The 57,671-nt window shown below is 52.9% G+C and carries 52 protein-coding genes and 1 pseudogene (1 of these 53 running past the window's edge); 30 read left to right on the top strand and 23 right to left on the bottom strand.

The genetic code is table 11. The features are described 5' to 3' along the window. The 9 genes from cydB to JJU14_RS05635 all read left to right on the top strand — a co-directional run. Positions 1-624, top strand: the 3' portion of a protein-coding gene (gene cydB, locus JJU14_RS05675) for a cytochrome d ubiquinol oxidase subunit II (protein WP_228611627.1). Its footprint begins 378 nt before the window's first position; the window shows 624 of its 1,002 coding nt (coding positions 379-1,002); the start codon falls outside the window, past its left edge; it ends in the stop codon at positions 622-624. A gap of 1 nt (position 625) precedes the next feature. Next, complete coding sequence (gene cydD, locus JJU14_RS05670) at positions 626-2,305, top strand: thiol reductant ABC exporter subunit CydD (RefSeq protein ID WP_228611626.1); 1,680 nt, start codon at positions 626-628, stop codon at positions 2,303-2,305. After that, positions 2,302-3,993 (top strand): ATP-binding cassette domain-containing protein, encoded by a 1,692-nt coding sequence (locus tag JJU14_RS05665; protein WP_228611625.1) that lies wholly within the window; start codon positions 2,302-2,304, stop codon positions 3,991-3,993. The genes cydD and JJU14_RS05665 overlap by 4 nt, the downstream gene beginning before the upstream one ends. Further along, positions 3,990-4,622 (top strand): rhodanese-like domain-containing protein, encoded by a 633-nt coding sequence (locus tag JJU14_RS05660; protein ID WP_228611624.1) that lies wholly within the window; start codon positions 3,990-3,992, stop codon positions 4,620-4,622. The genes JJU14_RS05665 and JJU14_RS05660 overlap by 4 nt, the downstream gene beginning before the upstream one ends. Continuing rightward, positions 4,619-5,032 (top strand): DsrE family protein, encoded by a 414-nt coding sequence (locus tag JJU14_RS05655; protein ID WP_228611623.1) that lies wholly within the window; start codon positions 4,619-4,621, stop codon positions 5,030-5,032. The genes JJU14_RS05660 and JJU14_RS05655 overlap by 4 nt, the downstream gene beginning before the upstream one ends. Before the next feature lie 124 nt (positions 5,033-5,156). Next, positions 5,157-6,767, top strand: a complete 1,611-nt coding sequence (locus tag JJU14_RS05650; protein ID WP_228611622.1) for a methyl-accepting chemotaxis protein — start codon at positions 5,157-5,159, stop codon at positions 6,765-6,767. 268 nt (positions 6,768-7,035) lie between these two features. Further along, positions 7,036-7,722, top strand: a complete 687-nt coding sequence (locus JJU14_RS05645; protein WP_228611621.1) for a PspA/IM30 family protein — start codon at positions 7,036-7,038, stop codon at positions 7,720-7,722. Continuing rightward, complete coding sequence (locus JJU14_RS05640) at positions 7,715-8,032, top strand: hypothetical protein (RefSeq protein WP_228611620.1); 318 nt, start codon at positions 7,715-7,717, stop codon at positions 8,030-8,032. The genes JJU14_RS05645 and JJU14_RS05640 overlap by 8 nt, the downstream gene beginning before the upstream one ends. Positions 8,033-8,244: 212 nt before the next feature. After that, entirely contained in the window at positions 8,245-8,616 is a 372-nt protein-coding gene (locus tag JJU14_RS05635; protein ID WP_228611619.1) for a DUF6746 family protein, read from the top strand. A gap of 35 nt (positions 8,617-8,651) precedes the next feature. Here the strand turns inward: JJU14_RS05635 and JJU14_RS05630 are convergent, their stop codons facing one another. Together JJU14_RS05630 and JJU14_RS05625 are read right to left on the bottom strand one after the other, a co-directional pair. Next, complete coding sequence (locus JJU14_RS05630; protein ID WP_228611618.1) at positions 8,652-8,873, bottom strand: YheU family protein; 222 nt, start codon at positions 8,871-8,873, stop codon at positions 8,652-8,654. After that, the gene (locus JJU14_RS05625) at positions 8,870-9,877 is read right to left on the bottom strand and encodes a hydrolase (RefSeq protein ID WP_228611617.1); all 1,008 of its coding nucleotides are present in this window, start codon (positions 9,875-9,877) and stop codon (positions 8,870-8,872) included. Before JJU14_RS05625 ends, JJU14_RS05630 begins: the two co-directional genes overlap by 4 nt. Positions 9,878-10,018: 141 nt before the next feature. On the opposite strand from JJU14_RS05625, the gene JJU14_RS05620 reads away from it, so the two are divergent. Further along, positions 10,019-10,591 carry a porin family protein gene (locus JJU14_RS05620; RefSeq protein ID WP_228611616.1) on the top strand — a complete coding sequence of 191 codons (573 nt, stop codon included), beginning with the start codon at positions 10,019-10,021 and terminating at the stop codon, positions 10,589-10,591. A gap of 8 nt (positions 10,592-10,599) precedes the next feature. Here JJU14_RS05620 and JJU14_RS05615 read toward each other — a convergent pair whose 3' ends face one another. After that, positions 10,600-11,340: a transporter substrate-binding domain-containing protein gene (locus tag JJU14_RS05615; RefSeq protein ID WP_228611615.1), complete on the bottom strand. Its 741-nt coding sequence runs from the start codon at positions 11,338-11,340 to the stop codon at positions 10,600-10,602. A gap of 134 nt (positions 11,341-11,474) precedes the next feature. Between JJU14_RS05615 and JJU14_RS05610 the strand changes: the two genes are divergently transcribed. Further along, entirely contained in the window at positions 11,475-11,996 is a 522-nt protein-coding gene (locus JJU14_RS05610; protein WP_228611614.1) for a DUF1569 domain-containing protein, read from the top strand. On the opposite strand, the gene JJU14_RS05605 is transcribed toward JJU14_RS05610, so the two are convergent. Next, positions 11,993-12,439, bottom strand: a complete 447-nt coding sequence (locus JJU14_RS05605; RefSeq protein ID WP_228611613.1) for an isoprenylcysteine carboxylmethyltransferase family protein — start codon at positions 12,437-12,439, stop codon at positions 11,993-11,995. The genes JJU14_RS05610 and JJU14_RS05605 overlap by 4 nt on opposite strands. 222 nt (positions 12,440-12,661) lie before the next feature. On the opposite strand from JJU14_RS05605, the gene JJU14_RS05600 reads away from it, so the two are divergent. The 7 genes and pseudogenes from JJU14_RS05600 (at position 12,662) to JJU14_RS05570 (ending at position 21,842) form a co-directional block, all read left to right on the top strand. Then, positions 12,662-14,254 carry a SulP family inorganic anion transporter gene (locus JJU14_RS05600; protein ID WP_228611612.1) on the top strand — a complete coding sequence of 531 codons (1,593 nt, stop codon included), beginning with the start codon at positions 12,662-12,664 and terminating at the stop codon, positions 14,252-14,254. Positions 14,255-14,427: 173 nt separating this feature from the next. Next, positions 14,428-17,238 (top strand): diguanylate cyclase, encoded by a 2,811-nt coding sequence (locus JJU14_RS16700; protein ID WP_228611611.1) that lies wholly within the window; start codon positions 14,428-14,430, stop codon positions 17,236-17,238. Positions 17,239-17,319: 81 nt separating this feature from the next. Then, positions 17,320-17,760 (top strand): annotated as a pseudogene (locus JJU14_RS05590) (GNAT family N-acetyltransferase); the annotation flags it as partial. After that, positions 17,758-18,120, top strand: a complete 363-nt coding sequence (locus JJU14_RS05585) for a nuclear transport factor 2 family protein (protein WP_366914883.1) — start codon at positions 17,758-17,760, stop codon at positions 18,118-18,120. The pseudogene JJU14_RS05590 and the gene JJU14_RS05585, both read left to right, overlap by 3 nt. A 73-nt stretch (positions 18,121-18,193) precedes the next feature. Beyond that, complete coding sequence (locus JJU14_RS05580) at positions 18,194-18,727, top strand: histidine phosphatase family protein (RefSeq protein ID WP_228611638.1); 534 nt, start codon at positions 18,194-18,196, stop codon at positions 18,725-18,727. Positions 18,728-18,918: 191 nt separating this feature from the next. Then, entirely contained in the window at positions 18,919-20,793 is a 1,875-nt protein-coding gene (locus tag JJU14_RS05575; RefSeq protein ID WP_228611610.1) for a hypothetical protein, read from the top strand. 86 nt (positions 20,794-20,879) lie between these two features. Beyond that, positions 20,880-21,842 (top strand): Abi family protein, encoded by a 963-nt coding sequence (locus JJU14_RS05570; RefSeq protein ID WP_228611609.1) that lies wholly within the window; start codon positions 20,880-20,882, stop codon positions 21,840-21,842. Between the two features lie 117 nt (positions 21,843-21,959). On the opposite strand, the gene JJU14_RS05565 is transcribed toward JJU14_RS05570, so the two are convergent. From JJU14_RS05565 to JJU14_RS05505, 13 genes are all read right to left on the bottom strand, one after another. Further along, complete coding sequence (locus tag JJU14_RS05565) at positions 21,960-22,826, bottom strand: Wadjet anti-phage system protein JetD domain-containing protein (protein ID WP_228611608.1); 867 nt, start codon at positions 22,824-22,826, stop codon at positions 21,960-21,962. Then, the gene (locus tag JJU14_RS05560; RefSeq protein WP_228611607.1) at positions 22,826-24,067 is read right to left on the bottom strand and encodes a hypothetical protein; all 1,242 of its coding nucleotides are present in this window, start codon (positions 24,065-24,067) and stop codon (positions 22,826-22,828) included. Before JJU14_RS05560 ends, JJU14_RS05565 begins: the two co-directional genes overlap by 1 nt. Continuing rightward, the gene (locus JJU14_RS05555; protein ID WP_228611606.1) at positions 24,067-24,687 is read right to left on the bottom strand and encodes a hypothetical protein; all 621 of its coding nucleotides are present in this window, start codon (positions 24,685-24,687) and stop codon (positions 24,067-24,069) included. The genes JJU14_RS05560 and JJU14_RS05555 overlap by 1 nt, the downstream gene beginning before the upstream one ends. Continuing rightward, positions 24,687-28,352, bottom strand: a complete 3,666-nt coding sequence (locus tag JJU14_RS05550) for an ATP-binding protein (RefSeq protein ID WP_228611605.1) — start codon at positions 28,350-28,352, stop codon at positions 24,687-24,689. Before JJU14_RS05550 ends, JJU14_RS05555 begins: the two co-directional genes overlap by 1 nt. A 103-nt stretch (positions 28,353-28,455) precedes the next feature. Next, positions 28,456-29,067, bottom strand: a complete 612-nt coding sequence (locus JJU14_RS05545) for a YigZ family protein (protein ID WP_228611604.1) — start codon at positions 29,065-29,067, stop codon at positions 28,456-28,458. Positions 29,068-29,148: 81 nt separating this feature from the next. Continuing rightward, positions 29,149-30,216: a hypothetical protein gene (locus JJU14_RS05540; protein WP_228611603.1), complete on the bottom strand. Its 1,068-nt coding sequence runs from the start codon at positions 30,214-30,216 to the stop codon at positions 29,149-29,151. 110 nt (positions 30,217-30,326) lie between these two features. After that, positions 30,327-30,554 (bottom strand): YigZ family protein, encoded by a 228-nt coding sequence (locus JJU14_RS05535; protein ID WP_228611602.1) that lies wholly within the window; start codon positions 30,552-30,554, stop codon positions 30,327-30,329. Between the two features lie 107 nt (positions 30,555-30,661). Beyond that, positions 30,662-31,726 (bottom strand): DUF3083 family protein, encoded by a 1,065-nt coding sequence (locus JJU14_RS05530; RefSeq protein ID WP_228611601.1) that lies wholly within the window; start codon positions 31,724-31,726, stop codon positions 30,662-30,664. Between the two features lie 62 nt (positions 31,727-31,788). Continuing rightward, positions 31,789-34,104 (bottom strand): EAL domain-containing protein, encoded by a 2,316-nt coding sequence (locus JJU14_RS05525; RefSeq protein WP_228611600.1) that lies wholly within the window; start codon positions 34,102-34,104, stop codon positions 31,789-31,791. Positions 34,105-34,200: 96 nt separating this feature from the next. Then, on the bottom strand, positions 34,201-36,252 hold the full coding sequence (locus JJU14_RS05520) for a S9 family peptidase (RefSeq protein WP_228611598.1): 2,052 nt from the start codon (positions 36,250-36,252) through the stop codon (positions 34,201-34,203). A 21-nt stretch (positions 36,253-36,273) separates the two neighbouring features. Continuing rightward, the gene (locus tag JJU14_RS05515) at positions 36,274-37,161 is read right to left on the bottom strand and encodes a transporter substrate-binding domain-containing protein (protein ID WP_228611597.1); all 888 of its coding nucleotides are present in this window, start codon (positions 37,159-37,161) and stop codon (positions 36,274-36,276) included. Between the two features lie 83 nt (positions 37,162-37,244). Continuing rightward, positions 37,245-38,321: a hypothetical protein gene (locus tag JJU14_RS05510; protein WP_228611595.1), complete on the bottom strand. Its 1,077-nt coding sequence runs from the start codon at positions 38,319-38,321 to the stop codon at positions 37,245-37,247. A gap of 155 nt (positions 38,322-38,476) precedes the next feature. Further along, positions 38,477-38,851 carry a cytochrome c gene (locus tag JJU14_RS05505; RefSeq protein ID WP_228611594.1) on the bottom strand — a complete coding sequence of 125 codons (375 nt, stop codon included), beginning with the start codon at positions 38,849-38,851 and terminating at the stop codon, positions 38,477-38,479. A gap of 128 nt (positions 38,852-38,979) precedes the next feature. Between JJU14_RS05505 and JJU14_RS05500 the strand changes: the two genes are divergently transcribed. Beyond that, positions 38,980-40,275: an MFS transporter gene (locus JJU14_RS05500; protein WP_228611637.1), complete on the top strand. Its 1,296-nt coding sequence runs from the start codon at positions 38,980-38,982 to the stop codon at positions 40,273-40,275. Positions 40,276-40,338: 63 nt separating this feature from the next. After that, positions 40,339-41,625, top strand: coding sequence for an amidohydrolase (locus tag JJU14_RS05495; protein ID WP_228611592.1), 1,287 nt, complete (start codon positions 40,339-40,341; stop codon positions 41,623-41,625). On the opposite strand, the gene JJU14_RS05490 is transcribed toward JJU14_RS05495, so the two are convergent. Together JJU14_RS05490 and gorA are read right to left on the bottom strand one after the other, a co-directional pair. After that, the gene (locus tag JJU14_RS05490; protein WP_228611591.1) at positions 41,622-42,365 is read right to left on the bottom strand and encodes an alpha/beta fold hydrolase; all 744 of its coding nucleotides are present in this window, start codon (positions 42,363-42,365) and stop codon (positions 41,622-41,624) included. The genes JJU14_RS05495 and JJU14_RS05490 overlap by 4 nt on opposite strands. Positions 42,366-42,414: 49 nt before the next feature. After that, positions 42,415-43,770: a glutathione-disulfide reductase gene (gorA, locus tag JJU14_RS05485; protein WP_228611590.1), complete on the bottom strand. Its 1,356-nt coding sequence runs from the start codon at positions 43,768-43,770 to the stop codon at positions 42,415-42,417. 148 nt (positions 43,771-43,918) lie between these two features. Here gorA and prlC point away from each other — a divergent pair, with 148 nt between their 5' ends. Further along, entirely contained in the window at positions 43,919-45,967 is a 2,049-nt protein-coding gene (gene prlC / locus JJU14_RS05480) for an oligopeptidase A (RefSeq protein WP_228611589.1), read from the top strand. A 27-nt stretch (positions 45,968-45,994) separates the two neighbouring features. Here prlC and traT read toward each other — a convergent pair whose 3' ends face one another. Then, positions 45,995-46,849 carry a complement resistance protein TraT gene (gene traT, locus JJU14_RS05475; RefSeq protein ID WP_228611588.1) on the bottom strand — a complete coding sequence of 285 codons (855 nt, stop codon included), beginning with the start codon at positions 46,847-46,849 and terminating at the stop codon, positions 45,995-45,997. Beyond that, complete coding sequence (locus JJU14_RS05470; RefSeq protein ID WP_228611587.1) at positions 46,849-47,580, bottom strand: complement resistance protein TraT; 732 nt, start codon at positions 47,578-47,580, stop codon at positions 46,849-46,851. Before JJU14_RS05470 ends, traT begins: the two co-directional genes overlap by 1 nt. 107 nt (positions 47,581-47,687) lie before the next feature. Here JJU14_RS05470 and JJU14_RS05465 point away from each other — a divergent pair, with 107 nt between their 5' ends. From JJU14_RS05465 to JJU14_RS05440, 6 genes are all read left to right on the top strand, one after another. Then, positions 47,688-48,176 (top strand): hypothetical protein, encoded by a 489-nt coding sequence (locus tag JJU14_RS05465; protein WP_228611586.1) that lies wholly within the window; start codon positions 47,688-47,690, stop codon positions 48,174-48,176. Positions 48,177-48,243: 67 nt separating this feature from the next. Beyond that, complete coding sequence (locus JJU14_RS05460) at positions 48,244-48,999, top strand: class I SAM-dependent methyltransferase (protein ID WP_228611585.1); 756 nt, start codon at positions 48,244-48,246, stop codon at positions 48,997-48,999. Positions 49,000-49,069: 70 nt separating this feature from the next. Beyond that, positions 49,070-49,543: a peroxiredoxin gene (locus JJU14_RS05455; RefSeq protein WP_228611584.1), complete on the top strand. Its 474-nt coding sequence runs from the start codon at positions 49,070-49,072 to the stop codon at positions 49,541-49,543. 99 nt (positions 49,544-49,642) lie between these two features. After that, entirely contained in the window at positions 49,643-50,395 is a 753-nt protein-coding gene (locus tag JJU14_RS05450; protein WP_228611583.1) for a glycosyltransferase, read from the top strand. Between the two features lie 14 nt (positions 50,396-50,409). After that, entirely contained in the window at positions 50,410-52,416 is a 2,007-nt protein-coding gene (gene waaA / locus JJU14_RS05445; RefSeq protein ID WP_228611582.1) for a lipid IV(A) 3-deoxy-D-manno-octulosonic acid transferase, read from the top strand. Further along, entirely contained in the window at positions 52,406-53,590 is a 1,185-nt protein-coding gene (locus JJU14_RS05440; protein WP_228611581.1) for an aminoacetone oxidase family FAD-binding enzyme, read from the top strand. The genes waaA and JJU14_RS05440 overlap by 11 nt, the downstream gene beginning before the upstream one ends. Positions 53,591-53,604: 14 nt before the next feature. Here JJU14_RS05440 and JJU14_RS05435 read toward each other — a convergent pair whose 3' ends face one another. After that, complete coding sequence (locus JJU14_RS05435; RefSeq protein ID WP_228611580.1) at positions 53,605-53,949, bottom strand: MGMT family protein; 345 nt, start codon at positions 53,947-53,949, stop codon at positions 53,605-53,607. Positions 53,950-54,014: 65 nt separating this feature from the next. Further along, positions 54,015-54,620: a YkgJ family cysteine cluster protein gene (locus tag JJU14_RS05430; RefSeq protein WP_228611579.1), complete on the bottom strand. Its 606-nt coding sequence runs from the start codon at positions 54,618-54,620 to the stop codon at positions 54,015-54,017. Positions 54,621-54,818: 198 nt separating this feature from the next. Between JJU14_RS05430 and murB the strand changes: the two genes are divergently transcribed. The 3 genes from murB to JJU14_RS05415 are packed head-to-tail and all read left to right on the top strand — an operon-like array spanning position 54,819 to position 57,561. Continuing rightward, entirely contained in the window at positions 54,819-55,838 is a 1,020-nt protein-coding gene (gene murB / locus JJU14_RS05425) for a UDP-N-acetylmuramate dehydrogenase (protein WP_228611578.1), read from the top strand. A 34-nt stretch (positions 55,839-55,872) separates the two neighbouring features. Then, a complete protein-coding gene (gene birA / locus JJU14_RS05420; RefSeq protein ID WP_228611576.1) occupies positions 55,873-56,862 on the top strand; it encodes a bifunctional biotin--[acetyl-CoA-carboxylase] ligase/biotin operon repressor BirA in 990 nt (329 codons plus the stop codon). A gap of 3 nt (positions 56,863-56,865) precedes the next feature. Next, a complete protein-coding gene (locus JJU14_RS05415; protein WP_228611575.1) occupies positions 56,866-57,561 on the top strand; it encodes a type III pantothenate kinase in 696 nt (231 codons plus the stop codon). Positions 57,562-57,671 lie beyond the last annotated feature (110 nt).

The raw sequence follows: 57,671 nt of genomic DNA, 5'->3' as shown, positions 1-57,671 counted from the left end.
GCGGCTTTTGCGCAGGGTGCCGTCGTCGGTGCTTATATCCAGGGCTTTGCTACTGAGAACTTCCGCTATGTCGGTGGTGCTTTTGATTGGTTAACGCCTTTTACGGTCATTACCGGCCTGGGACTGGTGGCAGGCTACGCCCTGCTAGGTGCGACCTGGCTGATTATGAAATCCGAAGGTGAGGTGCAACAGTGGGCTTACAAACTGACCCCTCGCTTATTGTTGGCGGTGTTGGTGGTATTTGCTGTGATCAGTGTCTATACCCCTTTTGTTGATCCCAAAGTAATGGAACGCTGGTTTAGTGGCCTGAGCTTTATCTGGTTGTTGCCTCTACTGGCTTTGTACTGTGCCTGGTCTATTTATCGCTCAGTGCAAAAGCAGCAGGAGGGTTTGCCTTTTGTGGCGACCATGGGCTTGTTTTTGTTTACCTATCTGGGCTTGCTGGCCAGTAAATGGCCTTATATGGTGCCGCCGGATTACACCCTGTGGGACGCCGCTTCTGCCTATGAATCGCAGCTGTTCCTGTTGCTCGGTTTTTTGTTTGTGATCCCCATCGTACTCGCTTACACCGCCTGGACCTACTGGGTGTTTCGCGGCAAAGTGAAGGCGACCGGTTACCATTAAGATGCAAGGCTTGCAGGGCGATGTAGCAGATACTCAGGCGGGTAAGGATTTGCTGCAAGCGGTCATAAAGCAGCAACGGCCACTGCTGACTGCCGCTGTGCTGTTGGGGCTGCTGGCAACGCTGGGCTTGATCGGCCAGTGGCTGGCACTGGCTTGGTTGCTAAGTGAGGTCATTTTGCCTGCAGAGCGCTGGCAGTTGGCTATGGCCTATCCCTGCTTGCTGATGTTTCTGCTGGCTTTGGTGCTTCGGGCTGGCGCAGCCTGGGGGCAAGAGCACTGTGCCTGCCGCGCCAGCCTGGCTGTGCGTGAAAAGCTTCGGCTGCGCTTATTGCACTTGTGGCGAGAAGGCCCTGCTTGGCAAATCTCAGGGTTATCGGCAGCCGACTGGGCTTGTCAGTGGAGTGATAATGTCGAGTCGATGGATGGTTATGTAGCCCGTTATTGGCCGCAGCAGTATCTGGCCCTGTTATCACCACTGGTGATCGTGCTGCTAATTGCCTGGTTGAACTGGCTGATGGCGCTGATTTTGTTGTTGGCGGCTCCACTGATCCCGCTTTTTATGGTGTTGGTTGGCCTGGGAGCCGAACAAATCAACCGGCGACACCAGCTGGAGCGTCAGCGTTTGGCTGGGCACTTTTTGAATCGGGTGAAGCAATTGCGTTTATTGCGCCGACTGGGCGCTGTGGCGCAAAGCAGTCAGCAAATTGCGGACAAAAGTGAGCGTTATCGTGATCTGCTGATGGCGACTTTAAAAGTCGCGTTTTTATCGTCCGCTGTGTTGGAGCTTTTTGCCAGTGTTGCTGTTGCCTCGGTCGCCATCTACATTGGCTTTGTGCTGTTTGGTGCTATCGACTGGGGGCCAGCAGCAAGCATAAGCTTATTCAGTGGTTTAATCATCTTGTTGCTAGCGCCTGAGTATTTCCAGCCGATCCGCCAGTTTGCTCAGTCTTATCACGACAGAGCTGCAGCGCTGGCAGCCGCGGTGCAGCTGGCGCCCTGGCTGGCCAGGTTGGAGCAAGCTGATATGCCAGCACAACGCCAGCCGGGCAGCGCTTTGCAACTGACGGATCTTATCACTGGTTATCCGGAGCAAAAGGTAAGGCAGTCGCCCGTGACGCTCAGTTTGCCAAAAGGTCAGTGTTTGCTGCTGACCGGGCCTTCAGGCAGCGGCAAAACCACCGCATTAAAAACGCTGGCCGGCTTGCTGCCAGCCAAAGCCGGCGGCTTTTTCTGGCCAATAGACTATGAAGACATGGTCTACCTGCCGCAACAGCCCTGGCTCAAGCCCGGCAGTTGGGCTGATAATCTGCGCTTATACGCACCGGATGCAAGCGAGGCACAGATACATAGCGTGCTGGGCCAATTAGGACTAGCTCCATTGCTGGCCGAGCAAGCTGAGGGCTTGGCGACACCGCTAAACCCAGCTGACACCGCACTTTCCGGTGGCCAGTTACAACGCTTGATGTTAGCCAGGGCCTTGCTGGCCCCTGCTGCGGTGTTGCTGCTGGATGAGCCCTCTGCCAGATTGGATCAACAAAGCAAAGGCCTGGTGCTTGCTGTATTGGCCGAGCGAAAAAAGACCCAGTGGTTGCTGATTGCCAGTCACGACCCGGCCATGCATCAACTGGCCGATCAGCACTGCTATTTTGGCTGCCTTGAACCAGGCGAGGCACCGTTATGAGAGACGATCGCGCTATTTTGCAGTATTGGTTTACCTTACTGGTGTGGCAGCATCGTGGTCGCTTGTTGCTGGCAGTCGCTTTAACACTGCTAACAACTTTGTTTGGCCTGGCATTGCTCGGTTTGTCTGGCTGGTTTATTACGGCCACGGCTGTGGTTGGAGCCATACTGCTCGCCGGCGGCGCGGCTTTTTTAGAGCTGTACATGCCCGGTAGTGGGATCCGTTTTTTTGCGCTGGGTCGTACGGTAAGCCGCTATTCCGAGCGGGTGTTTAGCCATCAGCTGGTGCTGCAGCAACTGGCCAGGGTGCGGGTGCAATTGTTTCAGGGTTTGGCGCGCTTGCCAGACAGTGAGCTGCAGCAAGCGCAGGACGCTGATTGGTTAAACCGCCTGACCACCGATTTAGAGCAGCTGGATACAGTCTTGTTGCGCTTTCTTTTACCGCCGCTGGGTTTGCTGCTAGCCTGGTTGATGCTAAGCGCTTTTTTTGCGGTGTGGTCGCTGCCTTTGGCTATGGGCTTTTTGCTGCTTGGGTTGCCTATATTGTTGCTAATACTGATTGTTTTTACTCGGAAAAGTGTTGGCCTAAATTATCAACTGAGCGCCATGCTCAATGTCAGCAGGAAGCAGATCATTGCCCAGCTCGAAGGGCTGGATGAGCTGCGGGTAGCCAAAAGGCAGCTGGCAGAGCAGCAGCCAGTCATGCAGCTGCTATCCAACCTGAGTCAGCGGCAAAGCCATGTAAGCCAGCAACAGGCTTTAGCTCAGTTACTATTGCAACTGTTACACGGTGGTCTGGTACTTTGTACGGCATTACTGGTTATCTCTGGTTATCAGCATGCTTGGTTTTCTGGGCCGGTTGCCGTGATGCTGGTACTGCCCGTATTGGCGCTTGGCGAGTTGTTGCAACCTCTGCCTGGCCAGTTAGCCAGTGCCGGCCGAAGTTGGTTTGCGGCAAAGCGTTTGTATCCGCTGGCAACGCAGCATGAGCCGGTGGTTTTAGATAGCGAAGAACAGCTGCATTCTTTGAGCGTTCAAGTGTATGGCTATGGCCGCGTTGCGATAAGCATGATGCGCCCACTTGAGATACAGCTATCGTCTCAACAGCCCGTTTTGTTAATCACGGGGGCTTCCGGCATGGGCAAAAGTAGCGTTGCTGAGCTATTGCTAGCGGATGAAGTTCCCAGCTCTGCTGTACTGGAATGGAATGGTTGGGTGCGGTCAGTGTTGCAGCAAACTGCGTTACAGCAGCAGCTTGCTTATTTAAGCCAACAAAGCGGTATGCTGGCCGACACGCTTTGGACCAACCTGTCGGTTGGGCTGGCCGATGTGACCGAGCAGCAGGTATGGCAGGTGTTGTCACTGGTTGAAATGGATGAATGGGCTAAATCGCTGCCACAGCAGTTGGATACTTGGTTAGGCGATAGTGGCCAGCAAGTATCCGGTGGCCAGGCACGGCGCATTAATCTGGCGCGCTGGTTGCTGCGGTCACCACAGCTGGTGATTCTGGATGAACCATTTTACGGCCTGGAGCAGGCACAGGCTGCTCGCATATGGCAGGCGATACAACCTTGGCTGCAAGGGCGTATGGTGCTGTTGTTGCTGCATCACCGACCAGACTTCCTGGCAGACAGCTGGCCAGAACTATCTTTAAACACTGAAACCACAATGCTGGAGCGTAAGCCATGAAACTTTTCCAAAGCATGACCATACTGAGTTGCCTGCTATGGAGTGCCGTATTACTAGCAAATAGCGACTCAAGTACAATGAGTGATCCAAGCCAAAGTAGCCTCGGGCTTTATGTGAACGCCAAAGAAGCCTACCAAATGCTGCAGCAAGACAGCCGTGCTGTGTTGGTGGATGTGCGTGATCCGGTGGAAGTTAAATTTACCGGCTTTGCCAGCCCGACCAAAATTCATGTGCCCTGGCTACTGACCGATACAAGCCAACTCCATGTTGGCCAGCAGACCTGGCCAATGCAACCCAACCTGGATTTTGATCAGCAACTGCTGAGCCGGTTACAGCAACTGGGTGTGCAAAAAGACGATGCCATTATTCTGATCTGCCGCAGCGGTGCAACCCGCAGCGCGCCAGCGGTAGACCGACTGGCCAGCTATGGCTACAGCAATGTCTGGTCTGTGACCGATGGTTTTGAAGGCAATACCCTGCAGGAAGGGCCATCTAAAGGCGTACGCGCTGTCGATGGTTGGCGCAACTCGGGCTTGCCCTGGAGTTATCGCATTCCGGCTGAAGTGGCCTGGACAGCCCCTATTACTGAAACTACTAATACCAAAACTGCAAAGGAGAACCACCCATGAAAACATGGCAAACCCTGGCTTGTGCCGCTCTGTTTACCACAGCCGTTCACGCTGATAACGATGTTTTTGTTTATCTGACCAGCTCATCACTGCAAACCCAGGGCATGGCCATGGTACTGGCCGGGCAAATGCAGCAGCAAGGTGCCAGTGTCTCGGTACTGTTGTGTGATGGCGCCGGCGATTTGGCGTTAAAAGACCATGCCAGCGCCACATTAAAACCGCGCGATGTGACGCCCGCTCAGTTGCTGCAGCAACTAATGGCCGGTGGCGCCAGTGTTGAGGTGTGCGCGCTGTACTTACCCAACAAGCCTGCCACAGCCGACGCACTGCTCGAAGGCGTCACGCCAGCCCAGCCGCCGCGCATTGCTGAAAAAATGCTAAATCCAGCGGTGAAGGTGTTTAGCTTCTAAGCGAAAAATCTCTTGAAAGAGCAAAAAAAACGGCCTGTAAGCCGTTTTTTTGCTCAAGAACAAGCCTGCATGCTACTTTGCAATGTATTATAGTAAGTTAGTAAAAATAATGAATGAGGTAGGCATGGCAAAAAGTGCGTTCTCGGTAGGGAAAAAATTAACGCTGAGTTTTGGTTTGCTTGTTGTACTGATGATCTGCGTCGCAATCATTGTGCAACTAGCACAGAATACCATGAGTAAAGCCAGGGCTGCCGCTGCAGAGAAGCGTGAGCTTTCCATTTTGCAGATGCAGCGCGAAATCGACCACCTTAACTGGGCCAATGAGCTGGCCAGTAGCATGCTATTGCAACAGCCGTTTCGTGGTCAACTAGAGCCCACTCAATGCAACTTTGGTCGCTGGTATGACACATTTCGAGCATCAGATGCTTACCATACAGCTAGCCCAGAACTAAAGCGTGCATTGGATGCTATGGATAAGCCACATCGCGAACTACATGCTTCAGCCAAAGCTATCGTGGCGGCAAATCCAGCCGAGCAAATTCGTATTTATCAACAGCAAACGTTGCAACACCTCAGTGAAATGCGTGGTTACTTGGCTGAGGTAGCACAGTTGTTTCAAGCGGAAAGGGACAGCATCATAGCCAAAGCAGAGCGCTCTGATCGCCGGGCGATGTCTGTGGTTTGGTCGGCGATGGCATTGACGATTTTAGCCGCCATTGGGTTAATTTTCCTGTTACGTCGTTTGATTGCTCAGCCCATGAAGGCCCTGAAAAATCGAGCTCAGCAAATTGCTGCTGGTGATTTAACAGGTATTGAATTGCCTGTGGTCAGCCAGGATGAGGTGGGTATGGCTGCGAGTGCATTTAATGATATGCAGCATCAGCTTCATGACTTGGTAGCAGGCTTGGTTAAAAATGCGCATCAGGTAGCTGAGCATGCAGCCAGGGTTTCTGTGATCACCAATGAAACCGATCAGGACTTGCAGCGTCAGGCGGCAGAAATCGAGCAGCTAGCCACAGCCATGAACGAAATGGCCGCGACCATTGCGGAAGTTGCGAAGCATGCACAAAACACCTCAACTGCAACTAATGATTCAGAGCAGCATGCCGAGCACGGTCAGCAAATTGTGCGACGTGTGATTGGCGCTATCAGTGAAATTGCTTCAGAAGTAGAGCTGGCGTCTGGCACCATTAGCGCCGTGCAGCAAGAGAGCACGAACATTGGCGGTATCCTGGATACCATTCAGGCCATTGCTGAACAAACAAACTTACTGGCGCTCAATGCAGCTATTGAAGCAGCTCGTGCCGGTGAGCAAGGGCGGGGTTTTGCAGTAGTTGCGGACGAGGTTCGAACCTTAGCGGCGCGCACCCAACAGTCGACAACAGAGATTAAAACACTGATTGATAGGTTGCAGCAAAGTTCTGGTGCGGCAGTGACAACCATGCAAGCCGGAGTAGAAAAGGCGCGCAGTGGGGTTGAGCTGGCTGACCAGGCTGGTGCGGCATTAAACGATATTATGCACTCAGTCAGTTCCATCACCGATATGACGTTGCAAATAGCTAGTGCAACAGAGCAGCAAAGCACAGTGGTGCAGGAGATGGACCAAAACCTTCTTAAAGTGAATAGCTTGACTGCGGAGACAAAAGAACGATCGCAACAAGCAGATGCCACATCTGCCGAGCTTGAGCGCATGGCGCAGGATCTGCTGGCTTACGGTAAACGGTTTAAAACCTAACTAAAGATACGAGGAATGTGCCGGGCTTGGTAGGCTAAATTAGCTTGGCACATATCTTAAAAAACTCACCAATTAATGGTGAAAACCACTAACCCCTTTCTATTTTTTTGTACTTTAAGTGGAAAATGCATAAAATGTGTAAGTCATAACTATTTGATTTTTATTTAATATATTTCTCCCTTGGTGTTCTGGCACAGCTCTTGAAATAGCTTTCGTGTAATCGCTTATTTCAAGCCAGTACAGCTGGCGCAGACACAAGGAAAACCCCATGAATGCATTGAACCGTTTTACCGATATTATCAACGCCAATCTGCACGCCCTGCTGGATAAAGCCGAGCAGCCAGAAAAGATGCTGCGTTTGCTGGTCCAGCAAATGGAAGACTCTTTGGCTGAATTGCGTACCCTGGCTGCCGAACACATCGCGGCTCGCAAACAGTTGCAACGCCAGCTGCAGCAGCTGGATGCGTCGGTTATGGACTGGCAGCAAAAAGCCGAGCGTGCCTTAGCGCACGATAAAGAAGATTTAGCCCGGGCGGCGCTGGCCGAGCGGTTGGCTGCTGAAACAAAGCGCAGCAGCGTGCAGCAGGAAGAAATGCAAAGTCAGTCGCTGCTGGCCGATATTGAAGGCGATATCAGCCGGTTGCAAAGCAAGCTGAATGAAGCACGGCAGCGTTATCAGCAAACACAACGCCGGGCAGATTGCACCGAGGTGCGGTTGCAGGTGCATAGTAAGCAGCATCAACACAAAGTGAACGAAGCGCTGCACAAGTTCGAGCGTTACGAGCAAAAAATCGATGGTTTAGAAGCTCAGCTGGAAGCGATGGATTTGGGCCGCTCGGCCAGCAGCAGCTCTGTCAAGCAGCAATTTAAAAGCCTGGAGCAAGAAGAAGCCATTGAGCAGGCCCTGGCTGCGCTGAAACAAAAGCACCCGAACAAGGAGGCAAGTCATGCGTAATGTATTGATTGCGTTAGCCCTGCTGGTGGCGATTGTCTGGCTTGGGCCTGCGCTGCTGGCCTTTATCGGCGCTATCCTGGTGGGCGGTGTGGTGTTGGTGTTCGACGTCTTGGTGGCCGCCGTGGTAGTGCTGTGCCTGGCAGGCCTGGCCTATTTGCTGGGTGCTATCCTGCTTAATAGCTTGTTGCTTGGGGTGGTGTTGGCCGGTGCCGTGCTGCTGGTGGTGGGTTTTAGTGTGCTTTGGCCTTTGTTGTTGCTGCTGGCCTTGGTGTGGCTGGTGAGCAGCCGCTCACCGCGCCGCTTGGCCTGACCCCGCCAGCCAGACCAGCCATTGCGCTGGTCTGGCTCTTTTTTTTCCCGGCAAGCGGCACTGATGCTCGCATCTTGAGGTCAGTTGGGGTTATACTGACTACCAACAGCACCGACAGAGTGACTGTATTTTGATGAGTGGCACAGAACACTCACCTGCAAGACAATGTCAGCGACCTCAAGCAACCGAATCTATAGCAATGAGGATTGAGAATGCGACTCAAAACATTTGTGTGCGCCGTACTACTAAGCTTATCTACAGCGGCTATGGCCCACTCCGATCGCCCCGATCATTTTGCTGGTTTACCAGCCAATACGCTGACTGAAGCCGTGCAAAATTTTTCTGCCTACAATGCCAAACTGGCAGCGCTGGTGGCGCAGGATACCCTGACCCCACATCAGCTCCATGAAGTGCATCAACTGACCTACACCCTGGAAAATGCACTGGAGAAAATGCGCGCCGAGTTGGCCATACTTGCCGAGGTGCTGGAGGAAGTGCATGTCGCGTCGGAGTACAGCGATGCTGCTAAAGTGAAAGCCCGGGGTCAGGTGTATCTGAACACAGCACGTCAGCTGGTGCCTTAATCACAGCCATCACAGTAAGGGCAGCTCAGCTGCCCTTACTGCTCGTGAAACTGCTGTTTAGACATCAAGTTGACGGTTTCATGCAGTTCAGAAAACACCAGTACGACCTCACCGGACTGCAGTTGTGCACGCACCTGAGCTACTTTTTGCGCTAGCGATATTTCCTGCTCGCCATAGTCAGTGCCCTCACGCAGTACATAGTATTCGATCAAATTGTTCAGCGTCTCTGCCTCAAGCTGTTGCCAGGGAATAATCACCTTTGCAGTACCTCTTGGAAAAATAGCGGGATCCGCTCGTTCAGCCAGAAGATGGGCTTTAATGGATTGCGCCCGCCGACAAAGCCAACATGGCCACCCGAAGGCCAGGTCTCATGCCGCACCAAGTCCGGTAGCTCTGCCTGGTTTGGTACGACGTCAGGGGCTAGAAAAGGATCATCTGCTGCATGGATAATCAGGCTGGGCACCCGGATCGCTGGCAAAAACTGCCGGCCACTGGCCCGCTGATAGTAATCGGCGGCACCCAAAAAGCCATGCAAGGGTGCGGTAAAGCCATCGTCGAAGGCTTCAATGCTGGGCATACGCTTTACGGTCTGGTGTGAAAGTGGAATAGGGAAGTCGTCAAAGCGTTGCAGCTTTTGCAGCGCACTTTGTTTCAGCTGACGCAGCAAATAGCGTTGATACAGTTTGCTGAAGCCTTGGTTGATCCGTTTTGCGCTGCTGGCGAGTGCTAGTGGGGCACAAACGGCAACAGCAGCCGAGAGTGGGTTCTTGTCACCTTCTTCGCCACAGTATTTCATCAGTACATTGCCACCCAGCGAAAAACCAACGGCTAGCAGCTGGCTAGCGGGATAGCACTGCTGCAATTGTTGCAGCACGAAACGCAGATCTTCGGTATCACCTGAGTGGTAAGCGCGTGGCAACTGATTGGGTCGGCTGCCACAACCACGGAAATGCATCAGCACCACAGGCCAATCCAGCTGCTGAAAAGCAGCAAACATCCCCTGCACATAATGGCTGTGCTGATTGCCGGCCAGACCGTGCAACAGCAGCACCAAAGGTCCCTGGTAATCAGCGCTCAGGGTTTGATTCCAGCACAGTTCCAACTCATCGCCATCGGGCAGCGGCAGCCATTCAGTGGTTAAACTGCCTTGATAGCGTGGGTGCAGGTATTTGGCCGCCAGTGTTTGTAAATGACCGCCGGGTAGCCACCAGGCCGGCTGGAAGGTAGGGTGTCGCAAGTTCAGGGAGCCTTGTTTTGTCATTGATGGTGTTCTGCAACAAAGTGTACCTGTTTTTACAGCAAAATTCCTGCCAGATTGCCATCACGCTTAATTTACACTTGTTGTTTAATTGGTCTGTTTTTTGTTGTATGGTTGCTGTGTCAAATCAAAGGAATGTTGAGTATGCGACGAAGTGTGATGTTAACAATGGCTTTTCTCGGGGCCGGATTATTCTCTACAACGGCTATGGCCAGCGAGCCAGACAACAGCCATCGAATTGGTGCGAATCTCTTTTGGGGCTCAACCAAGGTAGCCGATCCTGAATTGGATCGGGAGCAAAACCTCTCAGATTTTAATGGCTACAACCTGTTTTATCGCTACCAATGGGATCCTCAATATGGCGTTGAGCTGGCTTACCGTCACGGCTCTATGGGCATCGGTAGTGCGATTTCCAATATTTTTTTTGGTGAGCTAGAAGACATCGATTACCGTGCCATCAGCATTAGTGGATATGCCGGCTACCCGGTAACGCAACAGCAGCAGTTGTACGCAAAGCTTGGCATTAGCCAAAATCGGGTGGCGATGCAGTACCGGTCTCGTCGCTTTAGTGAAACTGAGTTGGGTGTGATGGGTGCCGTTGGCTGGCAGTATCAGTTTATCAATGGGCTGGGTGTTCAAACCGAAGTCAGCTATAGCTCTGGTAAAACCTTTAAATCTTTTGGCTCTTTGCTGTTTGGCCTGAATTACCGTTTTTAAGCCTGAAATTACTGGTGAGTATACTGCTCGATCAGGGCCTGAATCACGCCCTGCTCGCGCAGCAGTTCTAGCTCTTGCTGCAGCCGCGCTGCCAGCTCAGTTGGAAAGGCGGGGTGCAGTGCCAGGTAATTGTCGCCTACATTGCGCAACTTAAATAAGGCCTCTGCACTGTCCTCCGGTGCACCGTACTGTTGCAGCCAGCTTCGGACTGAGCGGGGTGAGCCAACCAATAAATCGACCCGCTTGGCCAGAAACAAAGGGACCGGCTCCGGCTTGGTGGTAAAATCCAGCATATTGACGCCGTATTCAAAACCATGGCGTTTGAAATAACTTTCATAAACATCACCACGCGCTACGGCCAATCGATAGGCTTTGGCTTCTTCCAGGTTGGTCGGGTTAACGTCGTTACGGCCTTTAAGGCGAAATAAATACCCCCAATCCGAGGCAATAGGGCCCACCCATTGAAACAGGGACTCACGCTCTTCAGTGCGGGAGGTTGAAAACACACCGCTGTAGGGTTGTTGCTGCGCATTGTCAAAGGCACGGCGCCAGGGTAGCAGTTCAATTCGGCAGTTCAGCTCAGTACGTTGACACAGCAAGCGTATCAATTCGACATTGATGCCATCTACAGTATCGTCAGTCATATAGCTGTAGGGGGGGAGATGCTCGGTATAAAACCTGATCTCATCGGGTACAGGCTCAGCCCACAAGGCGGAACTAAAGCAGGTAAACCACCACCACCAACGCATAGTTTCTCTCCTTGCCCTATTTGTTAACAAGCATACAGCACAGCGCTGTCCTTCAGCAAGGTACAGCTGCATTCGATCTGACAACTAAATGACGTTAAAATGAACACAAGAGAGCAAAGAGAGCAGAGTGACTGATGAAACGCAGAGCCTTTTTAGGCCTGGTAGCCGCTACTCCGGTGGCGCTTTGGGCCGGTACCCATGTTGGTGCCATGTTGCGCCGGCCGCCATTGCAGGCGCTGACCAGCCAGCTGCAGCAATTACCAGCCGGACAATTGACCCAACTTGGTGACTGGAGTGTCAGTGAGATCTTTCAGCACTGTGCCCAGAGTGTGCGCTACTCGCGTATCGGCTATCCTGAGCCGCGCTCCCGCTTATTTCAACTGACGATAGGCTCGACGGCTTTGGCTGCCTTTAGTGCGGCCGGTAAGATGCAGCACCCTTTGAACGAACCTCTGCCTGGAGCGCCAAAGTTGCGAAAATCGGTACCTGTGGATGTGGCTCAGGCCGAGCTCATCGTGGAGCTGGAACAGTTTATCCGCTGGCAGGGCAGGCTGGCACCGCATTTTGCCTATGGTCGCTTAAGTAAGGCACAGTATTACAATGCGCATTGGCTGCACTTAAGGGATCATCTGCAAGAGATAGCTTTGGTGCGCTAAAGCCAGCGCCGGGTCTGCTGACAATAGTGCTGCCAGGCATCGCCAAATCGCTCAGACAATGCCCGCTCTTCCGGCACAATCTGCCAATAGTGCAGCCAGAGCACAAACAGCGGCAGCCCCAGAAAACCACTTAAGCTATGCAACCAGAAGCAAAGCGCTATCAGCAGCAAGACAAAACCCAGATACATCGGGTTGCGGCTAAACTGAAACAAACCATCTGTGACCAGTTGCCGGCTGCGCTCCGGGTAGCGCGGATCAACGGTGGTGTTGGCGCGGCGAAACTGCCAGAAGGCCCAACCACAGAAGATAGTTCCATCCAGCATCAGTAAAACGGCCAGCAACTGGCTGAACCAAAGCGGCCAGGGCGCTGGCCAGCTGGCTGTGAGCCAAATCAGCCCGGCAAAGCCAACAAACAACAACAGCGGAGGGACTTTCTTTTCCATACCAGGGGCACCTTACCAATTTTAGTAAGCATAGCAAGTCTGGCCTTACTCCAGTCAAGTGCGAGAGCGCAGCACAGTGTTGCAGGCCATGTTACAAGCCACAGACCAAACTGATCCGCCTTGTTATTGAGGCCTTAAACCGGTAACTTAGCCACACTTTACTGTGGCTTTGCTGCAATTATCCGCAAAGTCTGCTGAAAATAACTTCAACAAGACGATTTCATGGCAGCACATCACACTTATTCTGCCGCCACCTTGCGTGGCGATCTCTTTGGTGGCCTGACCGCTGGCATCGTAGCTTTGCCATTGGCGCTGGCTTTTGGGGTTGCTTCTGGTGCCGGGGCAGCGGCAGGTTTGTATGGTGCCATCGCGCTGGGATTAGTGGCAGCGCTTTTTGGTGGCACCAGGGTGCAGATTTCCGGCCCAACAGGCCCGATGACGGTGGTGTTTGCCTCGGCCATTGCTGCCCTTGGCGGCAGCTTCCAGATGGCGCTGGCGGTGGTGTTGGTCGGTGGGGTATTGCAAATTGCTTTAGGCCTGCTCAAAGTAGGTGGCCTGGTGCGCTACATTCCCTATCCGGTGATCTCCGGCTTTATGAGCGGCATTGGGGTGATTATTATTTTGTTGCAGCTCGCCCCCTTGCTTGGCGCTTCTCCATCCCCTTCGCCGCTGCAGGCATTGGCCAAGCTTCCCGATACGCTGGCAGAGCTTAATCTGCAGGCGCTGGCACTGGGTTTGATGACCTTTGCCATTGTCTGGTTTACCCCAATGCGCATTAGCCGCTATTTGCCATCGCCATTGCTGGCGCTTTGTCTTTGCACCCTGGCTGCTGTACTGCTGGGCTGGCAGGTACCGGTGATTGGTGAGATCCCAACCGGTTTGCCGGAGTTTCATCTGCCACAGTTTAGCTTGTCGCAATGGAGCCTGATTTTTACCCTGGGGCTGACGCTGGCGTTGCTTGGCACCATCGATAGTTTGCTGACCTCGCTGGTAGCAGACTCCATAACCCGCACCCGGCATAAACCCAATAAAGAGCTGATTGGCCAGGGCCTTGGCAATATGCTCTGCGCCTTTATCGGTGGCTTGCCTGGTGCTGGTGCCACCATGCGCACTGTGGTCAATGTCAATGCCGGTGGCCGTACCCGGATCAGTGGCATGGTGCATGCGGTGTTCTTACTGGCCTTGCTGCTGGGACTGGCGCCGCTGGCAGCCCAGATCCCACTGGCAGTGCTGGCCGGCATTCTGGTGAAGGTTGGTATTGATATTCTCGATTATCGCCTGTTAAAGCGTATACAGGGCACGCCCAAGCCAGAAGTGATCATTATGCTCAGTGTGTTTGCACTGACGGTGTTGGTCGATCTGGTGATTGCCGTCGGGGTTGGCGTGGTGCTGGCGATGGGGCTGGTGACCTGGCGCATGGCCAAAACCGCCCACATTCATTTGGAAGAGGACGAACTGTTGGATGTACCGAATGAGCCCGGACACCCTGGCGTGCGGTTGGTACGCTTAAGCGGCCCGTTGTTTTTTGGCTCGATGGCGCAGATGCTGGATCGGATGGATAAGGTCGACCAGGTGATGCAAACCAAAGACATTGTGCTGGATTGTCGCGGTGTGCACTACATGGATTTAACTGCCGTCTTTGCCATCGAAGACATGCTACAGAAATTACAGCAAAAAAAGCTGCGGCCTCGTTTGCTGTTAGATGACGAAGAGCTACAGCAGCGTTTGCTGGCTTTAAATAGCCCCGCATTTACCGAACAGACGCTGTGCAGTTCGATTCAGCAAGTACTGGACGACTGTTGCCAGCAAACCTGAGTGACTGCTTATGGCAGCTTGACGTGATTAGAGAGCGGCTCGAGTTGCTTGCCCCTCAAAGCGGGAATCTGGTCGTTTCTTTTGTATATTCTGTGAGCATTTGCTAGGCTGAAATTACCCTATAGCTGCTGCCAAATAATATGATTAAGTTATTGATTATTTTGGCTCTATGTGTGTTTCCTGTAACTGGCATCACAGCCAGCTACCAGTTAGACGCCGAACAATTGCACTTTCGCCGTCTGTCGGTCAGAGACGGTCTACCCTCGGCCTACATCAATGTCCTTTTGCAACGTCGTGATGGCTTTATCTGGCTCGGTACCAAAGGGGGATTGGCACGTTTTGATGGCTTGCGCTTTGTGCATTACCCCTTGTCTGAGCACACAGGCCTTGGCAGCAATGATATTTTGTCTTTGTTGGAAGACAGACAGCAGCGCTTTTGGGTTGGCACAGAAAAAGGCTTGTATCTGTTTGATCAGACGTTGGAGTTATTTGCGCTGCAATCTTTGCCCAAACCCGAAGCAACCATTCTGACCTTGCATCAGGATGCAGAGCAGGGGCTCTGGGTTGGCACCGATGTGGGTTTGTACCTGTTGGCGGATGGCCAGTCAGAGTTTACGCTCATTTTGCCTGAGGTGGAGGTGAAATTTCTGGCTGAGCAGGCAGGTAATTTGTGGATCGGCACCAAGCAAGGTTTGTATTACCGACAGCAGCAGCAGACTCCGGTCTTTATTGATCTGATGCAGCAGCCTGGTTTTGATGTTCGGCACCAACGCATTTTTGATGGCATTCTGGTTGGCGAAAAGCTGTATCTGGCAACACAGCGGGATGGTTTGTTGGTTCTGGATACCCATTCTAAGCAGCTGGATCAGCAATTACTGACCGCGGATAGGCTGGCATCCAATAGCATCTGGTCGTTGGCCCTTAGCAATAATGAACTCTGGCTTGGGTATTTTTACGATGGCATTGCTGTTTTATCCTTGCCGGATCATAGCATTCGTCATTACAGCCATCATCCTCAGATCCAATACAGCATTCCTCATAACAACATCAGCCAGTTGCTGTTTGATCAGGCAGAGCAATTATGGGTTGCGACCACCAATGGCCTGGCGGTGGCGAATCCGGTTGATGCCGCCATAGTCCATCTGGGGGAATATCAGAATATTACCAATAAGCATGTATGGTCTGTGGCTGCGACCGAGCAGGAGGTCTGGTTTGGCACGGAAAGTGGTTTAAACCATTTCGACAGAAGCAGCCAGCAGCTAACTACTTTCCCGGCTTCCGGTGAAGCTGGGACTTTGCCACGTACAGTGATTTGGAGTTTGTTGCCATGGCAAGAACAGGTGCTGCTTGGCACCAATGTTGGACTGCTTGGCTTTGATCCCGGCAGTGCTCAGGTGGAAACTCTGATTGCCGAGCGGGAAGTTTATAGCCTGCGGCAGGATCAGCAGCACCTCTTGATTGGCTTTTATGATGGTGGTTTTGCGGTGATGGATCTTGCAGACCGCACACTCTTGATGGAGCATCCACCGATTTCCCGTGGCTACATTACCGATATTCAGCCTGTTGCCCAGGGCTATCTGCTTGCCAGCTCAAGCGGTTTGTGGCTGGTTCAGCAAGGGGAGGCGGTGGAGCTGGCCGAGCAGCTCGGTATTACCGAACTTAAACAGCGCCATATTACCAGCCTGCTACTGGACGCCGACAGGTTGTGGCTGGCCACCCAGGATCATGGTCTTTTTGTGTTGGCCTGGCAACAAGCACAACAGCAATGGCAATTGCAGCACCATCTGACGGTAGAGCAGGGGCTGGCTGAGAATCAATTACGGGGCCTGGCCAAAGATGAGAACGGTGATATCTGGCTGACGGGAATGCGGACCCTGAGTCGTATTGAGCCGCAAACCTTGACGATTACGGCTCTATCCCGCCATCTGCACTGGCTGGATATGGAGTTTCATGCCAATGCGGTCAGCCGCACCAAGGCAAGTGAGCTGGCGTTTGGTGGCAATCAGGGGCTGTTGTTGTTTGCCCCGGATCGGTTGACAGCCAATGCTGATTTCCCCAGGCTACACCTGACCTCGGTGCAGTTGATGGCACAAAGCCAGCCTGCTTTTATTGAGCAGCTCACCATTCAGCCGGATCAGAGTTATTACGCCTTTGAATTTGCTGCGCTTGAGTTTCTCAGCCCCGAGCGCATTCACTACCAATACCGGCTGCAGCCCTTAGTGAATAGCTGGCGTGCCATGGCTGGCAACCAGCTCAGTTTAAGTCAGTTGCCTTACGGTCAGTACGAGCTGGAGGTGCGTTCGACCAATGCGGATGGGATCTGGAATCCCGACAGCAAGCGGATTCAGCTGAATGTGATCTCCCCTTGGTGGCGGACCTGGCAAGCAAAGCTCAGTTACCTACTGGGGGCGCTTTTGCTGCTTAGCTACAGTGCTTTGCTGCAGCTAAAACGAAATCGAAAGCTATCTTACATTGCCAATCACGACAATTTAACCAAGCTGGCTAACCGCCGCTTCTTCACGAAAGAGCTGGAGCAGCGTTTGCAGCTGGCACGCAAGCATCAGCACCGCTTGGCGTTGATGTATTTTGATCTGAATAAGTTTAAAGAGCTGAATGATACGCATGGCCATGATGCCGGGGATCAGCTGCTGGTTGAGACCGCGATGAAGTTGCAGCAAGCCAGCCGTTCGACGGATTTTGCAGCCAGGCTGGGAGGGGATGAGTTTGTGTTGATCCTGGATCGAATCAAGAGTGATGATGAACTGGAAAAAGCCGTTGCGCGCTTAAGCAAGGCGCTGAATACCAGTGGTCAGCACTACGCCAGGCAGGCGATCGATGTCTCTTGCAGCATTGGCGTGGCTTTGTTTTCACCGCAGCAGCCGGTATCAGCGTCCACCCTGCTCAAGCAAGCCGACACGGCTATGTATCAAAGCAAGACAGAACAGCGCCCCTGGTGCTTGTACCACAGCAAGATGAAAGTCTGAGGCTTTTTAGCAATACCCTGCTTTTTTAGACCAGCAAATCAATGCTACGATGACTGACCCTGACGCGAGTACCATACTCTGATGAAGATCCTCCTTGATCCGCTTGAATCACCAGCCGTTATCCAGTTACTGCAAGGCCATCTGGCCGATATGTACGCCACGTCACCGGCAGAGAGTGTGCATGCGCTGGATGTAAGCAAACTAAAAGCTGCGGATATTCGCTTTTGGACCGCCTGGCAAGACGGCCAATTGCTTGGCTGCGTTGCCTTAAAGCAGCACAGTGCTGGCATGGGGGAGATTAAATCGATGCGAACAGCTCCCGAAGCCAGGGGTAAAGGGGTAGGCCGGGCTTTGCTCAAGCATGTGCTGGCCGAAGCGGCTGCGAGCGGCATCACCGATCTTTATCTGGAAACCGGTTCGATGGATTTTTTCAAGCCAGCCCGTAGCTTGTACCAAAGCGCTGGTTTTGTGTTTTGCGGCCCTTTTGCCGATTACCAGGAAGATGATAACAGCTGCTTTATGCACAAAAACTTACTGGTACCAGCGGATATGGCTGAGCCGGTGCAGCGTCAGCTCGAGGCTTACAATGCCAAAGACTTAGCGGCATTTTGTCGCTGCTATCACCCGGATATCGCCATTTACCGCATGCCAGCCAGCAGCCCTGCGCTAAAAGGCCTGGACGCGCTGCGGCAGTTCTATGCCAGTGAGCGCTTTACCCTACCAGCGCTGCGGGCCGAAGTACTGAGCCGCATGGTGGTCGGTAACAAGGTGATTGACCACGAGCGGGTGCATGGCCTAAGCGACAGGCCATCCGAGGTGGCGGTGGTGTACCAGGTCGAAGCCGGTCTGATTACAAAGGCCTGGTTTTATCCCGCCAGCTAAATCCTTTTGCTGCTTTATGGCGTATTGCAACTAAAGTGAAGATGACTTTGGGTGCTGCTGCGTGAAACTGTGGATGCTTTTACTGCTGTTCCCGTTAAATCTGTCGGCGGATGAGCGTGCATGGCAAGCCTGGCGCGATGGCGATGCCATTTTGATGATGCGCCATGCCCTAGCCCCCGGTACCGGCGACCCGGCAGGTTTTGTGCTGAAGGACTGCAGCACCCAGCGTAATCTGAATGAAGGCGGCCGCCAGCAAGCCCAGGCTTGGGGGCGTTTGCTGCAACAGCAAACACAGGATAGCGTGCAGATCTATAGCAGTCAGTGGTGTCGCTGCCTTGAAACCGGTCAGCTGATGGCGCTTTCAGTGGTTGAGCCCCTGCCACTGCTGAATTCATTCTTTGCCGGCCGCGGTGATGGCCAGGCACAAACCAGCGCATTAAGAGCCTTTCTGGCGCAGGCTCCCTTTAGCTCACCCACTGTGCTGATCAGCCATCAGGTCAATATCACCGCTCTAACCGGTATTTTCCCCGCCTCCGGCGAAGGCCTGCTGATCGCCTTGCCGCTAACCGAGCCAGTTACTGTGCTGGCGCGGGTGTGGCCTGAGTGATTGGGGCGTAACAGACAAAGCTTATGGTAAAGCCTGTTCAGTGTGATATCTGAACGTTCTAAATTCTGTTTTAAATTGCGAAACAGCAGCTTATGTTCTAGATTGGGTATGAATACTCATTTGGTTAAATGATAACCAGTTAGATAGCCGTTGCTGCAAGCAATATCAAAACAATAAGAAAGGGATATCCAATGAAGTTGAACCAAGTTCTGTCTGCGCTAAATCAAATTGAAAAATCTAAGTTCATTACCTGTCTGGACAAGTTGTGCAGCAATGCTGCGGCTTATGATTCAGTTATCGACAAAACCTTGAATAAGGTCAACCGTCAAATCAAAGATGCATCAGGTAGCGAAATCTCACAGCTATTTGCGGCAGTTTCCAGTCACTACAAAGCTGCGATTGAAGAACGGCTGACACTCTGTGATGCCTCTATGGCTTTGCTGGTTAATATACTAAGCCGTGATGGTAATGGCGTAGCCCGAATTAGTTGGCTAGAGCAATTATATAGTCGGGAATGGGAGGTGCTGGACTCGCTTTCGAGGCAAATACAGCAAGAGGTAAACAGCTGTACAGCGGATAACTACTGTCGTGAACATCGACTTAAGATTTTTAATGACTGCCTTAAAATTGCCTACTCCAACGATCTTAAAACGAACAGGCAAGCCAATATCTCTGATGATGAACGAAGTATTCTCAATGTCCTCGCCCAGCACCTGAAAATTTCTCACGATGAAGTCGTAGCTATTGAGCATCTGTCTGATCCGATAAAAGCGGGGAAGGAAACAGTCGAAAATTGTTTGCAGGACTTACGCGAGATGGGGGTGATTTTCATCAACCGGAAGCGCTCAGAAGTACTGATTCCTGACGAAGTCGTTGCCATACTTAACCAAATTCAACATAAAGAGTTGGCGGATAAGCATTTGTTAAGGATATTACGGGTGCTATCCGACGCTGAACTTGCCAACATTCTTAAAAGTTATGGTAAGCGAATTCGTGGGGTTTCCCGCAGTGAGAGAATTTCAACCATCATGCATTCCGGTATTTCTGTCAGGGATATGCTAGGAAGGGATCTGTATGACGAAAATGAAAGTCAAAATAAACGCAAAGAGCGCTTGAAGCAGCTGATCACAGATCTGGATATTGAAGCTGAGCGAATAGGGCAAACAGTCGATGAGCGGATAGATGTCATTCTGGATAGTTTGAATACAGCTACTGATCGTGAATTTAATGCCATGAGCGCAACAGGCTATAAAGAAATGTTCGATGCGCTGGAGGAGAGCTTCCATGGCAAAGATCCTGATGGCCGCCAAGAGTCACTTTCACAACGTCTCAAAAGAGAGTTTGAGCTTGAAGATACTGAAGAAATCAATGTCGAGCGGTTACGAGCTTTGAGCATCACCCCACATGACCTGCTTTATTTAATTAGCAACGATGAAATGAGAGAGTTGCGGGATACGATGAATCTTCCCAAAAAGGGTAACCCAAGATTTCATCTGCTTGATGTATTCGCCAGCGCAAATGATAAATTGATTGAAAATTTTGCTGCTTTAGCTCGACGTGATCTGATGGGGCTTAAAGAATCAGGTATTGATGTCTCCGAGGCAGATCTTGGTCTGAAATTTGAGGAGGCCACCAAAACTATCCTGGAGCAGATGGATTTGAATGTGGATGAAGAGCTTCGCAAGTCGATAAACACGGCTAAAGATAAAGCTGATATTATCCTGTCCATTAGCGATGACGATATTATTATTGGTGAGGCCAAAACCTGCAAGAATGGTGATTTTGCAAAATACTCCAGCACTTCACGGCAGATAAAGGCCTATGTTAAACGATGCGAAAATCAGGGAAAACGTGTCGCACAGGTGCTGATTATTGCTCCAAGTTTTTCGCAGGATTTTATTGAGTCAGCTGAGATGGATACCGAGGTGAATATCTCTTTACTCACAGCGGATGGGCTAAAGCAAATTTATGATGCCTATCGGAGTAAACGCAAACCAAATTTCTCCGCTCGTTTACTAACCAAAGGCGGGTTGCTGAAAGCCGATTTAATCGCAAAAAGTATTTGAGGTGTGGGCTCGAAGTGTTGATAGTTAATTTTCAGTGGTTGTTTGCGGTTTTTTTCATCATGATTTCATGAGCTGGAATCTAATTAATGCCTGAATTAAAACCTTGGCGCTCAATGGAAGAGCAACTGAACATTCTGCAGCAACGCGGTCTGAAAGTAGACCACGAGGCTGCTGCATTAAACTATCTTTCCAGAATTGGCTATTACCGACTCAGCGGTTACTGGTATCCACTTCGTGCCATCGACCATGCTCATACTGCAACGCAACGCCGTCCAGTTCGTTCCGATAACTTTGTGCCAGACAGTCACTTTGAAGATGTGGTTCAACTTTATGTGTTTGATAAGAGGCTAAGGCTATTAGCGCTTGATGCGTTGGAGCGGATTGAAATGGCGATCCGTGTAGATGTGGCCTATTTGTTGGGTGCAAAGGACCCTTGTGCGCACCAAAATCCTGAGTGTCTGCATGGAAACTTCGCCAAAAGAGCCAATCGTAGAGGGCCCCATCAAGGAAAGACAGATCACCAACTGTGGCTTGAAAAATTCGAAACCATGGTTTGGCGTGCCAGGAAGGAGCCTTTTATCGAGCATCATAGTGCAAAGTATCAAGGGCATTTACCGATTTGGGTTGCTATCGAAGTTTGGGATTTTGGCTTACTATCCCGGTTGTTTGCCGGCATGAAGTACCACGATAAAAATCAAATCGCCAATAAGTATGGCTTAGCCAGTGGAGATGTTTTGGCGAGGTGGTTGCGCAGTCTTAACTTCATTCGAAATGTAGCAGCCCATCACAGTCGACTATGGAATATCAATGTGCTGGAGCGTTCTCCATTGCCTCAGGAATGGCTTGGTTTAGATAATGCCAAGCCATTCATGTACTTTTGTATCATGCAAAAAATGATGGCAGTCATATGTCCGAACTCCAGTTGGGGGAAACGGCTAATGGAGCTTTTAGAGGACTTCCCCGAAACGAACAATGGGGCTTTGGTGTTGGATGATTTAGGCCTGAACTCTCACTGGAGGGAGCTATGGCTTTCGCTGTGTCAGAAATGAGAACCGACGCGTGCAGTGATGCAGAGGCGCCGGGCATATTGACAATTATACTAGGTAGAAACGAACTGGTTGTCAAGATGCCGCTTGCTGGCAAGCATGCAGCTGATTGAAGGAAGTTTAGCTCAACAAGACAGGCGCTAGCGCCATCCCCTGCATCTGTTGCTGCCGCAGTCCCTTGAGTTGCTGGCAAAGCAATTGTTGGTAAGGTTGAAAAGCTGGGCTGGTCGGGTGTTGTTCGGTCGCGGGCAGGAATTTTAGCTGTTTATCGGGCAGCATGGCTGCACTGACCTGTTGTTGCAGCTCGGCAAAAGCTGGCAACAGCATGGCCTGATAGCCTTCGTGCAAGGCGATGCTGACACCTTTGCCATCAAAGTCGCCAAAATAGATGGTTGGTTTTTGCAAACTTAACCAGGCGGCTTTAAGTGCTTTGCAGCCGCTGCTGTAGTGGCGGTCACCGCGATAGACGATCAGGATGTGCTGGTAAGGCAGCTCGATCGCAAAGCGCTCCAGCTGATAAAAGCAATCCAGGTTTTCCACCACCAGCAGGGCTTCATAGTCGGGCAACGACAGCTGCTGCCAGTCCAGATCAAGTTCTTGTACGGCAATACCAGCCAGCCTTTGGGGCTGAGGCAGTCGCAGTAAGATCCTTGCTTGCCGTGGTTTGATGCCAATACTTTTTTGCTCAATCTGGCTTTGCAAGGCCGCATCCGGCCGGCTCTGGTTCGAGAAATCCAGCCGATAATCGGGGTGCCCCAATGCCTGTTGCACCGCAGCAATTTGCTGTAGCAGGGCTGGCTCGAAGTAAAAATCCGGCCGCTGCAGACAGTTGCCGGGCACCTGCTCCAGCTGATGCGCCAGACACCAGCAAAGGACTTCCTGCACAGACTTTTGCCGGGTTGATTTTTTCAGCCGGCCTGCGGCAAGCACCTTAGGCGATAGTTGACGCAAAAAGCGGCAGGCTGCCGGGCTTAATACCGGCAGCATTATGCCGCCCGCAGGGTCAGCTGAATATCGCGGATCAGCAGCAGCTGGTTAACCGAGCTGGCCGGGGCTTCTTCGCGGCGAATGGCAAACATCTGCTTTTCCTCCAACGGCAGCGCCTGGTATTCAGCCAGGATCTGATACAGCCAGATCTCGCTGTCCCAACTCAGTTGCTGTTGGGCCAAATAATCCAGCGCACTCAGTTTGCCGCCCTGATCGATCACCCTCAGGTAGAAGTTTTCCACATCGGTTTTCAGCGCCTGCTGGCGGGCGGTGATTTCTTCATCGGCCAGTAGCTCAGCAAAGCTGGCGCTGTGCTGCTCGGGCAGTTCGATGCTGCCTGGCCGTGGCAGGGCACGCACCAGTTCGGCCAGTACCGCCCGCTCGCTGGCTTTATCCAGGGCGATGGCGGCTTGTGGCCGGATGGCCGCCGCCTGATTGAACAACGACGGTAGCTCGGAGCGGTTGGGGTAATCGGCCGGCTGGTATTTTGGATGCTGGCGCAAAAAGGCCGCCATATTGGCAATCAGCATCGAGCGGGCCTGCTGCTGACGGAACTTGGCCAGCAGCTGCACCAGCCGTTTTTGCACTTCCAGCAAGCTGCTGTGGTGCGAGCTCAGCTGGTTTTGCAGCTGACTAACCAGCAGTTTACGCAGGTGGTTATTGCCTTCGGACAGCTCAATCAGTTCGTTGAAATCGAGCAAATCCAGGCCATCCAGCAAACGGCGTAGTTGCTTTTGTGCCCGTTCGTTTTCGCGGATTTTATCATCCAGGCTACTGACAAAACCAAAGTCGCTGTTCAGCCGGTGCCAGAGGCTGTCAATGGCCTCTTCAAACTGGCCGCTTAAGTCGTGCACATGCTCGGTCAGGCGCTGCAGCTGCAGCTCGGCCACGCTGTAATCGCCTTTGTACTGCGCATCGCGGTAGGCCTGCACCCGGTTGCGGATTTGTTCCAGCTTTTCGGCGACATCGGCGTTGATTTGGCGGCGGTTTTCATCGGCCACCATACTGGCAATCAGTTCACTGACCAAAGGCCGCAGTGCCAAAGGCTGTTGCTCGTCTGGTCGCCATAAAATCCGGGCGGCGATCAGTTTTTTCAGCGCCCCTTCGCTAAAGGCCGTTTCATCGACCTGACCATCCAGATAGCCCTGCATCAGGGCTTTGTGGTGCTTGCCAAGCAAGGCCAGACGCTCGGCACCGATGCTGAATAAATTGGACGTCAGCTGTGAGTCGAGCGGGGCCATCAGAGCAGCGCCTCCTGGCTGGGGGTATCGTCCACCGGCAGCTGCTCTTCATCGCGGATAAAGCGGATCACATCCAGCAGATGGTCAATTTTGCCGGTGACAATGTAGTACTGGCGTTCGCTGTGCGGTTGCAACAGATAGCCGTGCTCTTTTAAGCGGCGGAAAATCAGTTTGACCTGGCTGTCCAGCTGCTCGCTCTGGCTGTTAAAAAAGCGGTCGCTGGCAAGGGCGTTCAGACGCTGGCGCAGGCTTTGGTTGTCTTCGGTGCGCAGCACAAACTCCTGCAGCTTGATGGTATCACCGGCGGTCAGGGCGCTGTCGCGGCCCAGGGTTTCCTGCACCAGTTGCAGCCACTCCAACAGCGGCAGCAAGGATTGCACGGTGAGCGCAAACTGGCTGCTTAAATGCTCGCGGGCTTCTTTGGTCAGCTCATGGTAACCCAGGTAAAACACCGAGCCATCGTCGTTGCTAACCAACCGGCGGTTCAGTGGCCGCAGGTAGTGGTTGATGTCCTGCTGGGTTTGCTCATTGCCGAGGTGGCGAAAGGCATCTTCGTCGCTGATTTGACAGATAAAGTCACCGGCCAGCAGCCGTTCCAGTAAAGGGCCGTGTTGCAGCATCAGCTGGCCTCCTGCTGTTTCTGCGCCAGTCGCTCAGCAAGGCGGCTGACTTTGGGTTGAATGCGTTTAAGCTGACGTTTGCTCGGATCCTGCTGGCTTGGCTCAATCAGATAGCGGTGCTGGAACAGCATCAGCACATCGGATTCCGGGTTCGGGAAGGCGCCAACAATCACGATGTTGTTGCTGCTGCAAGCCTGGAACAGTTTTTCCACGTTGTGGTACGCCAGGGTGCCGATTTCATCAATCGGCCAATGAATGCTGACCTTGGCATCGCCGCGTAGCAAGCGGGTAAAGGCCAGTAGGTATTTGCACAGAATAAGGTACGCCATGCCATGGCTGGACGACTCCAGCAGCTGGCGGTCGTTTTTAATCACCAGCTCGGAGCCGCCTTCGCTTAAATGCAGCTCCAGCCGCAGCAGCGATTCGATGCTGTATTGCTCGTCGGCGCGCAGCAGCTCGACCACATCGGCCAGGGCGTTTAAGTACTGCTCTGAGGGCAGGGCTTTGCCGGAAGCTCCCCAGTCATCGTACAGCTTGGCGAAGTGCTTCAGCGGCTGCCAGAAACCCAGCTCGTCGATGGTGGATAGAATGCGTACTTCCGAGCGGCTGATGCCTTCCAGCACCAAATCGTCGGCTACGGCTTCGCTTAAGCGGCGGCTTTGCAGGGCAATACGGCGGTTGATGTCGCTAAAGACGGTGAAAAACTTTTTCAGATCGCCGCCAATGTTCTCGCCCATTTCCAGCAGCTGTTGCTGGGCATCTTTTAAAATGCGCAGCAAATCGGACAGGATGGGCAACTGCTCGCGCTTGCCGGCGTAGTCGGGCAGTTTGCGTTTTTCATGCTCCAGCCGATCGAGAAACTCAGGACCGGCATCTTTACTCAGCATGCTTTCAAACTGCTCCATCGCCTGCTTCAGTGCGCTATCGAGCTTGCTGCGCTGCTCCAGGGCTTCGTTGGTGCGGGACAGTCGCTCGATCACATCGGCGCAGGCCGCCAGACTGGCTGGCTTCACGGTGCTCAGGTGCAGCTCGGCCAGCTTGCTTAAACACGGCTTTAATTGCGCCAGCCGCTGCTCGGCGTGTTGCATCTGCTCCTGATGCTGCTGCTTTTGTGCATCCAGCTGCTTTTGCTGCTGGCTGTAATCGGCTTTTAATTGCTCCAGCGCCTGACGGCTGCTGCGCTGTTGCTGTTTCAGCGTGGTTTCCTGCTCCAGCAGTTGCGGGCGCAGTTGCTGCCAGTCCAGTTGCATAAAGCTTTGCCAGGCGCTTAGTTCATTCTGACGCCCGGTGACGGCCTGAATATCGGCTTTGAGCTGGTCCTGCTTTTGCCGCAGCTCCGCCAGACGGCGTGGATCGATGCCTTTGGCCGACAGTTCTTCGGCAAAGGCCAGCTGCAGCTCGCGCAGCTGGCTTTTGTTGTCTTCGCGCTTACGCTCCAGCTGGCGCTCCAGCTCATCCATTTGCTCGTCGAACACTTGCAGCTCGGCCTGCCAGTCGGCTTTCAGTTCCATTTTCTGGCTGTTATGGTCGTCTTTCAGGCCATTCAAGTCCTGTTGCTGCTGATGCTGCAGTTTTTCCAGTTGCTGCTGACGGGCGCCAAGCTCCGAGCGCACAGAGGCCTGACGTTGTTTCACCAGCTCGCGCTGCTGAGCGTCTAAGCGGTTGCGGGCATCGCGGGCGTAGTCGATGTTTTGCTCGTACTGGGTCAGTTGCCATTCGGCCTGCTCCAGCTGGGCCCGGGCCAGTTCGGCCTGCTCGTACTTGTCTTTTAATGCCTTCTCGGCGGCGGCTTTGTTGGTGTTGGCTTGCTCCAGCTGTTGCCCGGCACTGTGCAGGCGGTGACGAATGGCGGCTTCGTCCTGGGCGTAATCCGGCGTGTCGATGGCTGCTAAATCCAGCTGCAGGCCATAGAGGCTGTCGGTCAGATCCAGCAGATGCGGCTGAAGATCGTGCCGCTCCAGCAGCCGCTCGTCCAGCACCTTGCCCAGCTTTTGCTCCCAGCCGTTGTAATGAAGCCGCAGGAAATGGCGCAAACTGCCTTGCTCTGGGCTTAACTGGCGCTCAAGGCTGTGCAGCTGCTGCTCGGCGCTGTGCTGGGCTTTACGGCTGGACTCGAGCTGCTGATCGGCCTGCTCACGTTGTTGCTGCGCTTGCTGATGCTGCTTTTGCAACTGCTGCAGCTGGCGGGCCTGCTGCTGGGCCTGCTGCTGAGCTTGTTCCAGCCGCAGTTCGGCGGCGCGCAGCTCGTCGTGCTCGGCTTCGGTCAGCGGCGAGGCGCTGAGCTGGCTTTGCAGCACGGCGATGGCACTGTGGCAGTCGCTTAGCTGAGTGGCGAAGGTTTGTTGTTGCTCGTGCAAGCGGCTTTGAAAGGCCTGTTCCAGTGTGGCCAGTTTGTTGTCCTGCTGCTCGCGGGTCTGATCTTTTTGCTGCTGCAGCTGCTTGGCTTTGGCTCTGTGCTGCTCGCTTAAGCGGTTAAAGGATTCGGCCAGTTTGGCTTTACGCTGCTCCAGCTGACGCTCCATATCGCCGTGCTGCTCCACCATCAACTGGTACTGTTCGGCCAGCTCTTGCAGGGTTTCACGCCACAGCGGCAGCGCATCGGTATCGCGCTGCAGCTTCGGCATGTCTTTGCTGTCAAAGTCATCAAACTGCTGCTGCAGGCGATCCAGCCGGGCCGAGGTTTCATGCAGATCGGCTTCGACTTTGGCCAGCTGGCTGTTGTGTTCCAGCTGTTGCTGCTGATACAGCTCTTTGGCACTTTGCAGTTGCTGGCGCAGGCTCTGCACCTGCTGCTCGGCATCGGCGCGCTGTTGCTTTAATTGCTGCTCATCCTGTTCGAGCAGGGGCAGCAAAGCCGCCAGCTGGGCTTCGGCACCATCCAGTTGCAGTGCTAGTTGCTGCAGCCGCTCGAAATCCTGCTGCAGCCGGTCCAGCCGCATCGATTGGCGCATTTGCTGGATCCAGTCCCGCGCCTTGGTGTTTTTTACCTTGGTGGTCGGCAGGGTCACACCATCTTCTTCAAAAATGGCCGCCAGCATGGCTTTTAAGGTGTCCATTTTGCCTTCTTTGGCATGAACGGCGCTGACCAGCTTTTCAATATGGCGCAGCTTATGGCCACTGGCCACCAGGCTGAAACTGGCTGCCAGCCGGCGCAACTTGACGCTGTCGGCATTGTTGCCGCGCAGCGCAGCAGCATCGTTCTGAATAATACTGCGGTACTCGCTAGTGGCACTGATTTTGGCCGACACCTGCACATCGGGCCGGGCCCGCATGGCGCTGGCCCAGTCGCTGTAGCTCAGCGCCTTGACCCCTTCGTCACTTTGCTGCAGGTAGAAATCGCTCTGGTAAGGCGCGCCGACAAAACGGTACTCGACACCGCCATCGCTTTTCTTGGTCAGCACCACCTGGCAGATCTCATCATTTTCACGCCGGTACTCGTACACCAGATAGCTGTTGGAGTAGGGCAGGTAAAATTCATCAAACTTTTTGCGTGTTTTGGGCACCACCCGGTTCGGCTGCTCGCCGTAAAACACCGGCACCAGCCGCTGCAGGGTGGTTTTGCCCGAAGCATTGGTGCCACAAATATTGGTGTGCTGGTCCAGCTGCAATTCCACCACACCAGGCAGGTGGGTGTGGATCAGCACAATACGAAGTAATTGAGACATAGCGCATCCTGTCGGCAGCACGCTGTTGCTGCCATGGTGTCATTTTTGTGTCGTGTTATGGCGGTTATTATCCACAGATTGGCAGCAAATGCCAAAGAGGAAATCAGTCGTGACCGTCAATTACGGCGCTGCCTGCAGTTAGATTGCTCAGTTGCTGGCAAAATACTGCTTCAGCGTTTTGTGGCAGCCGGATGGTTAGAGTGACCAGGTGGCTGTAATCGCTGTTTAATAGCTCGCCCTGATGCTCACAAAGCAGTTGCCGTACTTTGCTTTCATCGGCAAAACCGAGTTGAATGCTTAGCTCTGTCTGCGGGCTTATTGTACTCAGTTCAGCCAGACTAGCCGCTTGCGATACGGCAGCAGAATAGGCTCGCACCAGGCCACCGGCACCGAGTTTGACACCACCAAAATAACGCACCACCACCGCCAGGCTGTTGCCAAGTTCTCGTTCCGTCAGCACATGCAGCATCGGTCGGCCGGCGGTGCCGCTGGGCTCACCATCATCGCTAAAGGCTTGTGCCTCTGGTTGGCGGGTATTGCCAATCACAAAGGCCCAGCAGACATGACTGGCATAGCGGTAACGGTTGCGGTACTGTTCTACCCAATGCATGGCTTCGTCGCGGTTTTGCACCGGCTGCAGAAAGGTCAGGAAGTCGCTGTTTTTTTCCGACAGCTGGTGCTCAAGCGGGGCGGCAAGAATGGTAAAGTGACTCATAGATAATGCATTTAGGATAGTTGGCTGAGTATCATAGCGGAAAAAACAGAGCGTATCGTGCCGAACTTGTTTGAGCGGTGGTTACTTTGTCAGTAATTGCTTAATTTCCTGGCCAGCTTCAATGATAGCCTCCGCGCTTAAAATGCTTTGGCAAGCGCCGATAAAATTATCATCCATCGTGCTACTGTGGAAGATAAAGCCCTCATCATCGGCGTACTTTGCCAGCCAGTCATTCGCCAGCAACTCTCCGAGAGTGGAGTAAAGCCCACCGCCTTCAGAAAAGTTTGCAGTATCGTAATCAGTGCTAAGTACTTCCCGTACCCCTAAATTTTGTAGTGTATAGTCTTCTGAGAAATCTGTAGGCAGATTAACAATAAATCGCATTATCGGCTTGTCTGGAATGGAGCTATCCGTCACGCTGATAAGCATCGCACAAATATCCATTTTATGTGCAATGTACTCATCTAAGAGGCGGTATGGGTCTGGGGGCGACTTCGTAATGACCTCGGGAAACTGGACGAGCCTGCTGTATCTGTCAAAAATCCAAAACTGTTCGATATGCGTGATTTCATGGATGATGGTGGCGAGCTGCCTAGCGCGCCATTCTTCTTGCTGGATGTCCTGGCAATCGGCCGGAAAGTAAAAGTTTAGTTGTGCGACAACTGGATCAATCCGATGCATAAAATGAAACGATTGTTTGGAGACAAAGCGTACCCTGACATCATAAGGCAACTGGAACTGTTGAAACAAAAGTTCAGGAAAAGAGCTTGCAAGAAATTCCTGCCATGAATTGATATCTGCTTCCGGGCAGTTTAACCGACTGTCGTAACTGAAAGTTAACTGCATGCTGTCCGTTTGAATGCTTGTTAGCGGAAGATAATCCAATGCTGTTAATTGTCTGCCGGTCAGCGCATTTGGCTGTGCTCGGTAATGGGCTAGTGTTCTTAGCCACAGGTTATAACCGTTTTTGCTATACGGTGAATGGTTACTTTCACGCATAACGATAGCAGCCGAAATGGTACCCGGATTGTTCTGATACACCCTATTAGAATGTTTCTGTGCCAGCCAGTTTTCAAGTTGCGAGGCACTGCTACAACCGGTTGTGAGCATTATCAGGCTTAACAGCAGCGTTTTCTTTATGGTGGTCATTGGCTCGCTCTAAAAACTATCAGGCACGTCGTGCCTGATAGTGAACTATGAGATATTAAGGGATAATAACACAGCCTTCACCAATTGATTGCTGGCCGCCAAATGACTGGTTACAACTCTGCGGTGCCGCTCGGTTCGCCATCATCGCTAAAGGCTTGTGCCTCTGGTTGGCGGGTATGGCCAATCACAAAGGCCCAGCAGACATGGATGGCATCGCGGTAACGGTTGCGGTACTGCTCTACCCAATGCATAGCTTCATCACGGTTTTGCACCGGCTGCAAAAAGGTCAGAAAGTCGCTGTTTTTCTCACTGATGCGATGTTCGACTGGAGCGGTCAAAATGGTATAGCTTTGCATTTCAAATGGAACGTTTTAGCAAAGGATATGAGTATAACGAAAAAAGGTGCGACAGTCTGCCGCACCCTGAATCTTCATGCTAGCACAGCTTACAGCACGTAACTGATATGCTGGAAAAACCGCACTGTCAGGTTCTGATGGTTGCCATCAAAGCCAATGCTTTTGGCGAAGCTACGTAGCGCATCTTCTACCTGGTTCATAAAGCGGCCATAGCCCATTTCGGTATTGTCTTCCTTGCTGGCTACCAGCACAAAATGCGCGCTTTCTACCAAATTATCAGCCTGCCAGAAGGTCAGGTACTGCGGCTCACTGCAGTCAGGGTTGAAGCTGATTTTCTGCAGCTCGCGGTTTTTATCGTGCTGGTCCCATTTGCTGTTACGCACCAGAGGGGTCAGGCCATTGGCGACCATCGCCAACCGGTCCAGCTTCTTACCAGCACAGGCTTGCTGGAATTTATCCTGCAGGCTTTGGTACAGTGGGCTGAAGTCTTCACTTCGTTCATGCAGCAACTGCTGTTTCAGCGCTCGGCTGAGCGGCAGCGTCACAGTCACGTAGGTAATTTCACTGTGCTCGGCTGGCAGCTCGCATTGCCTGGCCTGATAGCGCGGGTACAGACCACGCAGTTTGTAACCGTAACTTTCTTTATGGCCTTTGGTTTTAGCAAAAAGATCGTAGGATAAATGCTGATGGTCGCGCAGTTTCATGGCACAGGGCTCGGCCAATTGGCTTTTTAACTGCTTAAGCAATTGCACCACTTTGCCATGGAAGCTGGCGGCCTGGCTACGCAGTTCTTCACCGGTGGCCAGAAACAGCAAACGGATTTTCCGCGCCTGATAGCCTGGAGTGACAAACAGATTCTGGCCTTCATGGTATCTAGGATTGTAGAAAAACAGAATTTGCTTCTCGGTTTGAAAAGTGTAGGACTCGGTATGAAAGCGCACTACCGGCAGCTTATCGTTGGCAATCAAGTGCACATTGCGCAGCTCCAGCGCATCGGCCAGGTTAAACAGCTGCTGTGCCAGCCCCTGATAGCAATCTTCGCTGCTGGCATAGTGGCTGTAAAAGCCATCATCCAGTTTGATTTCGGCCAACAGATACTGGTTGGAATGGGCATTGGTTGGAATGTAAACGCGATGCGGGTTGTGCGACGCCATAATGGGACTCCTTGAAATCCTGAATGCAATGGCGCTAAGTCTAGATCATGCAGGTGATCATTTTATTGTCCTGGATTAAAGTTTGCTCCTTCTATGGGCTGGTCAGCTTTCATTTGTTGCAAATAACTCCGTAGTTGCTCTGCCGGCATCGGCTTGGCAAAGAAGTAGCCCTGATACAGCTCACACCCCATTTGCAGCAGCAGATCTCGTTCATGGCTGTGCTCGACGCCTTCGGCAATGGTCAGTAATTTCATGCGCTGGCCAATGGCAATAATGCTGGCGGTCATATTGCGGCAGGTCTCGTCATCACGCATGCAATCAATAAAGCTCTTATCGATTTTAAGCTCATCTACCGGCAACGAGCGCAACATGCTTAAGGATGAGTAACCGGTACCAAAATCATCCATGGACACTTTGCAGCCCAACTGTTTGATGCTGCCCAGCAGCTGACAAACATGATCATGGTCCTCAATCAGGATGCTTTCCGTCAGCTCTAAGGTGAGTTGCTCCGCGGCAAGACTGAATTGTTGAATGTGTTGACTCAGCTGCGTCAGAAAGTCGCTTTGCAGCAGTTGGCGAACCGAGATATTCAGAGAAAGCTGAAAACGTTGCCCAAGCTGTTGCTGGATCCTGCTGATGTCGGCAAAGGCTTGCTGCATAATAAATTGACCAAGCAAAGGCATCTGGCCGCTGTCTTCAGCTACTGGCACAAACTGATCCGGTGGGATAAAACCATCGACCGGATCCTGCCAGCGAACCAGGGCTTCCACCCCATGCAGCTGACCTCGGCTATCAATTTGCGGCTGGTACACCATAAATAAATGCTGTTGCTCAATGGCCGTTCTCAGGCGTTGCTCGATTGCAAAGCGGCGCTGGTAACGTGCATCCAGCGGCTTGCTGTACAGAGAGATATTGTTTTTGGTTTTCTTTGCCTCGTACATGGCGATGTCCGCTGCTCGCACCAAATCATCCAATTGACTGGCATGACTGGGGTAGTGCGCAATGCCAATACTGGCACCCAGCACAAAGCGTAGCTTTTCCACCTGGTACGGGCTGGATAATTGCTGCACAAGCTGGCTGGCAAGTTGCATCGCTGCCTGCTCGGAAGCGGCGGGCAGAAAAATCAGGAACTCATCGCCACCGTGGCGCACAATGGAACCCGAGTGACCGGCCTGCACTTTCAATCTGCGGGTTACTTCCTTCAGAACAACATCGCCCAACTCATGACCAAAGGAATCATTGATGGTTTTGAAGTTGTCTAAATCCAGAAACAGCAAATAGCAGCCACTTTCGGCTGAACCAAGCAATTTACTGTTATGTTGGCGGAGGTAGTTTCGATTTGGTAGCCCGGTCAATTGATCGTGGGTGGCTTCAAACATCAACTCGGCGCGCCGTGAACGGTCGGCGTGGGCAATGGTGCGCACCAGAAAAAACAACAGCAACTGGCTAAGCAGGAACACGCCGAGGTAACGCCAGGAGTTGTGCCAAAATACCTGTTGCATCACCCGGCTATGCAATTTAGATACGGCCCACAGCTGATATTCCGGCAAATAGCGGATCACAGTCTGAATCTGGCCTTCGGGTAGTGTAAGTCGGATGTTGTAGGCTTCTTCGGACTGCCGCAGTTGTTGCAGACTCAGGCCGGTGTTGGCTTTTAGTCTGGCTTGCAGCTGTTGCAATACAGTCAGCGCGACCGGTGTTTCGTAACGCTCTGCTGAACTTGAAGCTTCACCTGCAAAAAACTGGTAGTAGCCATCTTGTTGCCGGATCAGGGCAACGCTGTTCATTTTCGGTAGTAATAACGGGGCAATAAAAGAATTCAGTTCCTCTTTTAACGAGATCCCTAATGCCATCATGGCAAGGGGTTCATGCTCTGAAAGGCGCAGCGCCTGTCTGACCGGGATGGTCCAGGCATCCATGCTGGGGATGTAATAGGTTGGCCCCAGAGTAAGTTGGTTTGCCTGCAATGCCTGATTAAACAGTGATTCATTTAAATCCTTTAGATTTCCCAAGGCAGCAATCGTGCGATTAGAGCTTACCCATAAAAGCTCACCATCCAGGCGTGAAATAGCATAGGCGGTGGCATAGCGGTTATTTTGCATCAGATGATCAAGCAACCGGGTGCCTTGCTCGATATCCAATTGCTCGGCCTTGACCAGTTGTACCAACTGATCGTGGTACAAGTCGGCCAACACTTGCTGTACTGAGAGCAGCGACTGTACTGAGGACGCCAGTTGCTGCACCTGAGTATGTTGTTGTTGACTATGCTCTTGCACCACCAACTGCCAGCGCTGATGCAGGAAAAAAACCAGCAGCACACAGCTACCGAGAAAAAGCAGTGCAAAGAGAAACCAGATGTTTTGCCGCAGTTTGGCCAAATCTCTTTTCCTGTCAAGCAGATGAAGAGTCAGTGTAGCCTATAAAGTCGTTGGAATCGAATCCATGTCGACACTGCTTTTGAGCTGTTCGTCCCGTTACTCCTTACGGTAACGGGCAAACCAGGCCAGGGTGTGCTCGACCTTGGCAATCATTCGGCTGGGGCGATTGGATACACCATGATAAGCACCAGGCACCCTTACCATAGCGGTATCCACTTGCCGCAGCCGAAGGGCCTGATAAAACTGCTCGGTCTCAGCCATGGGCGTACGGCGATCCAGCTCACCGGTAAAGAGCAGGGTGGGTGTCGTCACATTACCTACCAGCGACAGTGGCGAGCGCTGCCAGTAATGCTCATGCTGTTCCCAAGGCATGCCCGGGAATTGATTCTGAATTTGCGCCATGTAACTGTCGGCGGTCAGCACTTTGCTGACCCAGTTGATCACCGGATTGGTGGCTGCTGCGGCATTAAAGCGATCGGTTAGTCCAATCGCGTACGCAGTGGCAATGCCACCAGCCGAGCCGCCGGCAATAAACAAATTATTTTCATCAATAAAGCCTTTGGCAATCATCGCATCGATGCCAGACATATGATCGGCAAAGTCATCGGTGGAAGCGTATTTGTTTTGCAACAAGAGCGCAAAGCGCTCACCATAGGAAATGCTGCCACGGTAATTGTTGTACAGCACCACATAACCTTCGGCGGCATAGCGCTGCAGCTCGGCGGAAAAGTGCGGGCCATAAGGCAGGTGAGGGCCGCCATGAATTTCCAAGATCAGCGGGTATTTTTTACTGGGGTCAAACCCCGGTGGTGTGATGTACCATGCATGAATTTCTTCATCATCCAGCTTTGAGCGGTAGATAAATTCGTGCACCTTGCCCAACTGGCGCTGGCCCAGCAGATCTTCATTCAGTTTGGTCAGATTGCGCACCTGACCATGTTGCCAAAGAGCGACATCGGCCAGCCGCTGCGAGGAGCCGCGGGTATAAGCCAGCTGGCCTTTATCCGACAGGCTGAACATGCCGCTTAAATAGGGCCGGCCCGAGTTTGCACCGGATAGGTCACTGACCAGATCCGCCATCCGGTTACGCAGGCTTACCCGGGCCACTTTGGTCAGGCCTCGGTCTTCGTATTGAAACACCAGTTGTTGATTGTCCTGCCAGATCGGGTTTTCTACCGAGCGGTCCAGCTCTTTTAGTAGCGGCTGCACTTCGTTGTTACGGAGATCCAGCAACTGCAACTTGCTGTTGCGGTAAGCGACAGGCTTATCTGAGGCAAACAAAAAAGCCAGTTGCAAGCCATCCGGCGAGAATACCGGATGGTAGTGTTGGCCAGCCCCACTCAGCAGTGATTGAACTCTGCCGTCTTTAAGCTGCACTTGATACAAATCGGCTTGACGTGGTTGATACTCCCAATCGGTGTTGCGGTTGGCAGAGAAGACTAAGCGCTGGCTATCTGGTGCCCAGGCCAGAGGCCCCTGGTGCAGGTAAGGGCCTTCAGTCAGCTGACGGGCGCTGCCTCCAGAAGCTGGCAGTACAAAGACCTGGCGGTAAGCCGATTCCAGTAAGCCTCGGCCATCTTGCTGGTAATAAGTGCGCTCTACAATGATGGGTGTGTCGGCCCAAACAGCGTCTTTCGGCACTTTTGGTCGGTATACACTACGGGCAAATTCGGTCGGCTCAGCAGGTACCTCCATCAGAAACGCCAGATGTTGGCCATCCGGCGACCAGGCCAGCTGTTCTGGGCGGTTCGTTAAGTTGCTGATACGGGCGGTACGGCGTTGAGTGAGCCAATGCACATGAATTTGGTCGCTGCCACTTCGGTTGGAGAGAAAAGCGATGCGATTGCTATCGGGCGCCCAGCGCGGTTGACTGTATTGAAATTCATCGTCCAGCAGTGGCCAATGCTGACCAGTATTGGTATCGACAATCCACAGCCGCTGCTGGGTATTATCCTGCTGGATATTATTGCTGTTCCGAACATACACGATGTGCTGGCCATCCGGCGAAATTTGCACATCACTGGCAAACTCCAGTTCAAAAATATCCTCGGCACTAAAGTGCGCTAGCTCAGCCTGCGCCAGCGGCAGCCAGCAGCAAAGTATAATTAAACCAAGCCAATGGCTGACAGAGGTTTTCATCGACATCATTCGGATTGACTCCTGTATCACTTATTCGTGACCAAGCAACAGCTCAGCCAATTCCTGACCCAAATGCTGCTGCATGATCTGACGGTAGCTGGCACTGTTGCGATAGCCCCCTTCTGCTGCGAAAAAAGCCTGCATAAACTGCGTCCAGTCACTGTTGAGCGGCATAATAAAACCAAAGGTTTCATCGGTTTCTGCGGCTAGTGGATGATCCCGTAGCGGCATGCCAGCTTGACGGGCGCGCCAGTAATTGTAGGCATCAACGTAGCTGTAAAAGGCACCCGATGCGACTAACTCCAACAAATCTGGGTTGGATGTAACGCGCTGAATGGCCAGGTCCGGCTGATAGTTGTCTCGAATGCGGCGAATGCGCACTTCGTGTAAGGTGCCGGAAAATGCCAGTGGCTCTAATTCAGCAAACTGACTGGAAAAATCAGCCCAGTCCTCAAGCTCAGCAATATCCTGATGGGTGATCAGGGCTGCGACATTGTTCATGTAAGGGGGCGAGAATTGCAGTTCTTGTTTGCGTGCTTCGGTAATAGTGACATTACCCAGGCCAAAGACACCACCCTCTGCCTGCATCACCCGTTGATAAAAATGCTGCCAGTTGGTCTCGGCTTCAAAGTTAAGTTGCAGCTGTATGCGATGATGACGCTCAGCCCAGCGAGCAAAATCCCGCATAATCTCAACACTGACGCCAGTAAGTTCACCGTCGGCATTGGTGTAAGCAAAGCCTTCTGCTGGTACATATAGCACGGTCAGGTTGGCACGTCCTTGTTGCTGTGCTAGTTGAAAGCTATCGCCACGGTCTTGCCCAATCGTACTTTGTGTGACTCCTGGCTCTGGAGAACAGCCGCTCAGTATCAAGCCAAACACGATGAGCAGGCTAGGCAGGATAGATTTTTGCAACATAACGGATTCCTGTGGGCGGTCGAGGCTGAAAGTGCCGTTATCTTGGCAAAGTAGACTGGCTCTGTCAAAGTCAGCTGTCTATTTCAGGGCAGTATTGGTCTGACTTGGGCAACACCTCCTTTATAAAGACCAAGAAACAGCATGAGCTCTCCTTGTTCCTGATGTATCACCATGCTACGAACGCCTCCATACAAATTGCTGGATGGGTATTGGAAGCTTTGCCAGCTTTGCCCATGGTCATCAGACCACTCGATGATTAGAGGCTGAGGTAAATCGAACTCTTTGTTCCAGCCTGCGGTGTATAAGCGAGAGGAGTTAGGATCTTGCAACACATCGTAGTAAAAACGAAAATCCACATCACCCAATAAGCTTCGCCAATCCTCACCTCCGTTTTCACTTATAGCAATGCCTCCTTCGCCGGTGACAAAGACAGCGTTTGGTTGGTCAGCAAAAAAGCGGACTGAATAAACCACGGCCGGGCCTAAGTTGTTTGGATTACTCAACACCTGGTGGATAGCGGTATGGTGCTCAGTCAGTTCATCGGTCTGCAGTTTGAATTGATACAGTAAGGGGTTTTCGATCAAGCCCTGACCACCAGACCAGATCTCAGTTTTTGCCGGGTTGATGGCAAGAGCAGTGTTGGGTTGGCTGAACATGCCCCAGCCACCATGCAGTGGTTGCCAGCTCAGGCCATAATTGGTGGAACGGGCTACCACGTCGTAGCCAGAGCCGTAAAGGGTGGCGCTATCGGCTTCATAGATCAACGCAAAGGGTGGTTCGGCGCGAAATGTCTGACTTTTGCCGTCCTCGTACTCTGTCTCGTAATGTCCGAAATTGTGTTTAATTTCCTGCCAACTGGAACCAGCATCTGTGGTTTCATACAGGCTGAAGATAGGGTAACCCTCATCATCCAGTTGCTGTACACCAGCGAGCATGTGATGATCGGCAAAGCGAGCCAGGGATAGGACCTGTTCATCGTTAAAGCCAAGTTGCTGCCACTCCATGGTGCTTAGCTCAGCTCGGAACAGTCCGGCATTGGTCAAGGCAAACAGATACTGGTCGCTTAGTTGTAATTCTGCCACGATAAGGCCGTTCAAGCCGGTCAACTGGATACTAAAAGGTGCAGGTTCCGGCTCAGGCTCCGGGATAGGATTAGACACTGGAGGCAATGACTGTGCTGATTCATTGCCACCGCAGGCAGTTAACATCAAAAAGCTGAAAAATATAAATACCGTAGCGCTACGCATATTTGTTCACATGAATTAACGTTGAGTAAGCAACTAAATTAATCCATCTTACATTGACTCGCAAGCATTCAATCAATTTGCAGATGAGTAAAGTAAAATGCCAGTGCTGCGATGTCCTCATCCGATAACCCCCTGGCCTGAGGTGACATTAATGGATTGACGATTTCACCACTGCGATAAGCTTGTAAAGTAGTTGTCATATCCTTTGCGCTCATGCCGGCAATGCTGGGGTACATACGGTTGCGGGAAATGCCTTGTGGACCATGGCAAGCGGCGCAGCTACGGGCTCTGGCTTCGCCATGGCGCAGCAGTTCACGTTCACTGTCGGAAAGGGCCGCCCAGGGATCAGGTTTGGCTGTTTCGGTGATGGTGGCAGGATCGGAGCAGGCGGCTACGAATACGCCAAAAGTGACGAAGATCAAAAGGCGGCTAAGTTGATTCATGCTATGCTTTTACTCCCTGGTTTTCTGGCAGCCTGCCACAGACTGGCAAAGAACACCAGTCTGCATTGTGCGTACCCTTTTGTGGTTAAAGTGGACGCTGGCCTGGCCGGTCTGCTTTTGCTAATCTTATTGAACATCAGTGCGTTAATTCAAGCTCCAGCGCTAACTACAAGGACTTTGCTTTGTTTGCGATGATACGAACCATCTGGCCATTGCTGCTGGGCATGCTGATTGTTGGCATGACTACCGGTCTGCAAAATACCTTGTTGTCGATTCGGGCTGAAATGGAAGGCTTTAGCAGCGCTAGTACCGGTATGATTTTGGCGGGTTATTTCATTGGCTTTTTGCTGGGGGCTATCCGGGCGCCAAAAATGATCCATCGGGTAGGGCATATCCGGGCTTTCGCCGCTTTGGCGGCGCTGGCATCGATCAGCATTCTGGTGCATGCCATCTGGGTGAATACCGGCGTCTGGTTTGTGCTTCGTATGGTATCGGGCTTTTGTTTTTCCGCCATTTTTGTTATTGCGGAAAGCTGGATCAATGCCGGGGCTACCAATCAAAATCGTGGCAAACTCATGTCGCTGTACGTCATGATGTTGTTTGGTGGCATTGGCTTGGGGCAGTTTTTGCTCTACATCGGTGACCCCCGCGATTTTATTCAGTTTACTTTGGTGTCTATTTTAATTAGTGCAGCCGTGATCCCACTGCTGATTACGCCCACCACAACACCTTCTTTTGGACCACCGCAAAAAATGCGTGCTGGTGAGTTGATGCGGGTCGCCCCCCTGGGCATTATTGGCTGTTTCTTAATGCAGTTTGCTTATGCCTCTTTATTCGGTCTTGGGCCCGTGTATTTTTCCCGCCTTGGTCTGGAGTTAACACAAATCGCCAACCTGGTGGCCTGCCTGATTTTTGGCTCGCTCTGCTTCCAGTTTCAACTGGGTAAGCTGTCTGATCGTTTCGACCGGCGACTGGTGATTGCCAGCTGTGCTTTTGCTTCCTGTGCCATGGCACTATGGATTTCCAGCCTGGATAACTCGCAAATTCTGCTGCTCTATGTCAGCTACTTTGTGTTTGGTGCCGTGATGCTGCCTATTTTCTCTATGGTGGTGGCCTACACCAATGATTATCTGAGTAAAGAGCAAATGGTAGGTGCCAGCAGTGCTCTGGTGCGAGCCAATGGCCAGGGCGCGATTTGTGGTTTATTGATTTCAGGCCTGTTGATGCACTTTGTCGGGACTCAGGTATTTTTCTGGTTTATTGGCAGTTTGCCGGTGGTGGTGGGCTGTATGGCACTGTACTTACGCTTTTTTGACCGTCGGCAGCGGCAACGCCGTGCCAGTGCTACGGTGATGCTGCCCACTCAATCATCGGAAAGCATGATCAAAGAAGGGCTGGAAAAACAACAGGACAGCCAGGATTAAGCGCATTGCTACCGGCTGAAATTGCAGCTAAGCTCAAAGCCATTGATGCAAAAGGGGAATAGCATGCTTCGAATTTCATTATTGGTCATTTTTCTTTGTGTGCCTGCCGGGCTCTTGGCAGAACAGTCAGCACGACCAGCCATCAGCGCCGAACTGGAGCAAAAGGTGATTGCCTGGCGGCGGGACATCCACCAGCACCCGGAGCTGAGCAATCGCGAGTTTCGCACAGCTGCTTTGGTAGCAGCGCATCTGCGCGAGCTGGGTATGGAGGTGCAAACCGAAATTGCCCATACCGGTGTGGTTGGGGTGCTGCGTGGTGGCAAGCCTGGCCCTGTGATAGCACTGCGGGCCGATATGGATGCCCTGCCGGTCACAGAACAAACCGATGTGCCTTTTCGCTCAACAGTGATTGGCGAGTACCGCGGCAACGAAGTCGGGGTCATGCATGCCTGTGGCCATGACTTGCATGTCGCTATGCTGATGGGGGCAGCTGAGTACCTGGCTGAGCATCGCCAGCAGCTAGCTGGTACCGTGATGTTTATCTTCCAGCCAGCGGAAGAAGGTGCGCCGCCCGGAGAAGAAGGCGGCGCTGAGCTGATGCTGCGTGAAGGCTTATTTGCTGAACTGAAGCCGGATGCTATTTTTGGTATTCATGTCTGGGGCCAGGCTCCGCTTGGCGCCATTGGCTACCGTAAGGGACCTTTGATGGCATCGTCTGATCGCTTTGAGATCCGGGTCAAAGGTCAGCAGACCCATGGCTCCTCGCCCTGGGCCGGGGTCGATCCTATCGTGGCGGCCGCGCAAATTATCAATAACGTGCAAACCATCGTTAGCCGGCAAATCAACATTACCAGGGCACCGGCCGTAGTGAGCTTTGGTATTGTCGAAGGCGGGGTGCGCAACAACATTATTCCGGATGAGGTCTATCTGGAAGGCACCATTCGTAACTTTGATATGGACATTCGCCAGCAAATTTTCCGCCAGCTAACCCAGGCGGCAGAGGCTTCAGCTCATGTCACTGGTGCCACTGCAGAGGTTACCATTATTGAAGGCTACCCGGTGACCATCAACAATCCGGAGCTGGTGGCGCGGATGTTGCCAACCACCAAGGCGGTGGCTGGTGAGCAGATGGTGCAGGAAAGCCCACTGGTGACCGGCGCGGAGGATTTTTCCTATTACGCGCTGGAAGTGCCCGGCATGTTTGTATTCTTGGGGGTAGCGCCGCCAGATAGAGACCCGGCCAGCATGCCAGCCAATCACTCACCATTTTTCTATGCCGATGAGCGGGCATTAAAAGTGGGCACCAATCTGTTTATTAACTGGGTGTTTGATTACCCGGGCGCTGGTTAAAGCGAGTTTTTGATGTGCTGGGCGGGCAGATAGCTGTTGTGTCCGCCAGGGTAAAGCTGCAGCCGGGCAATGCCGGGGGCAAAAGCCTGATACAGTGCTTTGCTGCGTGCCCGGTCAATGATTTCATCCTGCTCGGCGACCAGCAGCAGGGTGGGGGTGTCAATCTGACTGGCGTAGCGGGCGGATTCGTAGCGATCTTTTAATAACCAGCGCACCGGCACTACAGGGAACTGCTGTTGGGCCAATTTTGTCAGGCTATCAAAAGGGGTGATCAACACCAACTGCTGCAGCGGGCGCTTGGCCGCCAGTTGCACCGCCACGCCCGAGCCAAGGCTGCGGCCAATCACGGTGATGTCGCTGTGCTGTGTCGCTACCTTATCAAACAAGGCCAGTGCATCGCTGACCAGTGCTTGCTCAGATGGCCTGCCTTCACTGCCGCCATAGCCGCGGTAATGCATCAGATAAATAGCGTGCTCGGGAAAAGCGGCGCTGAACTCAGGCAGGTTGACACTGACATCCTCGGCATTGCCACCAAAGTACAGCAGAGCCTGTGGCCCGGAGCGAGACTGCTGACTGACCAGCAGCTGATGCTGGCCTTGCTGCAATACAAGCGGCTGTTCCGGTGGAAAGGCCGCCGGTACCGGAAAATAAATCAGCTGGCGCTGCAACAGATACAGCAGCAGGCACAGCAGCCCATAACCGGCCAGCAAATACCCCAGCAGTGTTAGCAGAGTGCGCATGCTTTGGCTCCTTTGATGCAGGGGTATAAAAAAACGCTGTAGGCAGAGTTTAGCGCATGGTAACAAACTCTTCCGCACTGGTGGGGTGCAGCGCTACTGTGGCGTCAAAATCGGCCTTGGTAGCACCCATTTTCAACGCCACGGCAAAGCCTTGCAGCACTTCATCCATGCCTTCGCCGATGCCATGCAGGCCAACCACTTTTTCCTCTTTGCCGGCGCACACCAGCTTAAAGGTGCTCATGGCGCGGTGCGGTGTGATGGCGTTGTACATGGCAGCAAAGCTGGAGCGATAGACCTTGATGTTGGCTTCGCCGAATTCAGCTTTAGCTTCTGCTTCGGTCAGGCCGATGGTACCAATTGGCGGATGGCTGAACACCACCGTCGGAATCAGCCGGTAGTCCATTTTGGCATCCGGCATGGCCTTGTTAAACAGCCGTTCGGCCAGCATACGGCCGGCTTTTACCGCCACCGGAGTGAGTTGGGCTTCGCCGGTGATATCCCCGACTGCATAGATGCCTGGCACATTGGTGTTTTGGTAAGCATCGGTGCGGATATAGCCTTGCTCATCGGTGGTGACGCCAGCGGCTTCAAGCTTTATGGCATCGGTGGCAGGTTCGCGGCCAATGGCCCAGATCAGGCAATCAACATTCAGCAGCATGCCGCCATCGCTTAGATACACGATCAGACGGCCATCACTGCCTGCTTCTACTTTGCTAACTTCGGTCTGAGTGTGCAGTTGCAGTTCATCCTGTTTCATCCGCTCCAGCAGCGCATCGGTGATATCGGTATCAAAGTTGCGTAGCGGTCTGTCTTTGCGAACCAGCAGGTGGGTATCACTGCCAAGCGCATGCAGCACACCGGCGATTTCTACTGCGATGTAGCCAGCACCAACCACCACGGCTTTTTTCGGCTGCTCGGTGAGGGCAAAAAAGCCATCCGAGTCGATGCCAAGCTCTGCGCCTGGAATATCCGGCCGGCTTGGCCGGCCACCGACGGCAATGGTGATATGATCGGCACTGATGCGCTCGCCATTCACTTCCACCGTGTTTTTATCAACAAAAGTGGCAAAGCCTTCAATCAGCTCAACGCCATTGCTGGCAAAGCCGCGCTGATAAGCCGCATGAATGCGCTCAATATAAGCCTCACGGTTGCGCACCAGGGTGGCCCAGTCAAACCCTTGCTGCTGCATATCAAAACCATAAGCCGGGCTGTACTTGATGGCTTCGGCAATATGAGCGCCGTACCACATGACTTTTTTCGGTACGCAGCCGACATTCACGCAGGTACCGCCGACCGCTTTGGCTTCTATCACAGCGGCTTTGGCGCCACGCATGGCGGCCCGGTTAGCGGAGGCAATGCCGCCACTGCCGGCGCCAATGGCCAGGTAATCGTAATGTCGGGTCATAAAAAATCCTGTTTTTTTGAGGCGTATTAGCTTCTATATAAGGCCCGGTGAGTGGAATCACAAGAGCTATGGACTAAACAGCTGCCTTGACTTGTGCGGCATTCGCCCCAACATTGAAGAGTATTGACAAAGCTCAACAGGAACAACCATGACCACAGTGCACAACCCCTTGCTTGAATTTACCGATTTACCGCCATTTTCGCTCATCAAGCCCGAGCAGGTGAAACCTGCCGTGGAAACGGCCATCGCCAAAGCCAGGGACAGTGTGGAGCAGGTGCTTACGCAAAGCACTTTCAGCTGGGATAATCTGGTGGTGGCGTTGGAAGATGGCAGTGACAGATTAGGAAAACTGTGGTCGCCGGTGTCTCATCTAAACTCGGTGCTCAACAGCGCCGAGCTACGAGAGGCCTACGAGAGCTGCCTGCCACTGTTATCGGAGTTCAGTACCTGGCTGGGACAGCACGAAGGTTTGTATCAGGCCTATCGTCAGTTGGCTGCAAGTAAAGCTTACGCGAAACTTAGCCCGGCTCAGCAAAAAGTGATTCAAAATGCGCTGCGTGATTTCAAATTATCCGGTATTGGTTTGCCAGCGGAGAAAAAGCAACGTTACGGTGAGATTCAAAGCCGCCTGTCTGAGCTGTCATCCAGCTTTTCCAATCATACCCTGGATGCCACCCAGGCCTGGCACAAGCACCTGACCGACGAAAGCCAGTTAGCCGGCTTGCCGGATGATGCCAAAGCGGCGGCGGCCGAGGAAGCAAAAAGTCGTGAACTCGATGGCTGGGTACTGACACTGGAGTTTCCAAGTTATTTGCCGGTGATGACCTATGCCGACGATCGCGCTTTGCGTGAGGAAGTGTACCAAGCTTATTGCACCCGGGCCTCCGATCAGGGGCCGCATGCCGGTCAATTCGACAACAGCGCCATTATCGAAGAAACCCTGGCGCTGAAGCACGAGTTGGCACAGTTGCTGGACTTTGCCAATGCGGCCGAAGAGTCGCTGGCTACCAAGATGGCCGAGTCCCCGGCCCAGGTGCTGAATTTCTTGCAGGATTTAGCCCGCCGCGCTAAGCCGCAGGCCGAAAAAGAGCTGGCCGAGTTGAAAGACTTTGCCCAAAGCGAGTACCAGCACAGTGATTTGCAAGCCTGGGATATTGCCTATTACTCAGATAAGCTAAAGCAAGCCCGCTATGCTATTTCCGATGAACAGCTGCGGCCTTATTTCCCGGAAACCAAGGTGGTGCCGGGCCTGTTTGCGGTGATTGAAAAGCTGTTTGGCATGACGGTACGTGAGCGAGCCGGGGTGGATGTCTGGCATCCGGATGTGCGTTTTTACGATATTTTTGATGGTTCAGGGGCCCTGCGTGGCAGCTTCTACCTGGATTTATACGCCCGGGCGAAAAAGCGCGGTGGTGCCTGGATGGATGACTGCCGGGGCCGGCGCTTATTGCCAGATGGCACATTGCAAAGCCCGGTGGCCTATTTAACCTGCAACTTCAATAAGCCGGTCGGCGGCAAGCCTGCACTTTTTACCCACGACGAAGTGGTGACCTTGTTCCATGAGTTTGGTCATGGTTTGCACCATATGCTGACACAGGTCGATGCGGCAGCGGTCGCTGGTATCAACGGTGTGGCCTGGGATGCGGTCGAGTTGCCCAGTCAGTTTCTGGAGAACTGGTGCTGGCAGCCGGAAGCGTTACAGCTGATTTCCGGCCATTACGAAACCGGCGAGGCCCTGCCGCAGGACTTGCTGGATAAGATGCTGGCAGCGAAAAACTTCCAGTCGGCCATGTTTTTGGTGCGTCAGCTGGAATTTGCGCTGTTCGATTTCAGATTGCACGCCGAGTACCAGCCAGAGCTCGGTGGTCAGGCGCAAGCTTTGCTCGATGAGGTCCGGCAGCAGGTGTCGGTGATTATTCCACCACGTTTTAATCGTTTCCAGCATGGCTTTAGCCATATCTTTGCTGGTGGTTATGCCGCTGGGTATTACAGTTATCTGTGGGCCGAGGTGTTGTCATCCGATGCATTCGGACGCTTTGAAGAAGAAGGGGTGTTTAATCCGCAAACCGGGCGTGACTTCCTGCAATGGATTTTAGAGCGCGGTGGCAGCGCCGAGCCGATGGAGCTGTTTAAAGGCTTCCGCGGTCGTGAGCCATCCAATGAAGCCTTACTGCGGCATATGGGAATTGCCAGCTAACTAGGTGGGCGTTGGCTGACTGGCAGGTTAGAAGATACCTGCCAGTGAGCGGATCAGGCCTGATTGCAGTCCTGGTTCAGCATCTTCCCAGCGTAGATTGGCTTGATTGGCAAAGCTAATCACTCTGGCCTGATACTTACGGCGATCGGTCGCGCGCTCCCACAGCGTATCCGTGCTACCACTATCGCCTTGCAGCAGCAAATGCTGACTGTACTCAAGCACCAGTTCATCGCTGTCGGCAGCAATGCGCTCTGCCACTTGCAAGTCGGTGACCATGGTGTAGTAGACATCTTTCACCAACTGCCGGCCGGCATATTCGGTACCGGCGATGATGGCCAATGCTATGGCTGCGTTGCGCAGATCCCGGCTACTCACATCCACACTATCCGAATACCCAACATAGACATTGCTACCCGATGACCGGTTGGAGCGACGCTGCCTGCTTGGCTGTTCAGTGGCGTCGTCCGGCAAAAGTGCGGGCACCGCCAGCAAGGCCGGGTTCATCAGTTGCTCAATCTCTGTCTCACTCATGCCGAACTCAGCCTGGGCTAGCACTTTTTCCGGCGCTTGCTTGAGCACAGTGCGAACATTCACTTGCAGCCAGAACTGCGCCTGCGCCGGGCTATTGGTGACCTGATAACCACGTTGTTGCAAAAAGTCGATCACTGCCTGATCCAGTGGTTGCTGGAATTCCGCGGCCGTGCTGCGAAAATCCAGAAACACAGTGCGTAATTCCGGCTCGACCGGATCAAGATAGATGGTCTGGCTCATCCGGGTTTGCACATCCAGCTCGCCCTTGGCGATGGATCGGTGAATGGCCGTGCAGCCTGTTAGCTGCAACAACAAAAGCATCAAGCAGAGGCTAACACCGGCCTTATGCATCAGAATAAACCTGCTAGAGCCCGTACCAGACCCATCTGCAGATCCGGCGCTGCATCTTCCCATTTCAGATTGGACTGATTAGCGTAGCTGATGACCCGACTTTGATAGCGGCGTTGATCGCTTTGGCGCTGATAGCTGGAGGTTGTGCTGCCACTGTCTCCTTGCACCAGCACATGCTCGGAGCGCTCTCGTACCACGCCATCAAAACGCTCCATAATCTGAATGTCGGTAATGACGCTGTAATACACATCTTCAATCAGAGCATCGAACACAGTGCCTGCCACCGCACCGGCAATGGCCGCACCGGTAGCGGCGCTGCCGGAAGAGCCGCCAGTTGCTCTGTGTACAGTATGACCCAGCACGGCGCCACCAGCAGCACCATAGCCAGCATTCATCGCACTATTAGCGGCTCTGGCATTGGTACGACCGACTTGCAGCACATTGGCTTGCAGCCAGTAGGTTGCCTGTGATGGGCTATCGATGACCTGATAGCCGCGTTGCTGCAGGGATTGAATGACCATAGGGCGAATATCAAACTCGGGCTTATCCGAAGTATTGCGGATATCGACAAAGATGGTGCGCTGCTCCGGTTCAACCGGATCCAGGAAGATGGTAGAACTCATCTGCGTTTGTACATCCAGATTGCGTTTGGCGACCGAAGTATGAATGGCACCGCAGCCACTTAGCGATAAACTGACAATAATTGCCGCCAGCCAAAGGGTATGTTTCATTTTGGTGTCCTGTAGTAACTTAAGCTCAACAACTGCAAGCTTAATCTGCTAAGCTTAACGGGTGCTTAATTTTAGTAGAAAGCATGGTGAATCAACAGGAGATGTGAATGCGAAAACTGAATTGGCTAATGGCTATGGTTGCAGTGACCTTACTTGGTGCTTGTCAGCAGGGCCAGGCTGGGGGGGAGCGACTGGCTCCTGAGCCATTGATAGAGCCGATTGATCCGGTCACTAACCCCAGAGCAGCGGTAAAAGAGCGGGAGCGACAAATGCGAGATCATCCTGATTTACAGAAAATGCGGGCAGATATTCTTAGCATGATTGGTCAGGCAGAAGCCGATGATGTGCAGCAATGCCGGGTGATAGGCTTTGGCCATAAACCTTGTGGTGGGCCTGCGGAATACATTGCCTACTCTACCAAGGGTTTGAATGAAACCGTGCTGCAGCAAAAAATAGCCAGTTACAACAAGGCGGCGGAAGCGGAAAATATCCGGCTTGGCCGGATGTCGGATTGCGCCATAGTGCCAGAGCCGGCGGTAAGTCTGGTGGGTGGACAGTGCAAGATAACGGGCACGCCCAAACAAGAGGTAATGTAAGGCCGCAGGTCAGCTGGTGTGTTGACAGACAGCAGGTTACACTGTGCGCTTTTTGGAGCCGCTCCGGATGATTGTGTTGCCAGGTAGCGTACTAAGTGCTGCTGACCAAGCCTATCTTGATGGGTTAAGTCAGCGTTTTGGCTTAATCCTTACAGAGCAAGCTGAAGGCTGGCATCTGGCCTGGCACTTGCAGGCATTGGTGCTTCGTCATACCGATCTACTCAAACAAAGTGATATTGTGGTGGATTTTGCCAGCGGTAGTGCTAGCTATCGTCGTCAGCATGGTGGCGGCATGGGCGAAGCCATCGCCAAGGCGGTGGGTTTGAACAAAAAGCGAGATCTGACTGTGATTGATGCTACCGCCGGGCTGGGTCGGGATGCTTTTGTGCTGGCAAGCCTTGGAGCCAAGCTGACTTTGGTGGAACGCAATCCGTTGGTAGCGGCTTTGCTGGCGGACGGGCTGCGTCGGGCCAGTGAACACCCGGACCTTTCGGATTGGCTGCCTGAGCGCATGCAATTGCATTTTGCGCCTGCCCAGCAGGCACTCAGCCAGTTAGATACCGTCGAAGTGGTGTATTTGGACCCGATGTTTCCTGAACGGCAAAAGTCGGCCCTGGTAAAAAAAGAAATGCGAGCCTTTCATCAGGTGGTTGGGGAAGACCCGGACGCGGATGCCTTGTTACCAGCGGCTTTGGCGCTGGCCAGCAAACGCGTGGTGGTGAAGCGTCCGGCGTATGCGCCGCCTTTGGCGGGAACCAAACCCAGCCATGAGGTCAAAGGAAAGAACAACCGTTTTGATGTTTATGTAAAAGCTGCCATCTGAAACTGGCAGCCAGATGGTATTTTTCAGCTACACTCATTCAAGCCCATTCATCAGCCATAGGAACCTACTTATGATCAAACCAGGCGATACCTTACCCGAAGTGAGCTTTTCGCAACTGACCAGCGACGGCATGAAAAACCCAAGTACTGCTGATATTTTTAAAGGCAAAAAAGTAGTGCTCTTCGCTGTGCCCGGTGCTTTTACACCGACCTGCTCAGAAGCCCATCTACCAGACTATATTGCGTTGGCGGACCAAATCAAGGCCAAAGGTGTAGACAGCATTGTTTGTACCTCGATGAACGATGCTTTTGTGATGGCGGCCTGGGCCGAGACACAAAACTCCGAAGAAATTACCTTTCTGGCGGATGGCGGTGGTGCTTTTCATAAAGCTACCGGCCTGACTATGGATACCGGAGATTTTGGTGGTGTGCGCTCGCAGCGTTACGCTATGATTGTTGACGATGGCAAGGTCAGTTTGTTGAATGTCGAGCCGCCCAAATCGTTTGAAGTCAGTAAAGCGGAAACCATCTTAGCGGCCCTTTGATGCTTTGCTAAACAAAGGGGAGGCCATGGCGCTTCCCTTTTTTCATTTCTGCCACTGAACTGGTATGATAAAGCTCTCTTTTCTGATGGTGACCGCGCTATGCCAACAACTCAGCAAACCGTGAATGTTCTTTGTATCAAATGGGGCAAGAAATATGGCCCCGATTACGTGAATAAGCTGCATGCGATGGTGCAGCGCAATCTGACCTTGCCACACCGTTTTGTTTGTTTAACCGATGACGCAGATGGCATCGATGCCAATATCGAAGTCAAAGAGATCCCCATGGTGGGATTTAAAGATTTTGACGAGCGTCAGCCTTGGAGTTTTGGCCACGGCTGGTTAAAAGTCACCAGCTTTGCCGACCCTTTGTATGACTTGACCGGCCCAACGCTGTTTATTGATTTGGATGTGGTAATTGTCGATAACATCAATTGCTTTTTCGAGCCCGAAGGCGAGTTCTTTGTTATTAAAGAATGGGATAAGTCCGACGCAACTGGCAATACCTCGGTTTATCGCTACACCATAGGGGCGCACAGCGATTTAATTGAGCTGCTGAAAAACCACAAAGAGCGTGAGCTAGCCAAGGTGCGCAACGAGCAGGAGTTTGTCACGCAAAACCTGGCGGCGCAAGGCAAACTGCAATACTGGCCAGAAGAGTGGTGTGTTAGCTTTAAGCGTCATTGCCTACCGAAAGGTATCATGAGCTGGTTTAAACCAGCTACTATTCCTGCTGGCGCTAAAATTGTCGCTTTTCATGGTAAGCCAAATCCACCGGATGCCATCGCGGGTATCAGTGGCAAATGGTATCGCCGGGTATTGCCGGTGCAGTGGGTGAAGGACATGTGGGGCTAAGGAACGGACCCGCTATGCGCTGGCTTTATACCCTGTTGCTGTTGCTGGCGCTGCCGTTGGTATTGCTCAGCTTTGTCTGGCGGGCCCGTCACGACAGTGACTATCTGAAGCGCTGGGGCGAGCGTTTTGGCGTTGTTCCTGCTGGCATGCAGCCAGGTGGCATCGTGCTGCATGCGGTCTCGGTCGGCGAAGTGGTGGCAGCGGCTCCACTGATTGAACAGTTGCTAAGCAGCTATCCGGCCTTGCCGCTTACCGTTACCTGCACTACGCCTACCGGCTCTGCGCGCTTGTTGCAGCAATTCGGCGGCCGGGTGCAGCACTGCTACCTGCCATTTGATCTGCCTTTTAGCAACCGCCGATTTTTGCAGCGCCTGCAGCCCAGGTTGTTGGTGGTGATGGAAACCGAGCTGTGGCCCAACCTGCTCACAGCAGCCAGGCAGCAGCAGATCCCGCTGGTGGTGGCTAATGCCCGCTTATCGAAGCGCTCAGCCAAAGGCTATCGCCGCTTTTACTGGCTGACCCGCTTATTGTTGCCGGCCATTCGCTTGTTGTTGGCTCAAGACAGAGCCAGTTTGCGCCGTTTTCGGGCGCTTGGCTTGGATGCTACAGCCGGGGCGCTGGCAGGCAACCTGAAATACGAGATGCAGTTGCCGGCCGATTTTGCCATCCAGCAAGCGCACTTCTCCCCAGCTTTTAGCGGCCGCAAGGTTTGGGTCGCAGCCAGCACCCATGCGGGTGAAGACGAACTGATGGTGCAAGCCTACCAGGCCCTGCAGCCACAATTGCCAGAGCTGCTGCTGGTGCTGGTGCCTCGGCATCCGGATCGCTTCAGTCAGGTCGCTAATCTGGTGCAAAAACACGGCTTGCGCTTGAGCCGGCGCAGCGTGCAGCGGCTGCCAGCTGCCGATAGTCAGGTGTTTTTGGCAGATAGCATGGGCGAGTTGTTGCACTGGTATGCGTTGGCCGATGTGGTTTTTATAGGTGGGAGTCTGATTGAACGCGGCGGCCACAACCCGCTTGAGGCGATGGCCTTTGGCAAAAGCGTGCTCAGTGGACCCCATGTATTTAATTTTAGCAGCTTGTTCAAGCAATTAGAGCGTCAACAGTTGGTGTCTTTTGCCAGTACAGCAGTTGAGCTTGAGCAACAAGTACGGCAACAGTTTGCCAATGATGAATGCAGGCTTCAGGCCGGGCTGCGCGCGCAGCAATTTTTCAGAGAGCACAGTGGTGCAGCCAGGCGCAGTGTAGCGTTGATAGGCTCCCACCTGGCAGGAGTGAATATTCCGATGAAACAACATCAGGATAAGCAGAACCGCTATTGGTTTAACCCGGATTTTTTCCAGCACATTGATGCTGAGCAGTTTGAGCCAGCCTACTGGCAGCAACAGCAAGCAGCGCTGGGCCAGGCCAATGGCCGCAGCACCGTATGGTTTGTGCGCCAGGGCGAACACGAGCTGGTGCTACGCCATTATTACCGTGGCGGCCTGATTGGCAAGCTGAACAAAGACAAGTTCCTGTGCGAGCCTACCTTGGCCAGCCGGGCAATTCGGGAGTTTCGTTTGCTGGCGGATTTGCATGCCCAGGGGTTACCGGTACCACGCCCGGCCGCTGCCCGCATGCGACGGCATGGTTTGTTTTACAGTGCGGATATTCTGGTGGAGCGGATCCCGAACAGTACCGATTTGGCCCAGCTACTGCATAAAGAGCGGGCGCTTAGCGCCGACGAATGGCGTGAAGTTGGTCGGGTGATTGCCCGGTTGCACCAACAACAGATTTTTCACTCGGATCTGAATTGCCACAATATCTTGCTGGATAAAGCCGGTAAGGTGTGGTTGATTGACTTTGATAAATGTGGACCGCGCAGCGAAGGCCGCTGGAAACAGCAGAACCTCGATCGTTTGCTGCGTTCTTTCAACAAAGAAAAGAGCAAGCTCAGCCCTTTTCATTGGCAAGCATCGGATTGGCAGCCATTGCTGGCGGGTTATCAGGAGCAACTACAGGAGCAATCAAGTGCAGCTTGATTGGGATGTGATCGTGGTTGGGGCTGGTGCTGCTGGCCTGTTTTGTGCCATCGAGGCTGGCAAGCGTGGTCGTAAGGTGCTGGTGCTTGATAATGGCAAGCGCATTGGTCGTAAAATTCTGATGTCAGGTGGTGGCCGCTGCAATTTCACCAATATCTACGCCAGCCCGGACAACTTTATTTCGCACAACCCGCATTTTTGCAAGTCGGCGCTCAGCCGTTACAGTCAGTGGGATTTTATCGACCTGGTGCAGCGCTATCAGATCCCTTATCACGAGAAAACTTTAGGCCAGTTGTTTTGCGACGACAGCGCCAAAGACATCGTGGCCATGCTGGCGCAGGAGTGCGAGCAGGCCGGTGTTGAGATTGCTTTATCGCAGCAGATTATTGCTGTGAGCTCCGAAGGGACGGGCTATCTGCTGCGAACAGCGACCCATCAGCTGCAGTGTCAGAGCTTGGTGGTGGCCAGTGGTGGCCTGAGCTTGCCCAATCTGGGCGCGAGTGCCTTTGGCTATCAGCTGGCCGAGCAATTTGGCCTTAAGGTATTACCGGTGCGGGCTGGCTTGGTACCACTGACCTGGCAACCCAGTGATAAAGCGGTATTTGAAGAAATCAGTGGTGTTTCCTTGCCGGTCACCGCAGAAGCGAACCACACCCTTTTCGCGGAAGACATGCTCTTTACCCACAGGGGTTTAAGTGGCCCGGCCATTTTGCAAATCTCCAGCTACTGGCAGCCAGGCGATGAGCTGCTGGTGAATTTAACACCGGGCCAGGACCTGGCTGCGTTTTTAACTACTCAACAGCAGCAACACCCAGCGCAGGAGCTAAAAACCACCTTGGGGCGTGTATTGCCAAAACGGCTGGTAGAAACACTGCTGACGCTGAAGGTGTTTCAGAACCAGCCGTTAAAAGCGCTGAACCTGAAAAGCATCGAACGGCTTTGCGACAGCCTTACCCGCTACGTGTTTAAACCCAATGGTACCGAAGGCTACCGTACCGCTGAAGTTACACTAGGCGGGGTGGATACCAATGAACTGTCGTCAAAAACCATGGCAGCGAAAAATCAGCCTGGTTTGTACTTTATCGGTGAGGTGGTCGATGTCACCGGCTGGCTGGGTGGTTACAATTTCCAGTGGGCCTGGAGCTCGGGTTGGGTTGCTGGCCAGTATTGTTAATACTTCTAATACTTCTAATACTTCAACTTAAACAACAACTCCATTAGATCGGGTTGCCAGAGATCGTCTTTGCGCACCCGGTTGTTTTTCAGTAGCACCCCTTCATCCTGCAGCAGCTGGCGCTGGCGCTGGGCGGTATCAGAGCCGGTTGGGAAAGCGAGGCTACGATCACTGCGTAGCACCCGGTGCCAGGGCAGGGCCAACTCTTTCGGAGCATACCCCAGTGCTTTGCCGACTAGCCGGGCGCGCCCGGGCAGGCCAGCCAAATCAGCAATCTGACCATAGCTGGCAACCTTACCAGTGGGTATTTGCAGCACCGTATCCCAGATACGGGCATAGTAGGGATTGGCTATTGTCATCAGGCTTTGTCGTGTCAGGCTGTTATCTGTTTAGCCTGACACAAGCAGTGATAATGAGGCAAGGCTCAGGCAATCTGTTGATCACTATCTACGTCGGAATAGCAGGCCTGAAACAGCACTTTGCGCAAAGCCAGCTGCATTGCTTCTGCGATCGGTAGGCTGCTGCGGCTGAGTTCGTAGTCCAGTTGATCCACCTGCTGGCGGGCATGGCTGAGCATGGGCGGTGGATCGGACTCCATCGCGATCAGGGTGTCGGCATAGGCGCTGCTGCGATCCTCTTTAATGGTTTTACAGGTAGATAACGCGGTTTTGCCATGCTTATCCCGGTAACCGGCAGCACCAAAGGTACGGCACAGGGTAGGGCGCCATTGATAAATACGGCATTGGCCCTGTTTACCATCGAAGGACAAGGCTTGGTACATCGGGCAGCTGTTGCCAGCTGGGGCCGCTTCTAGTTGTGCCAGTGTGGATTCGGCCGTGCCCTGATCAAACAGGTGCATTGCCAGCGGCAACATATCCAGCACCGTGGCTTCAATCTCCGGGTGCAGGCAGCAGGCACCACACCCACTGCGGCAATGAAGACCGCGTGCTTGTTGGTAACCGGCATAGATGTCCGCCATTTCGCCATACACAGCCTCAACACGACGCGACAATTCACGCAGTCGTTGCATAAAGACTCCGAACGAAAAAGCAAATAAAGTAAGAAACGTAGGTACTCAGAAACCAACGGCTTGTTGGCGTGGCTATTGTATGCGGTGGATAAAAATCCAGCAACAGAATTTTCATCCGGCATAGCGCTGAACGAACTGCGTAGTGTTTCCAGCTCTCTTTGTTTAGAATAGCGCCATGATTTAGCTTCTGAGCCAGCCATGGAAATCCTTGTACAGCAGGATGGACGCGATTACTCCACCTTTCGCTTGCCTGCACGGTTAGCGATCGTTTACCAATGTCAGCAATTGGATGATTTGCGCCAGGTGCCTTTAGAGCCTAAACCGCGGGTGCAGGGAGAGGGCAGCAATACTATTTTTATTGGCGATGAATTGCCACCGCTGTGTCGTTTTGTTGCATCGACTAAAGAGTTAAACTGGTTGGATGATGACCGTGCCCTGCTGCATGTAGAAGCAGGACACAACTGGCACCAGCTGGTGTGCTGGACGGTTGAGCAAGGCTTGTGGGGGCTGGAAAACCTGGCGTTAATCCCAGGCTCCGTTGGCGCTGCTCCGGTGCAAAACATAGGTGCCTATGGCGTTGAGCTGGCCGATCGATGTTGCTATGTTGATTTTTTTCACTGGGAGAGCCAGCAACTGCAACGACTTGATGTAAACGATTGTGCTTTTGCTTACCGTGACAGCGTGTTTAAACATCAGCTGGCCGGACAGGGGGTGATCGTCGCGGTTGGGCTTACCTTATCGAAAAGCCCGCGTCGGGTGCTTAGCTATCAGGGGCTGAATCAATTATCTGCGAGCTGTTCTTTGCAACAGGTATTGGATACGGTGGTGGCCATTCGACAGTCCAAGCTGCCGGATCCTAATGAACTGGCCAATTGCGGCAGTTTTTTTAAAAACCCTGTGCTGCCGGACAAAACTGCCCAGGCGTTGCAGCTGCGTTATCCGGCGATGCCGGTCTTTGTCCAGGGCAATGGTCGGAGCAAATTATCGGCCGCCTGGTTGATTGATCAGGCCGGCTTTAAGGGCAAAAAGCTGGGTGATATTGGCTGTTACAGCCGCCAGCCACTGGTATTGGTCAATTATGGTAGCGGTACGGCCGAACAATTGTTGCAGCTGATTGAAGCCATTCAACTGCAGGTACAGGCCCGGTTTGGTGTCGCGCTGGAACCGGAAGTGCAATTGGTCGGTCAGTTAAGCCATCCGGCGGATCTTTCGTTATGAGCAAAGTGCTAAGCAAAGTACCGGGTAACTTGCGATGAGCGAGCAAAGCAGCTGGCAAATACAGCGGCAGTTGTTGCAGTATTTAAGCGATGGTCAGTTTTATTCCGGTAGTTGGCTGGGCGAGCAGCTGAGTCTAAGCCGTACCGCCATTGCCAATCATATGCAGCAGCTGCAACAGCTGGGGCTGGATATTTTCAGTGTCAAAGGCAAAGGGTACCGGTTAGCCAGCCCGCTGCAACTGCTCGATGGCGCAGCTATCCGGCAGTGGCAAAGCAGCGATAGCACCCCGATTGAAGTGCTGTCGATTACCGATTCAACCAATCTGCAGCTGATGCAGCGATTGCAGCGAGGCGAAACCCTGCCTAAGGGATTGGTATTGGTAGCCGAAGCCCAGACCGCGGGGCGCGGGCGTCATGGCAGGGCCTGGTACTCGCCCTTTGCCGCTAGTTTGTCGTTTTCGATGGTGTGGCAACTGGAGCAGGGCATACAGGCGGCGATGGGCCTTAGCCTGGTGATCGGGGTAGCGGTCTCCGAACTGCTGGAGCAGGACTACCAGCTGCCGGTGGCACTGAAATGGCCCAATGATATCTATCTACAGGGCAAGAAACTGGCGGGCGTGTTGATTGAGTTATCCGGCCAGAGTGATGGCCGCTGCCAATTGGTGATTGGCATCGGCATCAATGTTCAGTTATCAGCAGCACAGGCCGCGCAGCGCATTGATCAACCCTGGATTGACTTAACCACTGCATTAGGGTCGTTGGATAGAAACCGGCTGGTCGCCAGGCTGCAGGCCAGTTGTGTTGAGCATTTGCAGCGTTTTGAGCAGTCGGGTTTTGCGGCCTTTCAGGCGGCGTTTAATCGTCGGCAATTGTTTTTGCAGCAGCCGGTACGTTTAACTCAGGGCCAGCAGGTGGTTCGTGGTATTTGTCATGGCGTGGATGCGCAGGGTAATCTGGTGATTGAATCTCAGGGTAAAAGGCAATTGTTTCACGGTGGTGAATTGAGCCTGAGGGCGGAGAACTGAACCATGTATTTGTTGCTTGATATTGGTAATACTCGTAGTAAAGCCATGCTGGCAAGTTGTGCTGGTAGCATGCAGCGGCTGGACTTGCAAAGTAACACAACGGATTTATCCGCTGTGCAAGCCGTTTATTATGCAGCGGTGGCGGGCCAGGACAAGGTTCAAGCCTTGAAAAAACAGTTGCAGTTGCAAGACAAACCCTGGCGGCAAATTGAAAGCGATGCCTACAGTTTTGGTGTACGTAATTGTTACAGCCAACCGCACCTGCTCGGGGTGGACCGTTGGTTGGGCATGCTGGGTGCCAATTGGCTGCAACCAAGCACGGATGTGCTAGTGGTGGATGCTGGCACTGCGGTGACACTGGATTGGCTGGGTGCAGACGGTGAGCATCAGGGCGGCTGGATCCTGCCTGGCCTGAAGTTGCAGCAACAAAGTGTGGTGCAAAAAACCGCTAAGGTTTTCAATGCCGATACCCATCAAGCACGGTTGCAGCTCGGTGATGATACCGTGTCCTGTTTACAGAATGGCTGTTTGGCGGCGGTGCTGGGCGCAATTCAGCAAGCCTGGGAGTTGCAGCCAATGCAGCAGTTGTTGCTGACAGGTGGCGATACTCAGTTTCTGGCGCCTTACTTGAAACAATATCCACTTCGGTTGGAGCCTGACTTATTGTTTTATGGCCTCAGTCGTTTTATTGACAGTTAATGTGGTCTTTGTCGCTTTTGGCTAAGAATTGGGCATTCAATGCATTTAATTGCACTTTTCGCTTTTTTTCTGTTGCGCCTGCCAAATCATTCTACTAGAATTCGCACCCA

It is taken from the genome of Alkalimonas sp. (assembly GCF_020831925.1).
Classification (GTDB): domain Bacteria; phylum Pseudomonadota; class Gammaproteobacteria; order Enterobacterales; family Alteromonadaceae; genus Alkalimonas.
The sequence above is the reverse complement of the archived record's forward strand: the minus strand, read 5'-3'. Positions and strand labels throughout refer to the sequence as shown.

Coding starts and splice junctions, on each gene's coding strand:
- JJU14_RS05640 (WP_228611620.1), top strand. CDS start 7,715: ATGCGTAATGTATTGATTGCGTTAGCCCTGCTGGTGGCGATTGTCTGG.
- JJU14_RS05665 (WP_228611625.1), top strand. CDS start 2,302: ATGAGAGACGATCGCGCTATTTTGCAGTATTGGTTTACCTTACTGGTG.
- JJU14_RS05550 (WP_228611605.1), bottom strand. CDS start 28,352: ATGTCTCAATTACTTCGTATTGTGCTGATCCACACCCACCTGCCTGGT.
- JJU14_RS05620 (WP_228611616.1), top strand. CDS start 10,019: ATGCGACGAAGTGTGATGTTAACAATGGCTTTTCTCGGGGCCGGATTA.
- gorA (WP_228611590.1), bottom strand. CDS start 43,770: ATGACCCGACATTACGATTACCTGGCCATTGGCGCCGGCAGTGGCGGC.
- JJU14_RS05575 (WP_228611610.1), top strand. CDS start 18,919: ATGAAGTTGAACCAAGTTCTGTCTGCGCTAAATCAAATTGAAAAATCT.
- prlC (WP_228611589.1), top strand. CDS start 43,919: ATGACCACAGTGCACAACCCCTTGCTTGAATTTACCGATTTACCGCCA.
- JJU14_RS05565 (WP_228611608.1), bottom strand. CDS start 22,826: ATGCTGCCGGTATTAAGCCCGGCAGCCTGCCGCTTTTTGCGTCAACTA.
- JJU14_RS05615 (WP_228611615.1), bottom strand. CDS start 11,340: ATGCGTTGGTGGTGGTGGTTTACCTGCTTTAGTTCCGCCTTGTGGGCT.
- JJU14_RS05450 (WP_228611583.1), top strand. CDS start 49,643: ATGCCAACAACTCAGCAAACCGTGAATGTTCTTTGTATCAAATGGGGC.
- JJU14_RS05605 (WP_228611613.1), bottom strand. CDS start 12,439: ATGGAAAAGAAAGTCCCTCCGCTGTTGTTGTTTGTTGGCTTTGCCGGG.
- JJU14_RS05635 (WP_228611619.1), top strand. CDS start 8,245: ATGCGACTCAAAACATTTGTGTGCGCCGTACTACTAAGCTTATCTACA.
- JJU14_RS05585 (WP_366914883.1), top strand. CDS start 17,758: ATGCACAAAAACTTACTGGTACCAGCGGATATGGCTGAGCCGGTGCAG.
- JJU14_RS05560 (WP_228611607.1), bottom strand. CDS start 24,067: ATGGCCCCGCTCGACTCACAGCTGACGTCCAATTTATTCAGCATCGGT.
- JJU14_RS05580 (WP_228611638.1), top strand. CDS start 18,194: ATGCTTTTACTGCTGTTCCCGTTAAATCTGTCGGCGGATGAGCGTGCA.
- JJU14_RS05465 (WP_228611586.1), top strand. CDS start 47,688: ATGCGAAAACTGAATTGGCTAATGGCTATGGTTGCAGTGACCTTACTT.
- cydD (WP_228611626.1), top strand. CDS start 626: ATGCAAGGCTTGCAGGGCGATGTAGCAGATACTCAGGCGGGTAAGGAT.
- JJU14_RS05490 (WP_228611591.1), bottom strand. CDS start 42,365: ATGCGCACTCTGCTAACACTGCTGGGGTATTTGCTGGCCGGTTATGGG.
- JJU14_RS05495 (WP_228611592.1), top strand. CDS start 40,339: ATGCTTCGAATTTCATTATTGGTCATTTTTCTTTGTGTGCCTGCCGGG.
- JJU14_RS05660 (WP_228611624.1), top strand. CDS start 3,990: ATGAAACTTTTCCAAAGCATGACCATACTGAGTTGCCTGCTATGGAGT.
- JJU14_RS05430 (WP_228611579.1), bottom strand. CDS start 54,620: ATGCAACGACTGCGTGAATTGTCGCGTCGTGTTGAGGCTGTGTATGGC.
- JJU14_RS05570 (WP_228611609.1), top strand. CDS start 20,880: ATGCCTGAATTAAAACCTTGGCGCTCAATGGAAGAGCAACTGAACATT.
- murB (WP_228611578.1), top strand. CDS start 54,819: ATGGAAATCCTTGTACAGCAGGATGGACGCGATTACTCCACCTTTCGC.
- JJU14_RS05610 (WP_228611614.1), top strand. CDS start 11,475: ATGAAACGCAGAGCCTTTTTAGGCCTGGTAGCCGCTACTCCGGTGGCG.
- JJU14_RS05435 (WP_228611580.1), bottom strand. CDS start 53,949: ATGACAATAGCCAATCCCTACTATGCCCGTATCTGGGATACGGTGCTG.
- JJU14_RS05505 (WP_228611594.1), bottom strand. CDS start 38,851: ATGAATCAACTTAGCCGCCTTTTGATCTTCGTCACTTTTGGCGTATTC.
- JJU14_RS05520 (WP_228611598.1), bottom strand. CDS start 36,252: ATGATGTCGATGAAAACCTCTGTCAGCCATTGGCTTGGTTTAATTATA.
- JJU14_RS05460 (WP_228611585.1), top strand. CDS start 48,244: ATGATTGTGTTGCCAGGTAGCGTACTAAGTGCTGCTGACCAAGCCTAT.
- JJU14_RS05455 (WP_228611584.1), top strand. CDS start 49,070: ATGATCAAACCAGGCGATACCTTACCCGAAGTGAGCTTTTCGCAACTG.
- JJU14_RS05650 (WP_228611622.1), top strand. CDS start 5,157: ATGGCAAAAAGTGCGTTCTCGGTAGGGAAAAAATTAACGCTGAGTTTT.
- JJU14_RS05545 (WP_228611604.1), bottom strand. CDS start 29,067: ATGAGTCACTTTACCATTCTTGCCGCCCCGCTTGAGCACCAGCTGTCG.
- JJU14_RS05470 (WP_228611587.1), bottom strand. CDS start 47,580: ATGAAACATACCCTTTGGCTGGCGGCAATTATTGTCAGTTTATCGCTA.
- waaA (WP_228611582.1), top strand. CDS start 50,410: ATGCGCTGGCTTTATACCCTGTTGCTGTTGCTGGCGCTGCCGTTGGTA.
- JJU14_RS05515 (WP_228611597.1), bottom strand. CDS start 37,161: ATGTTGCAAAAATCTATCCTGCCTAGCCTGCTCATCGTGTTTGGCTTG.
- birA (WP_228611576.1), top strand. CDS start 55,873: ATGAGCGAGCAAAGCAGCTGGCAAATACAGCGGCAGTTGTTGCAGTAT.
- JJU14_RS05655 (WP_228611623.1), top strand. CDS start 4,619: ATGAAAACATGGCAAACCCTGGCTTGTGCCGCTCTGTTTACCACAGCC.
- JJU14_RS05645 (WP_228611621.1), top strand. CDS start 7,036: ATGAATGCATTGAACCGTTTTACCGATATTATCAACGCCAATCTGCAC.
- JJU14_RS05555 (WP_228611606.1), bottom strand. CDS start 24,687: ATGCTGCAACACGGCCCTTTACTGGAACGGCTGCTGGCCGGTGACTTT.
- JJU14_RS05600 (WP_228611612.1), top strand. CDS start 12,662: ATGGCAGCACATCACACTTATTCTGCCGCCACCTTGCGTGGCGATCTC.
- JJU14_RS05625 (WP_228611617.1), bottom strand. CDS start 9,877: ATGACAAAACAAGGCTCCCTGAACTTGCGACACCCTACCTTCCAGCCG.
- JJU14_RS05415 (WP_228611575.1), top strand. CDS start 56,866: ATGTATTTGTTGCTTGATATTGGTAATACTCGTAGTAAAGCCATGCTG.
- JJU14_RS05540 (WP_228611603.1), bottom strand. CDS start 30,216: ATGACCACCATAAAGAAAACGCTGCTGTTAAGCCTGATAATGCTCACA.
- JJU14_RS05530 (WP_228611601.1), bottom strand. CDS start 31,726: ATGGCGTCGCACAACCCGCATCGCGTTTACATTCCAACCAATGCCCAT.
- traT (WP_228611588.1), bottom strand. CDS start 46,849: ATGCATAAGGCCGGTGTTAGCCTCTGCTTGATGCTTTTGTTGTTGCAG.